General features: G+C 70.9%; 41 protein-coding genes and 1 pseudogene. 20 read left to right on the top strand and 22 right to left on the bottom strand.

Annotated features, from left to right (window positions below; all coding sequences use genetic code 11):
• Positions 1–791, top strand: a 791-nt coding sequence (locus tag CA984_RS46075; RefSeq protein ID WP_165781231.1) for an FUSC family protein, incomplete at its 5' end; no start/stop codon positions are given.
• Here the strand turns inward: CA984_RS46075 and serB are convergent.
• The 6 genes from serB to CA984_RS13650 form a co-directional block, all read right to left on the bottom strand.
• Positions 772–1,995 (bottom strand): phosphoserine phosphatase SerB, encoded by a 1,224-nt coding sequence (gene serB / locus CA984_RS13675; RefSeq protein ID WP_086571904.1) that lies wholly within the window; start codon positions 1,993–1,995, stop codon positions 772–774. The genes CA984_RS46075 and serB overlap by 20 nt on opposite strands.
• A gap of 87 nt (positions 1,996–2,082) precedes the next feature.
• The gene (locus CA984_RS13670; RefSeq protein WP_086571902.1) at positions 2,083–2,763 is read right to left on the bottom strand and encodes a response regulator transcription factor; all 681 of its coding nucleotides are present in this window, start codon (positions 2,761–2,763) and stop codon (positions 2,083–2,085) included.
• A 165-nt stretch (positions 2,764–2,928) separates the two neighbouring features.
• Complete coding sequence (locus tag CA984_RS13665; RefSeq protein WP_165781230.1) at positions 2,929–3,486, bottom strand: DUF11 domain-containing protein; 558 nt, start codon at positions 3,484–3,486, stop codon at positions 2,929–2,931.
• A gap of 233 nt (positions 3,487–3,719) precedes the next feature.
• Positions 3,720–4,247, bottom strand: a complete 528-nt coding sequence (locus CA984_RS13660) for a hypothetical protein (RefSeq protein ID WP_086571898.1) — start codon at positions 4,245–4,247, stop codon at positions 3,720–3,722.
• Positions 4,248–4,336: 89 nt separating this feature from the next.
• Positions 4,337–5,449 carry an S-adenosylmethionine:tRNA ribosyltransferase-isomerase gene (locus CA984_RS13655; RefSeq protein WP_086571896.1) on the bottom strand — a complete coding sequence of 371 codons (1,113 nt, stop codon included), beginning with the start codon at positions 5,447–5,449 and terminating at the stop codon, positions 4,337–4,339.
• 55 nt (positions 5,450–5,504) lie between these two features.
• Positions 5,505–6,170: an SDR family NAD(P)-dependent oxidoreductase gene (locus CA984_RS13650; RefSeq protein WP_086571894.1), complete on the bottom strand. Its 666-nt coding sequence runs from the start codon at positions 6,168–6,170 to the stop codon at positions 5,505–5,507.
• Between the two features lie 123 nt (positions 6,171–6,293).
• On the opposite strand from CA984_RS13650, the gene CA984_RS13645 reads away from it, so the two are divergent.
• Positions 6,294–7,415, top strand: a complete 1,122-nt coding sequence (locus CA984_RS13645) for a GAF domain-containing sensor histidine kinase (protein WP_086571892.1) — start codon at positions 6,294–6,296, stop codon at positions 7,413–7,415.
• Entirely contained in the window at positions 7,412–8,044 is a 633-nt protein-coding gene (locus CA984_RS13640) for a response regulator (RefSeq protein ID WP_086571890.1), read from the top strand. Before CA984_RS13645 ends, CA984_RS13640 begins: the two co-directional genes overlap by 4 nt.
• Before the next feature lie 46 nt (positions 8,045–8,090).
• Here CA984_RS13640 and CA984_RS13635 read toward each other — a convergent pair whose 3' ends face one another.
• Complete coding sequence (locus CA984_RS13635) at positions 8,091–8,810, bottom strand: hypothetical protein (RefSeq protein WP_086571888.1); 720 nt, start codon at positions 8,808–8,810, stop codon at positions 8,091–8,093.
• A gap of 66 nt (positions 8,811–8,876) precedes the next feature.
• Between CA984_RS13635 and CA984_RS13630 the strand changes: the two genes are divergently transcribed.
• The 3 genes from CA984_RS13630 to CA984_RS13620 all read left to right on the top strand — a co-directional run bounded on the left by CA984_RS13630 (position 8,877) and on the right by CA984_RS13620 (position 10,845).
• Complete coding sequence (locus CA984_RS13630) at positions 8,877–9,671, top strand: ABC transporter ATP-binding protein (protein WP_012887280.1); 795 nt, start codon at positions 8,877–8,879, stop codon at positions 9,669–9,671.
• A gap of 161 nt (positions 9,672–9,832) precedes the next feature.
• A complete protein-coding gene (locus tag CA984_RS13625; RefSeq protein ID WP_086571886.1) occupies positions 9,833–10,588 on the top strand; it encodes a sulfite exporter TauE/SafE family protein in 756 nt (251 codons plus the stop codon).
• A 29-nt stretch (positions 10,589–10,617) separates the two neighbouring features.
• Positions 10,618–10,845, top strand: a complete 228-nt coding sequence (locus CA984_RS13620; protein WP_012887282.1) for a hypothetical protein — start codon at positions 10,618–10,620, stop codon at positions 10,843–10,845.
• Here the strand turns inward: CA984_RS13620 and CA984_RS13615 are convergent.
• The 6 genes from CA984_RS13615 to CA984_RS13590 all read right to left on the bottom strand — a co-directional run bounded on the left by CA984_RS13615 (position 10,842) and on the right by CA984_RS13590 (position 17,799).
• The gene (locus CA984_RS13615) at positions 10,842–11,663 is read right to left on the bottom strand and encodes a Rieske (2Fe-2S) protein (RefSeq protein ID WP_242675928.1); all 822 of its coding nucleotides are present in this window, start codon (positions 11,661–11,663) and stop codon (positions 10,842–10,844) included. The genes CA984_RS13620 and CA984_RS13615 overlap by 4 nt on opposite strands.
• A 134-nt stretch (positions 11,664–11,797) precedes the next feature.
• Positions 11,798–12,352: an HD domain-containing protein gene (locus CA984_RS13610; protein WP_242675929.1), complete on the bottom strand. Its 555-nt coding sequence runs from the start codon at positions 12,350–12,352 to the stop codon at positions 11,798–11,800.
• A gap of 101 nt (positions 12,353–12,453) precedes the next feature.
• Complete coding sequence (locus CA984_RS13605; RefSeq protein WP_086571880.1) at positions 12,454–14,619, bottom strand: molybdopterin-dependent oxidoreductase; 2,166 nt, start codon at positions 14,617–14,619, stop codon at positions 12,454–12,456.
• A 202-nt stretch (positions 14,620–14,821) separates the two neighbouring features.
• On the bottom strand, positions 14,822–15,745 hold the full coding sequence (locus CA984_RS13600; protein ID WP_031169539.1) for a 1,4-dihydroxy-2-naphthoyl-CoA synthase: 924 nt from the start codon (positions 15,743–15,745) through the stop codon (positions 14,822–14,824).
• Between the two features lie 159 nt (positions 15,746–15,904).
• The gene (locus CA984_RS13595; protein WP_086571878.1) at positions 15,905–17,356 is read right to left on the bottom strand and encodes a catalase; all 1,452 of its coding nucleotides are present in this window, start codon (positions 17,354–17,356) and stop codon (positions 15,905–15,907) included.
• A gap of 23 nt (positions 17,357–17,379) precedes the next feature.
• Complete coding sequence (locus CA984_RS13590; protein WP_086571876.1) at positions 17,380–17,799, bottom strand: Fur family transcriptional regulator; 420 nt, start codon at positions 17,797–17,799, stop codon at positions 17,380–17,382.
• Positions 17,800–17,924: 125 nt separating this feature from the next.
• Here CA984_RS13590 and CA984_RS13585 point away from each other — a divergent pair, with 125 nt between their 5' ends.
• Genes CA984_RS13585 through CA984_RS13575 form a run of 3 tightly spaced genes read left to right on the top strand, consistent with a single transcriptional unit; the run spans position 17,925 to position 21,569 of the window.
• Complete coding sequence (locus CA984_RS13585; RefSeq protein ID WP_086571874.1) at positions 17,925–19,055, top strand: CapA family protein; 1,131 nt, start codon at positions 17,925–17,927, stop codon at positions 19,053–19,055.
• A 32-nt stretch (positions 19,056–19,087) separates the two neighbouring features.
• Entirely contained in the window at positions 19,088–20,890 is a 1,803-nt protein-coding gene (locus tag CA984_RS13580) for an SDR family oxidoreductase (RefSeq protein ID WP_086571872.1), read from the top strand.
• Between the two features lie 31 nt (positions 20,891–20,921).
• The gene (locus CA984_RS13575; RefSeq protein WP_086571869.1) at positions 20,922–21,569 is read left to right on the top strand and encodes a TetR/AcrR family transcriptional regulator; all 648 of its coding nucleotides are present in this window, start codon (positions 20,922–20,924) and stop codon (positions 21,567–21,569) included.
• Here the strand turns inward: CA984_RS13575 and CA984_RS13570 are convergent.
• A complete protein-coding gene (locus tag CA984_RS13570; RefSeq protein ID WP_133061652.1) occupies positions 21,545–22,231 on the bottom strand; it encodes a hypothetical protein in 687 nt (228 codons plus the stop codon). The two genes, CA984_RS13575 and CA984_RS13570, sit on opposite strands and share 25 nt — an antisense overlap.
• A 169-nt stretch (positions 22,232–22,400) precedes the next feature.
• On the opposite strand from CA984_RS13570, the gene CA984_RS13565 reads away from it, so the two are divergent.
• Entirely contained in the window at positions 22,401–22,940 is a 540-nt protein-coding gene (locus tag CA984_RS13565; protein WP_012887293.1) for a hypothetical protein, read from the top strand.
• Positions 22,941–23,255: 315 nt separating this feature from the next.
• On the opposite strand, the gene CA984_RS13560 is transcribed toward CA984_RS13565, so the two are convergent.
• The 6 genes and pseudogenes from CA984_RS13560 to dnaK form a co-directional block, all read right to left on the bottom strand.
• A complete protein-coding gene (locus tag CA984_RS13560; protein ID WP_133061651.1) occupies positions 23,256–23,999 on the bottom strand; it encodes a hypothetical protein in 744 nt (247 codons plus the stop codon).
• Between the two features lie 111 nt (positions 24,000–24,110).
• Positions 24,111–26,693 carry an ATP-dependent chaperone ClpB gene (gene clpB, locus CA984_RS13555; RefSeq protein ID WP_086571863.1) on the bottom strand — a complete coding sequence of 861 codons (2,583 nt, stop codon included), beginning with the start codon at positions 26,691–26,693 and terminating at the stop codon, positions 24,111–24,113.
• A 262-nt stretch (positions 26,694–26,955) separates the two neighbouring features.
• A pseudogene (locus tag CA984_RS13550) lies at positions 26,956–27,208 on the bottom strand (heat shock protein transcriptional repressor HspR); the annotation flags it as partial.
• Between the two features lie 2 nt (positions 27,209–27,210).
• Positions 27,211–28,410: a molecular chaperone DnaJ gene (gene dnaJ / locus CA984_RS13545; protein ID WP_086571859.1), complete on the bottom strand. Its 1,200-nt coding sequence runs from the start codon at positions 28,408–28,410 to the stop codon at positions 27,211–27,213.
• A 28-nt stretch (positions 28,411–28,438) separates the two neighbouring features.
• The gene (gene grpE / locus CA984_RS13540; RefSeq protein ID WP_108724572.1) at positions 28,439–29,020 is read right to left on the bottom strand and encodes a nucleotide exchange factor GrpE; all 582 of its coding nucleotides are present in this window, start codon (positions 29,018–29,020) and stop codon (positions 28,439–28,441) included.
• Between the two features lie 28 nt (positions 29,021–29,048).
• Positions 29,049–30,920, bottom strand: coding sequence for a molecular chaperone DnaK (gene dnaK, locus CA984_RS13535; RefSeq protein WP_086571857.1), 1,872 nt, complete (start codon positions 30,918–30,920; stop codon positions 29,049–29,051).
• Positions 30,921–31,125: 205 nt separating this feature from the next.
• On the opposite strand from dnaK, the gene CA984_RS13530 reads away from it, so the two are divergent.
• Positions 31,126–31,704, top strand: coding sequence for an RNA polymerase sigma factor (locus tag CA984_RS13530; RefSeq protein ID WP_086571855.1), 579 nt, complete (start codon positions 31,126–31,128; stop codon positions 31,702–31,704).
• Entirely contained in the window at positions 31,697–32,824 is a 1,128-nt protein-coding gene (locus tag CA984_RS13525; RefSeq protein WP_086571853.1) for a hypothetical protein, read from the top strand. The genes CA984_RS13530 and CA984_RS13525 overlap by 8 nt, the downstream gene beginning before the upstream one ends.
• A 51-nt stretch (positions 32,825–32,875) precedes the next feature.
• Here CA984_RS13525 and CA984_RS13520 read toward each other — a convergent pair whose 3' ends face one another.
• Positions 32,876–33,337 (bottom strand): hypothetical protein, encoded by a 462-nt coding sequence (locus tag CA984_RS13520; protein WP_086571851.1) that lies wholly within the window; start codon positions 33,335–33,337, stop codon positions 32,876–32,878.
• A gap of 72 nt (positions 33,338–33,409) precedes the next feature.
• Positions 33,410–33,553 carry a type II toxin-antitoxin system VapB family antitoxin gene (locus CA984_RS13515; protein ID WP_086571848.1) on the bottom strand — a complete coding sequence of 48 codons (144 nt, stop codon included), beginning with the start codon at positions 33,551–33,553 and terminating at the stop codon, positions 33,410–33,412.
• A gap of 113 nt (positions 33,554–33,666) precedes the next feature.
• Between CA984_RS13515 and proC the strand changes: the two genes are divergently transcribed.
• The 8 genes from proC to CA984_RS13475 all read left to right on the top strand — a co-directional run bounded on the left by proC (position 33,667) and on the right by CA984_RS13475 (position 41,117).
• On the top strand, positions 33,667–34,461 hold the full coding sequence (proC, locus tag CA984_RS13510; protein WP_086571845.1) for a pyrroline-5-carboxylate reductase: 795 nt from the start codon (positions 33,667–33,669) through the stop codon (positions 34,459–34,461).
• A gap of 381 nt (positions 34,462–34,842) precedes the next feature.
• On the top strand, positions 34,843–36,006 hold the full coding sequence (locus CA984_RS13505; protein WP_086571841.1) for an acetoin utilization protein AcuC: 1,164 nt from the start codon (positions 34,843–34,845) through the stop codon (positions 36,004–36,006).
• A 68-nt stretch (positions 36,007–36,074) separates the two neighbouring features.
• A complete protein-coding gene (locus tag CA984_RS13500) occupies positions 36,075–36,890 on the top strand; it encodes a phosphatase (protein ID WP_086571838.1) in 816 nt (271 codons plus the stop codon).
• Positions 36,891–37,212: 322 nt separating this feature from the next.
• Positions 37,213–37,416, top strand: a complete 204-nt coding sequence (locus CA984_RS13495; RefSeq protein ID WP_012887307.1) for a helix-turn-helix domain-containing protein — start codon at positions 37,213–37,215, stop codon at positions 37,414–37,416.
• Between the two features lie 285 nt (positions 37,417–37,701).
• Positions 37,702–37,800 (top strand): 30S ribosomal protein bS22, encoded by a 99-nt coding sequence (locus CA984_RS13490; RefSeq protein WP_018654693.1) that lies wholly within the window; start codon positions 37,702–37,704, stop codon positions 37,798–37,800.
• A gap of 23 nt (positions 37,801–37,823) precedes the next feature.
• Entirely contained in the window at positions 37,824–38,849 is a 1,026-nt protein-coding gene (locus CA984_RS13485) for an NAD-dependent epimerase/dehydratase family protein (protein WP_086571836.1), read from the top strand.
• A gap of 5 nt (positions 38,850–38,854) precedes the next feature.
• Complete coding sequence (locus CA984_RS13480) at positions 38,855–39,916, top strand: lysophospholipid acyltransferase family protein (protein WP_086571906.1); 1,062 nt, start codon at positions 38,855–38,857, stop codon at positions 39,914–39,916.
• Positions 39,917–40,082: 166 nt separating this feature from the next.
• Positions 40,083–41,117 carry an alpha/beta fold hydrolase gene (locus CA984_RS13475; protein ID WP_086571834.1) on the top strand — a complete coding sequence of 345 codons (1,035 nt, stop codon included), beginning with the start codon at positions 40,083–40,085 and terminating at the stop codon, positions 41,115–41,117.
• Positions 41,118–41,145 lie beyond the last annotated feature (28 nt).

Genomic DNA, 41,145 nt, shown 5'->3' with positions numbered 1-41,145 from the left:
ACCTCTACCTGATCGTGTTCATCGCGGTCTGCGCGGTGCTGGGATTCGCGCTGCGGGGGGCCAGCTACGGCTACTGGACGATCTTCGCGACGCCGCTGTCGCTGATGCTGGCGGACTTCTCCCTGCCGCTGGACTGGGGGGCGGCGGCGGTCCGGGTGGCCCTCACGATCGCGGGCGGGGCTCTGGTGCTGCTCTTCGCCCGGCTGCTGTGGCCCCGGGGGCAGCGCGCGAAGCTGACCGGCAGGGCCGTGGACATGCTCGAAGAGCACGCGGCGCTGGTGCGGTCGTTGATCGACCAGGACCCCGACGAGGTGCGCGCGCGGCTCTCCTCGGCGGCCGTCGCCGCGGACCGGTTCTCCGACTCCCTGGACCGGCTGGACAAGGAGCCCGGGGGCAGCGCGCCACAGCGGCTCAGGGACGCCGTGACGGCCGCCCGGCGGCTCCGTGACAACGCTCTGGCGCTGTTCGCCGTGCCAGGACCCGGCGAGGAGTCCGGGCCCACGGCGGCGGTCCTGGACATGGTCGCCGACCGGCTGGAGAACGTCGCCGAGGCGGTCGGCACGGAGCGCCCCGAGGCGCCGGCCGACGATCTGGACGGTGTCCTGGACGAGCTCGGCGCGCACGTGGACGTGCTGGCCGCGCGGCGGCTGGACGAGGTGGCCGAGGGAGCGGCCGATCAGATGACCGAGGTGCGCCGCGGGATCATGCACGCCGCCGCCGCGCAGCCGGCCCTGAAGGGGCTCAGCGCCGAGGCTCTCCGGCTGGCCGCGCTCACCGCTCCGCGACGATGACGCCGTCCTCGGCGTCGGCGGCCTCGACCTCAGCGCGCGGGATGCCGAGCAGGTAGAGGATCGAGTCGAGGTAGGGCACGTTGACCGCGGTGTCGGCGGCCTGGCGGACCACCGGCTTGGCGTTGAACGCGATGCCCAGACCGGCCGCCGCGATCATGTCGAGGTCGTTGGCGCCGTCGCCGATGGCCACGGTCTGGCTGATCGGGATGCCCGCCTGGCGGGCGAAGCGTTCCAGGGCTCGTGCCTTGCCGGGGCGGTCGACGATCTCGCCGACGACCCGTCCGGTGAGCACGCCGTCCACGACCTCCAGCGTGTTGGCCGCGGAGTAGTCGATGCCGAGGTCGTCGACGAGGGCGTCGGTGAGCTGGGTGAACCCGCCGCTGACGATCGCGAACCGGTAGTCGAGCCGCTTGAGCGTCCGCACCAGGGTGCGGGCGCCGGGGGTGAGGACCAGCTCCTTGCGGACCTTCTCGAAGATCTCCTGAGGGAGGCCCTCCAGCAGTGCGACCCGGCGGCGCAGCGACTCGGCGAAGTCGAGCTCGCCGCGCATCGCCTCCTCGGTGACCCGGGCGACCTCATCCAGGCAGCCCGCGTGGGCCGCCAGCAGCTCGATCACCTCGGCCTGGATGAGCGTGGAGTCCACGTCCATCACGATCAGCCGTTTGGCCCTGCGGTGCAGGCCGGTCCGCTGCACGGCCACGTCGACCTGCTGCGTGTGCGCCTCGATGGCGAGCTCGGCCCGGAGCGTGTCCGGGTCGGCGCCGGAGACGGCCAGCTCGATGCAGGTCACCGGGTAGTTGGACAGCCGTTCGATCCGGTCGATGTTGGCGCCGGCCGCGGCGATCCGGCCGGCGATGCCGGCCATCGCGGCGGGCTGCAGCGGCGAGCCGAGCACGGTGACGTGCAGCCGCCCGCGCCGTCGCTTCTCCTGCGGGTCGGAGCCGGTGGACAGCTCCACCTGCAGCCCCATGTCCTCGGCGGCCCGCTCGACGGCGGTCCACAGGGCGCCTATGGTGCTGCCCGTCCCGGTCGGGGTGTCGCCCGCGTAGGCGACGAGGACGCCCAGGGTGAGCCGGCCGCGGATGACGACCTGCTCGATGTCGGCGACGACGACGGGGAAGCCGGCCAGCACGGAGAAGAGCCGCGAGGTGACGCCCGGCCGGTCGGGTCCGGTCAACGTGATCAGAAGCGTGCGCTGGTTCATCGGTGTCTACGCTACTTGGCCCCGGAATCGATCGTGAATGCGGTTCATCATCCGGACGCCTGAAGTTCGCGGTCTCCTCCCCGCCTCTCAGCGGGGCCCGAGGTAGGCGATGACGGCGGCCACCCGGCGGTGGGTGTCGGGGCTGCTCTCCAGTGCCAGCTTCAGGAAGATCGAGTTCACGTGTTTCTCGATCGCGGAGACCGACAGGTGCAGGGCGCGGGCGATGCCGCCGTTGGACAGGCCGTGCGCCATCTCCCGCAGCACGTCCAGCTCCCTGGGCGTCAGCTCGGCGGGCGGCGGCCTGTCGCTCACCCCGCGCTTGGCCAGCAGGCCCTCCACCACCTTGGGGTCGATCACCGAGCCGCCCGCGGCCACCGACCGGATCGCGCCGAGCAGCTCGTCGATGTCCCCGACGCGGTCCTTGAGCAGGTATGCCCGGCCCTCGGTGCCGTCCCTGAACAGGTCCAGCGCGAACATCGCGTCGGAGAACTGGGAGAGCACCACGACTCCGATGTCCCGCGAGGTCTCCCGGATCCGGTGCGCGGCGTCGATCCCCTCCATGCCCGCACGCACCAGCCCGGCCGAGCCGGGCATCCTGATGTCGGTCACCACCACGTCGGGCCGGAGACGCCGGGCGGCGTCGAGCAGCTCGTCGGCGGTGCCCACGGCCGCCACCACCCTGATCTCCCCGGACGTCTCCAGGAGCCTGCGGGTGCCCTCCCGCACCAGGTAGTGGTCCTCGGCCAGGACGACCCTGAGCTCGGTCACGGGACGGCGCGATATCCGGAAGTGGTCATGGGGAGATCCTGCCCGGTGACGGGGCCGGACGCATATGAGGTTGTCCGCAGGTCTCCCGTCCCGCGCTTCCCATGGGGTCCGGAGAGTGGAGAGCCCCCGGCCTGCGACAGGACGGGGGCTCTCACGGGGGTACGGCTAGCGCGCGATCCTGGTCTTGACCTTCTTCACGAAGTACCAGCTCTTGAAGCCCATGCGCTCGAACTCGTCGCGGTTGAGGGTCTCCGCGCCGGTCGGCAGGTCATAGGTGTCGACGCCGAGGATGGCCGTGGCGGTGCCCTTGGACTTCTTGCCGAGCTTCACCACGATCTTGATGCTCTCGTACTCGCCGACTTCGAGGGCCAGCGGGGACCAGCACCAGTAGCCGTCCTCGTACCAGTCGCACTCGGTCCCCTTGGGGGCGTGGACCCGGACGATCTTGGAGCCCTTGGGCAGCACGCCGCCGAGGTAGTACGAGTCGGCCTCGTGGGGGCCCGTGTTGGTGGCCTTGATCGTGTAGGAGATCGTCGCTCCGGCCCGGGCCCTGCTCGGCGCCGAGATCTTCAGGTTGAAGGAGGAGTAGGGGTCGTCGGCCGTCTTGACGGCCGCGGTGGAGACCTTGGCGGGAGCGGCCGAGGCCGGCGCGGCGAGCAGCATCGTGCCCGCGAGCGGAGCGACCAGGGCTAGAGCGGCGATCTTGTAGATCGGGTGGCGCATCAAACGTCTCCCAGTTGAGGGGTACGGGGGCGCTACGGTTGCCCCCGTGAAAGTTCGCAGCGTTTTATCACACATATTAGGTAAAGCAAAAATCTACCTAAGTAAAGTGATTTATAGCGGAGCGAACGGGGCAGCGGCCGTACAGAATCGGCTGGTATCCCGCGCCGAGGCGGCCCGCCCTGGTGGGCCCCCTCCGCACGCCCCCTCCGCACGCCGCCTCCGGGCGCGGATCGTCAGAGGATCCTGGTCTTCACCCGCACGTACTTCAGGTCGGTGCCGACGTCGATGCCGTGGATGTCGAGGGTGTCGAGCCCGCCCGCGGGGACGTCGATCGACGCCGAGGCGAACTCGGCCGCCGCAGTGCCCCGCGCGCTGCTCCTCAGCCACACCTTTACCTTGATCGTGACCGATCTGCCCGGCTTCAGGGTGTCGAGCAGACAGCCCACCTCGCGCCCGTCGGCCTCGCAGATCGAGCCGGAGGGACCGGTGATCCGGACCTTGCGCGCCTGCCGGGGAACGTAGCCCCCGACGTAGGCGATGTCGGTGGCCCAGTCGCCGGTGTTCCTGGTCTTGAGCGTGTAGGTGATCGTGTCGCCCGCGTAGACCCGGCGCGGGTAGTAGGCGGTCAGCTTCAGCGGCGACAGCGGTGGGGCCACGTGGGCCGTGGTCGGCGCGGCCGCGGCGGCGTTCGCGCCACCAGGGGTGAGAAGCATGCCTCCCGCCAGGGCGATGGCGGCGAAGGCGGTCAGGTGCCGGCGCATTTCTTACTCCAGTCGAATTCGGTGTTCCCCCGTTGATTGCCGTGCCCAGCATGGGGCGGCCGACTTGGAAACCCCTTGCGGCTGACTGGCTACCGGAGAATCAGATGGACGTCGCCGAATTCGTGCCAGAGATACCCCTCCTTGAGCGCCTCCGCGTAGGACCGGGAGAGCAGCTCGCCGCCGGCGATCGCGGACAGCATCAGCAGGTGGCTGGAGCGCGGTTCGTGCAGGCCGGTGATCAGGCCGTTCACCGCCCTCACACCGGTCGAGGGGGTCACCAGGTGGGAGGTCCAGCCCCGCGTGGCCCGGACACGGCCGCGGGTCAGAGCGGCCGTTTCCAGCGCCCGCACCACGGTCGTGCCCACCGCGATCACCCGGCCCCCGGATTCACGAGTGAGCCGGACCTGTCGCGCGGTCGCCTCGGAGACCTCGAACCACTCGGGATAGGGCGGCTCGTCCGCCGTCGGCGAGGCCACCCCGGTGTGCAGGGTGATCGGCGCGACGCCGATCCCGCGCGAGACCAGCCCGGTCACCAGCCCCGTGGTGAACGGCCGTCCGGCGCTGGGCATCTCCGCGCTGCCGGGCCGGACCCCGAACACGGTCTGGTAGTCCTCCAGCGGCCAGTCCCGCTCCACGTACGAGTAGCGGATCGGCACGCCGTGCCGGCGCAGGTAGGCGGGGACCTCGCGGTCCAGCCGGGCCCGCCACAGGCGCGGGGTCTCCCGCTCCAGCAGGCACAGCGTGGCCCCGCCGGGCAGCGGCAGCCACTCTCCGGCCGCGCCGCCCGGGTAGGGCTCGCTGGCCATCTCCGCGTCCGCTCCGGTCGCCCCCGGCCTCCGCGGGTCCCGCGCGTCCTGTCCGGCGCCCCCGCCGCTGGGCCCGGGCCGCAGTTCCAGCCTGCGGCGCAGTTCCACCAGCCAGGTCCCGTCCTCGCGCTCGGTGGAGAAGTGCACCGCGAGCCGGTCGAGCCGGACCGCGGCCGGGAGGGTGGCGGAGTTGTTGACCACCAGCAGGTCACCGGGGTGGAGCAGGCCGGGCAGCCCGGCGAACCGGTGGTGGGTGATCTCCCCGGTGGCGCCGTTTGAGACCAGGAGCCGCACCCCGTCACGGGTCAGCCCCCGTGCCTCCGGCGGCTCGTGCGCCTCCAGGTCGTGCGGGAGCACGAAACCCGGAGCCATGGCGTCCGTCACGGGCGTGTTCACGAGACCTCCTCCGCCGGCCTCGCCCGCCGCCCGTCCACCCGCGTGCCTCGCGCGCTCACGGGTGGCTCACCCGGCCGCTCGCCGGACGTTCCTCGATCAGCCGCCGCAGGGTGGGCACGACCGTCTCCGGTCCCGGCGCCGCCGCCGCGTCCTCGGCGCCGACCGCGTCGGCCAGCATGGCCGTGTGCATCTCGCCCGGGTCGACCCACCAGACCGCGACCCGCGGCTCCTCGACGGCCAGCACGTTGGAGAGCTGCTCCAGGGCCGCCTTCGTCGAGCCGTACCCGCCCCAGCCCTCGTAGGCCTCCACCGCCGCGTCGGAGGAGATGTTGACGACCGCGCCCCGGCGCTCCCTGAGGCCGGGCAGGAACGCCTGGACCAGCGCCAGCGGGGCCAGCACGTTGGTCCTGAACAGATCCTCGAGCGTGTCGAGCGGGTAGCCGGCCAGCGGCGGCAGCGGGACCGCGCCCAGCCCGGAGGCGTTGTTGACCAGCAGGTCCAGCCCGCCGTGATCCCGTACGGCCCGCACCAGCCGGTCCCGGTGGGCCGGATCGGCGACGTCCCCGGCGAGGGCGACCGCGCCGAGCCGGTCGGCGACGGGTTCCAGCGCGTCCGCGCCCCGGGCGGTGAGGATGAGCCGCCAGCCGTCGGAGGCCAGGGAACGGGCCAGGGCCAGGCCGAGTCCGCGGGAGGCGCCGGTGATGAGTGCGGTCTTCGTCATGTCCCCGACGGTAGGAATCGGACGTCCCACGCGCATCGGCCGCAGGACCGGGCCGCGCCTGGGCTGATGGACCTAGGACCCCGGCCGGAGGCCCCGGTGGGCCGCGGCGCCTAGAGTTTTCCCGTGACCGAAGACCGGGACGCCGTCCTGCAGGCGGTGAGCTCCGCCGTTCTCGCGGTGACCAGGCATCTCTCGGTCCGGGAGGTGCTCCAGGTCATCGTGCGCTCGGCGCAGCAGCTGCTGGACGCCCGCTATGCCGCGCTCGGCGTGCCCGACGACCAGGGGGCGTTCGCCGAGTTCGTCGCCGAGGGCATCTCCGACGAGGAGTGGGACGCGATCGGGCCGATGCCCCGCCAGCACGGCATGCTCGGTGCGATGCTGCGCGAGGGCGCGCCGGTCCGGCTGCCCGACATCCGCAGGGACGCGAGGTTCGAATACTGGCCGCGCGCCCATCCGGTGCTCAAGGACTTCCTCGGGGTGCCGATCCGCGACGGCGACCAGGTGCTCGGCATCGTCTTCCTGTCCAACAAGAGGGCTCCCGGCGGCTTCACCGAGGCCGACCAGCGGCTGCTGACCATGTTCGCCGCGCACGCCGCGATCGCGCTCACCAACGCCCGCCTCTACGAGCGAGGCCGGGAGCTGGCACTGGTGGAGGAGCGCACCCGGATGGCCCGGGAGCTGCACGACGCGGTGACCCAGAAGCTGTTCTCGCTGCGGCTCACCGCCCAGGCGGCGGCCTCGCTGGTGACCCGCGATCCCGCGCGGGCGCTGGAGGAGCTGGAACGGGTGGAACGGCTGGCGGGGGAGGCGCTGGCCGAACTCCGCGCGGTGATCGTCGAGCTCCGCCCGGCCGAGCTCGACCGCCACGGCCTGGCCGAGACGCTCCGCAAGCACGTGCGCCTGCTGGACCGGCTGCACCCGGCGTCGTTCACGTTCGACGAGGCGCCGGTGTGCGCCCTCGAACCGGCGACCGAGGTGGCGGTCCTGCGGGTGGCTCAGGAGGCGCTGCACAACGCCTCCCGGCACTCGGCGGCGCGGGCCGTCGGCGTGCGGTTGGGCTGCGAGGCGGGCCGTGTGATCCTGGAGGTGCGCGACGACGGGGCGGGTTTCGACGTGGCCGCCGCCGCCGGGCGAGGGCTGGGCATCGCGTCGATGGATGACAGGGCGCAGGCCCTGGGCGGGAGCGTGCGCGTGACGTCGGAGCCGGGCCACGGGACCCTGGTGCGGATGGAGGTGCCGGTGTGATCCGTGTGCTGATCGCCGACGACCATCCGGTCGTCCGGCAGGGCCTGCGCACCTTCCTGGGCCTGCAGGACGACCTCGACGTGGTGGGGGAGGCGGCCGACGGCGCCGAGGCGGTCGCCCTGGTGGAGTCCCTCGCCCCCGACGTGCTGCTGCTCGACCTGAAGATGCCGGTCCTCGACGGTCTCGGCACGCTCGTCCGGCTGGAGGAGCACGGGCTCTCCCCGCGCGTGCTGGTGCTGACCTCGGTCAGCGATCGGGAGGACGTCGCCCCGGCGATGCGGGCTGGTGCGTCCGGCTTCCTCTACAAGGACGTCGACCCCGCCGCGCTCGTCCAGGCCATCCGCGCCGTCCACGGCGGCCAGGTGCTGCTGGCCCCCGAGGCCGCCGAGGCGATGCTGTCCGCCCCCGCCCCCGCTCCCTCGGCGGGCAGATATGTGGCGCCGCTGACCGACCGGGAGCTTGAGGTGCTCACGCTGATCGCCTCGGGCCGGTCCAACCGTGAGATCGCCCGGGAGCTGGCGGTGGCGGAGAAGACCGTGAAGACCCATGTCTCCAACGTGCTGATGAAGCTGGGCGTGCAGGACAGGACCCAGGCCGCCCTCTACGCGGTACGGCACGGCCTGGCCTGACCGCGCCGCAGGCGGCCCCGCCGCGCCCGGACACGCTGGGGCGGGGTCAGACGAGTTCGGTGATGGCGTGGTGGGCGGCCACGCGTGCCCGCCGTACCGCGCGGTCGAGGTCGCGCAGGGCGTTGCCCCGGGTGACGATCTGGCCGGAGGTGAGCCCCCGGTCGTCGGCGACCCGGAGTACCGCGGCGAGCCGGGCGGCGAGGGCGGCGACCCGGTGGGCGCGGGCCGGGTAGCCGGGGGCCAGGCCGTCGTCGACGCTCTCCACCCGCCGATGCCCCTGGGCCGGGCCCTCCACGCCCAGCAGGGCGTCGGTGGCGCTGCGCATCGCGAGCGTCAGGGTGTGCTCGGCCTCGGCGAGGGAAGGGATGTCGGGGACGTTGGCGCTGGCCTCCAGCACGCTCCAGCGCACCCCGGCGTACGATGACCCGCGGCGGTCCCGCATGGGGACCAGGCCGAGGCATCTACCGGCAAGCACGGCTATCGCCGCCTGTCCGGCCTCGATGGCCGCGGAGTTGAAGGGGGGCGGTCCGGTGAGTCCGAGCGGGTCGCCCGCGACGGGGAGGGCCAGGCGCAGGGATTTCATGCCTTCGACCCGCAGGTCGGCGAGGAAGGCACGGAGGAGGAGGTCGCCGTTCTCTCCGGCGACGAGTTGGGGGCCGGCCTGCCGCTCCACCCGGTCGGCGGCCTCGTCGAGGCCGACCTGCCCGGTGAGCCAGGCGTTGCCCCAGCAGACCAAGGTGGCCGAGATCTGTGAATCAGGGTGCACCGATCCACGATATGCGCTTGTCCTGCAATAGGTTTTGTTCGAGCGATTCACGAGGAGGCGTAAGGGATGGGCGGTCAGGTGCTTCGGCTACAGGACGTCACCGTCCGCAGAGACGGGGCGGCCCTGCTGCGGGACATCGACTGGACCGTTCACGAGGACGAGCGGTGGGTCGTCATCGGTCCCAACGGCGCGGGGAAGACGACGCTTCTGCAGGTCGTCGGGGCGATGCTGTTCCCCACCGAGGGCATCGTGGAGATCCTGGGCGAGCGGCTCGGTCAGAGTGACGTGTTCGACCTGCGGCCCCGGATCGGGCTCGCGAGCGCCGCGCTCGCCGAGAAGGTGCCGCCGGAGGAGAAGGTCATCGACCTGGTGCTCACCGCCTCCTACGCGATCCTCGGCCGCTGGACGGAGGAGTACGACTCCAACGACGTCACCCGCGCCGTCGAGCTGATCGACCAGCTCGGCTGCGCCCATCTGATCCGGCGCCGGTTCAACACGCTGTCGGAGGGCGAGCGCAAGCGGGTGCAGATCGCCCGTGCGCTCATGCCGGACCCCGAGCTGCTGCTGCTGGACGAGCCCGCCGCCGGGCTGGACCTGGGCGGCAGGGAGGACCTGGTCCGCCGCCTGGCGACGTTCGCGCACGACCCGAAGGCGCCGACCATGGTGCTGGTCACCCATCACGTGGAGGAGGTGCCCAGCGGGTTCACCCACGCGCTGCTGCTCCGGCACGGCTCGGTGGTCGCCCAGGGCCCGATCGACCAGGTGATGACCGCCGAGAACCTGTCCCGGACCTTCAGCGTCCCGCTCAACCTGGAGCGCGGGCTCGACGGCCGCTGGTATGCCCGGGCGCATCATTTCTGAGACCCGCCCCGGCCGTCCGAAGGCCGGCGGCCGGCGGGGAGGCCTGTCCGGCGCCGGGGGCACCCCCGCCGCCGGTCATGGAGCGTCCCCCTCCTAGCATCCGGTGAGTGCCGCGCACCGTTCGTGGGCGCGAGCCGTACGAGCCAGGCAGGGGAAGCTTGATGACGCCATGGGAAGCGATCGCGATCCTCGCGGCCGGGATAGGGGCCGGGGGCATAAACGCCGTCGTCGGATCGGGGTCGCTGATCACGTTCCCGACGATGGTGGCGGTGGGGCTGCCGCCGATCGTCGCCAACGTCTCCAACAACATCGGGCTGGTGCCGGGGTCGCTGACCGGCGCGCTCGGCTACCGTGCCGAGTTGAAGGGGCAGCGCGAGCGGCTGATCCGGCTGGGCGCCGCCTCGATCGTGGGTTCCCTCATCGGTGGCGTGCTGCTGCTCTTCCTGCCCGTCGACACCTTCAACGTGGTCGTGCCGATCCTGATCGGCCTGGCGTGCGTGCTGGTGGTGGTCCAGCCCAGGCTCAACAAGTGGCTGAGCGCCCGGCGGGAGGATCCCCACCCGCACGGCGGGCCGTGGCTGTGGATCGGGGTTTTCGCCGCCGGTATCTACGGGGGTTATTTCGGTGCGGCCCAGGGGGTCCTGCTCATCGGGCTGCTGGGCAGTTTCCTCGACGACGACCTGCAGCGGGTCAACGCCGCCAAGAACGTTCTCTCGCTGCTGGTCAACGGGACCGCCGCGGTCCTGTTCATCCTGGTCGCGGAGGTGGACTGGCGGGCGGTGGCGCTGGTCGCCGTGGGGGCCACGATCGGCGGTTTCCTCGGCGCGAAGGTCGGCCGGAAGCTGCCGGCGCCCATTCTGCGGGGCTTCATTGTCTGTATTGGAATTCTGGCGATAATCAAACTGGTGTACGGATAAATTCAGCTGCTTTTGGGCATAAAGCAGACATGAAAGGCGACAAGGTAGAGATCGTCATCGACGCGGGCGACAGCTCGCGTACCTACGAAGTCGTCGCCACCAAGGCGGGCCGCCGGGTCGAGGTGTCCAACCGCCGAGGTGGCGTGGTCGAGGTGAGCGAGGTCACCCGTAGCGGTACGGCCGTGCGCACCGCCCGGTTCATGTCCAGCCGGATCCTGGCGCTGGTCGAGCACCCGGCCGACGGCAAGCCCGACTAGTCCGGGGCGGGGCGGACCTGGAGCACGCCGTCGCGGCGGACCCGTGTCTCGAAGGACGGCTGCGGGGCCGTGGCGGGGCCGTGCGCGACCGTCCCGTCCGACAGCCGGAAGGTGCTCCCGTGCCAGGGGCACACCACGCAGGCGGAGCCGTCCTCGGAGATCAGGCGCCCCTGGTGCAGCGGTCCGGCGAGGTGGGAGCAGCCGTCGGCGAGCACGGTGACCCCCTCGCCGACCCGAAGGACGAACAGGTCGATGTAGCCCAGCCGCCTGGACACCGGACGCCCGTCCGGCAGGTCCTTGAGCTCGCACAGGTCGTGCCAGCCCAGCGGGACCAGGTGGGCCACCGACTCGGCGTGGTTGGCCCCGGCCGCCTGACGGTAGGCCAGGTGACCGCCGAGCTGGCCGCCCAGCCCGGCGGCGCCGAGCGCCGCGAACGACAGCAGCCGGCCGCGCCGGTCGTCGCCCGCGATCCGCAGTGCCAGCGAGCCGGCGTAGAGCCCCAGCGCGGTCACGTTGGCGATCGCGTGCACGAACCCGACCCGCTGCTGCTCGCGGTGGAGCGCCGACCAGTCGGTGATCCCCGCCGCGGCCGCGGGGAGCGCCGTCGCGATCCCGGTGGTGAGCACCGCCCGCGCCGCACGCGGGTCGGCGTGGGTCAGGTCGAGCACCGCCGTCGCCACCCAGCAGCCGAGGCTGACGGTGACGAGCGGCGGGTGAAGGGGCTTGCCGGTGGGGACCCCGTGCAGCAGGTCACGCAGCCGCCCCGGGCCGAGCCGCCGGCGCACGGCCTTGGCCAGGACATGGATCGGCCGATCCATTCTGGTCGATCGCTCGATCCGGCCGGCGAGGTCGACCGGGGGTACCAGATGCTTGAAGCTTCGGCGTTTTGTTTTGACGGTTTCCTTCACAATCGCCCCCTTATCAACCCATAAGGACCTACCCGGGAACAGGGTTACGCACGCGCCAAATGCCCCCGGCTGACGGAGAGCTCGATGATCTCGGTGGCGTAGGCCCCCAGCGTCGCCGACCCCTCCTCGATGATTCTCACCTTCTCCAGCACCTGCCCGGCCGTCACCTTGTAGAGCGACCAGGTGCCGCCCTCGTTGTGGTGGTTGGCCATGATCGGCGCGATCCTGTCGAGGGCCTTGGCGAACCTGGCCTCGGGGGTCTTGCGTTCCTCGAACTCGTCCCACAGCGCGCGCAGCCGCGTCGACTGGTCCTCGGGCAGCAGCCCGAAGATCCGGTCGGCGGCCTTGCGCTCGATGCCGAGCTGGGCCTCGACGGCGTGGGCGTCGTAGATGAACGTGTCTCCGGCGTCGATCTCGACGATGTCATGGACGAGCAGCATCGCGACGACCTTGTCCAGGTCGGTGCCCGGCGGGGCGTGCTCGGCCAAGACCATCGCCAGCATGCCCACGTACCACGAATGCTCGGCGTCGTTCTCCCGCCGCGACCCGTCCATCAGGGTGTTGCGGCGGACGATGCGTCTGAGCTTGTCGATCTCCATGGCGAAGGCGAGCTGAGCGTGCAGGCGGTCCTGTTCTGGAGGGGTGGTCACCTGCGCAAGCCTAATGCGCGCCGATCCCCCTTTTCCGAACGATCATGTGATCAGACGGGGCTGAGCGTGACCGGGACCCCGTTGAACACGGCGTTTCCCGAAGGGACGTCGACCACGGAGTCGTCGGTCAACGTGTTCGCGTTGACCCCCGCGTGTTCCGCCGCGACCAGTTGCGCGCTCCCGGAGTGGCCCCAGCCGTGGGGCAGGCTCACCACCCCCGGCATGATCGTTTCAGTGGGTTCCAGCGGCACCACCAGCTCTCCGCCCGCCGAGCGGACGAGTGCGTGGCCGTCGAGCCCGAGCCTGGTCACGTCGGCGGGGTTGATCTGCAACGTGCACCGGTTGCTCCCGCCGACCAGCGTCCCCACGTTGTGCAGCCAGCTGTTGTTGGAACGCAGGTGACGCCGCCCGATCAGCACCATCTCCGCAGGCCGTACGGCCAGCCGCCCGCGCAGCCGCGCGAGGTCCTCCACCAGCGGCTGCGGGGCCAGCTCCACCCGTCCGGAGGCCGTGCACAGCACCTCCGCCAGCCGGGGCTCCAGCGGGCCCAGGTCGACGCCGTGCGGGTTGGCGAGGAGCTTGGCCAGCGACAGGCCGTAGGGGCCGAGCCTGAGCATGGCGTCCAGCCGTCGCTCGGCCCCGGTGGTCCCGTCCAGCGAGGCGCGCAGCTCCGCCACTTCCTTGCCCTCGAACGGTGAGCCCGGAATCTCGGTGGCCCCGCGGAGCACCTGGTCGAGGATCATCTCGTCGAGCAGGTCCGGATCGGCGTCCGCCCCCTGCCCCGAGGCGATCATCGCCAGCCGTGCCAGGATCTCGGCCTCCGACGGCCGTCCCGGCTCCGGCGGCAGGACCGGCGGGGAGAACCGGGCGTAGTTGCGCACCGCGACGAACAGCAGCGACAGGTCGTAGTGCGGCGTCCGCATCACGGGCGGCGGCGGCAGGATGACGTTCGCGTGCCGGGTCGTCTCGTTCAGGTAGGGGTCAACGCAGACCATGAAGTCCAGGTCGCGGAAGGCCCGGTCCAGCCGGGGCCCGTTCGGCGCCGACAGCACCGGGTTGCCCGCCACCGTGACCAGCGCCCTGACCTGCCCCTCGCCCGGGGTCTCGATCTCGTCGGCGAGGGTGGCCACCGGCAGCTCGCCGTTCGCCTCCGGCAGCGCGCGGACGCGGCTGTGCCAGCGTCCCGTGGTGTACGGCCTGCGCCTGCGGCCGTTCTCGACGGCGGTCTTGGCGAACATGACCCCGCCGGGGCGGTCGAAGTTGCCGGTCAGGATGTTGACCACGTCGACCAGCCACTGCGCGACGGTGCCGAACTCGGCGGTGCAGGTGCCGATGCGCGCGTAGACGGCGGCCGTGGGGGCGGCGGCCAGCTCGCGCGCCAGCCGGGCGATCTCCCCGCCCGGCACCCCGCACGCCTGGGCCACGGTCTCCGGGGCGAAATCCATCGCCAGCCGCCTGACCTCCTCCAGGCCGTCGGCCTCGACGCCGACCGCGGTGAGGTCCTCCGCGAAGAGGGTGTGCACGATGCCGAGCAGCAGGTAGGCGTCGGTGCCGGGCCGTACGAACAGGTGCTCGTCGGCGAGGGCGGCGGTGCGGGTGCGGCGCGGGTCGACGACCACGAGCTTGCCGCCCCGCGCGCGCAGGGCCTTGAGGCGGCCGGGGAAGTCCGGGGCGGTGCAGAGCGAGCCGTTGGACTCCAGCGGGTTGGCGCCGAGCATCAGCAGGTAGTCGGTGCGGTCCAGGTCGGGCACCGCGATGGCCAGCGGGTCGCCGAACATGAGGCCGCAGGAGACGTGTTTGGGCATCTGGTCGGCGCTGCTGGCGGAGAAGACGTTGCGGGTGCCGAGCGCGCGGATCAGGGGCGGGCCGTACAGGGCGCCGGCCATGGAGTGGGCGTTCGGATTGCCGAGGTAGACGGCCAGGGCCTGGCGGCCGTGGGCGTCGATGACGTTCTTGAGGCCCTGGTCGACGGCCTGGAAGGCCTCCTCCCAGGTGGCCTCGCGCCACTCGCCGCCCTTGCGGATCATCGGGACGCGCAGCCGGTCGGGGTCCTCGTCGAGGCGGCCCAGGCTCGCGCCCTTGGGGCAGACGAACCCCTTGGAGAACGGGTCGTCCGGGTCGCCTTTGACCGACGTGATGTGCCCGGTGTCGTCGAGTGTGAGCCGCAGGCCGCAGACGGCCTCGCAGAGGGGACAGGTCCGGTGCGCGGTTCTCATCGGCACTCCTGAGTTCGTCGACTGAACTCATCATGGCCCGCCCCGGAGATGCGGGGAAGCGCCCCGGAGGATTTCGGTGATCCTCCGGGCCGCTCCCGGACGGGCCCGGGGACGGGGCCGTCCCCGGCGCCGGAGTGCCGGCCCCGGGTCCGGCACGCTCCGCGGCAGGTCCGCCCGGAGCCTCACCCGCACGGCACGCGGCTCAGAAGTAGTAGGGGAACCGGGACCAGTCGGGCGCGCGTTTCTCCAGGAACGAGTCCCGGCCCTCGACGGCCTCGTCCTGCATGTACGCCAGGCGCGTCGTCTCGCCGGCGAACAGCTGCTGGCCGACCAGCCCGTCGTCGATCATGTTGAACGCGTATTTGAGCATCCGCTGGGCGGTCGGCGACTTACCGTTGATCTTCCACGCCCACTCCAGCGCGGTCGCCTCCAGCTCCGCGTGGGGGACGACGGCGTTCACCGCCCCCATCGCGTGCATCTGGTCCGCCGAATACTCCTCACCGAGGAAGAAGATCTCCCGCGCGAACTTCTGCCCAACCTGACGCGCCAGGTACGCCGAGCCGTAGCCGCCGTCGAACGACCCCACATCGGCGTCGGTCTGCTTGAACCGGGCGTGCTCGGCCGAGGCCAGGGTGAGGTCGCACACCACATGCAGCGAATGCCCGCCCCCCGCGGCCCAGCCCGGCACGACCGCGACGACCACCTTCGGCATGAACCGGATCAGCCGCTGCACCTCAAGAATGTGCAGCCTGCCCGCCCGCGCGGGGTCGACGGTGTCGGAGGTGTCGCCATCCGCGTACTGGTACCCCGACCGTCCGCGGATGCGCTGGTCGCCGCCGGAGCAGAAGGCCCAGCCGCCGTCCTTCGGGGAGGGGCCGTTGCCGGTGAGCAGCACGCAGCCCACGTCGGAACTCATCCGCGCGTGGTCGAGCGCGCGGTACAGCTCGTCCACCGTGTGCGGGCGGAACGCGTTGCGGACCTCCGGGCGGTCGAACGCGACGCGCACGACCCGCTTGCCGGAACGGGTCTCGGACGAGCGGTGGTAGGTGATGTCGGTGAAATCAAAGCCCTCGATCTCGGTCCACGCGGCCGGATCGAACAGCTCGGAAACGTCAGCGTCTGGCATATCCGCAGGATAGTGGCCGTCGATCACGCCCCCCGAACACGGAACCCCGGCCGGCCGCCGCCGGACACGCGCGCCCGGCGGCGTGGCGCCCGGCGGCGTGGCGGCAGGACGGCGAGGCGGCGGGAGGGCGAGGCGGCCTCGCTCTCCCGCCCGATCGGACTAGCCGGCGACGCCGAGGCCCTGGGCGACGCCCTGGCCCAGGTCCTTGTGGACGTTGGTCCAGTACTCCACGACGCGCTTCTTCATCTCGGCCGTGACCTCGGGGGCCGAGGCGTGGCCGACGACGTTGCTCACCAGGTGCGAGCGGTCGGTGTCGGACAGGACGTTCTCCCACAGGGCGCGGGGCTGGACGTAGTCGTCGTCCTCGCGGTGCAGGGTGTAGGCGGAGCGGATGATCTCGCCGCTCACCTGGTAGTTCTCGCCTTCGAACAGCGCCGGGTCGGCGGCCGGGCCACCCACCGTGTTCGGGGCGTAGACCGGGTCGGCGGGGTTGACGAAGGCCATCTGGCCGTCCTTGTTGTAGCTGTGGACGGGCGACAGCGGCCTGTTGATCGGCAGCTGCAGGTAGTTGGCGCCGATGCGGTAGCGGTGGGCGTCGGGGTAGGAGAACAGCCGGCCCTGGAGCATCTTGTCCGGGGACGGGCCGATGCCCGGCACCAGGTTGGCGGGCTCGAAGCTCGACTGCTCCACCTCGGCGAAGTAGTTGGCCGGGTTCCGGTTCAGGACGAACCTGCCGATCGTGATCTCGGGGTAGTCGGAGTGCGGCCACACCTTGGTCAGGTCGAACGGGTTGAACCGGTAGTCGGCGGCGTCCTCGAACGGCATGATCTGCACGTTCACGGTCCAGGACGGGTGGTCGCCGTTCTTGATCGCGGTATGCAGGTCACGGATGTGGTAGTCCGCGTCCTGGGCGATGACCGCGCCGGCCTCGGCGTCGGTGAAGTTCTTGATGCCCTGGTCGGTCTTGAAGTGGTACTTGATCCAGAACTTCTCGCCGGCGGCGTTGTACCACAGGAAGGTGTGCGAGCCGAAGCCGTGCACGTGGCGCCAGGACGCCGGGGTGCCCCGGTCGGTCATCAGGAGGGTGACCTGGTGGGCGGTCTCCGGGGAGAGCGTCCAGAAGTCCCACTGCATGTTGTGGTCGCGCAGGTTGGTGTCGGCGCGGCGCTTCTGGCTGTGGATGAAGTCGGAGAACTTCTGCGGGTCGCGGATGAAGAAGATCGGCGTGTTGTTGCCGACGATGTCGTAGTTGCCCTCTTCGGTGTAGAACTTGATCGCAAAGCCGCGCGGGTCACGCTGGGTGTCCGGGCTGCCGAGCTCGCCGGCCACCGAGGAGAAGCGCAGGAAGAGCGGGGTCTCCTTGCCCTTCTGGAACAGCCCGGCCTTGGTGAACTGGCTGACGTCCTCGGTGATCTGAAGGATGCCGTGCGCGCCGCCGCCCTTGGCGTGGACCACCCGCTCGGGCACGCGCTCCCGGTTGAAGTGCGCCATCTTCTGGATCAGGTAGTGGTCCTGCAGCAGCAGGGGCCCGTTCGGGCCGACCGACTGCGAGTGCTCGTCACTCGGAGCGGGGACTCCCGCATCGGTCGTGGTGATGGGCCTGGTGCTCATACGCGGTCCTCCGGGGGTTCTCTTCATCGAGCGTCTTCGGAACGGCAGTCCGGGCACACGCCCCAGTAGATGACGTCTGCCTCGTCGACCAGATATCCGGCGTCCGACGCGGGGGTGAGGCAGGGGGCGTGCCCGACGGCACAGTCCACGTCCGTGACCTTTCCGCACCGACGGCAGACGAGGTGGTGGTGATTGTCACCGACCCGTGTCTCGTATCGGGCGGGGCTGCCCGCGGGTTCGATCCGCCGGAGCAGCCCGCCCCGCTGCAGCGCGTGCAGGGAGTCGTAGACGGCTTGCAGGGAGACCTGACCGACCCGATCCCGCACACCGCGATGGACGGCGTCCACGTCCAGGTGGTCGCCCTCCCGCACGGTCTGCATGATCGCCAAGCGGGCCGCGGTCACCCGCAGGCCTGCCTCTCGAAGTCGGGCTTCGTCTCCCATAGGCACACGTTATGGGCTAAACCGGAATCATTCAAGTAAACGAGTCATCCAAGTTTGGGAGAATCAGATCTCCAACGGCCAAGTTGTGCCGCTTACGGCCGATCAGGTGACATCCTCGGATACCGATGGACACATATATTCCTCGCCGCCTCGGTGTGGCCACCGCAATCGCCCTCTCCTGCGTGCTCGTGTCAGCGTGCTCGACGACCGCCGAATCCTCCGCCCAGGGCTCCACGCCGGACGTCGTGGAGAAGCCGACCGCCTCCGGCGAGCCCGCGCCCACGCCCACGCCCGAGCGCAGGCCGTACACCATCTCCTTCGGAGGCGACGTGCACTTCGAGGGGGTGCTGAGGTCCCGGCTGGACGCCAACCCGCGGACCGCGCTCGGCCCCATCGCCAAGGTGCTCAGCCGCTCCGACCTCGCGATGGTCAACCTGGAGACCGCGATCACCACCGGCGGCACCAAGGCGCCGGGCAAGCAGTACACCTTCCGGGCCCCCGCCTCCGCGCTGACCGCGCTGAAGGCGGCCGGGGTGGACGTCGCGTCCATGGCCAACAACCACGGCATGGACTACATGGAGAGCGGGCTGGCCGACTCGCTGGCCGCGATCAGGCGCTCGAAGTTCCCGATCGTGGGCGTGGGCAGGAACGAGGCCGAGGCGTACAAGCCGTGGCGGACGACCGTGAACGGCAACCGCGTCGCCGTCATCGGCGCCACCCAGGTGCTGGACTCGGAGTTCATCCAGGCGTGGACGGCCGCCGGCGACAAGGGCGGGCTGGCCTCGGCCAAGAACGAGGCGCGGCTGATCCAGGAGGTGCGCCGGGCGCGGAAGAACTCCGACACGGTGATCGTCCACCTGCACTGGGGCACCGAGCTGCAGAAGTGCCCGAACGAGGCCCAGCGCGGCCTGGCGCCCAAGCTGGTCGCGGCCGGGGCCGACGTCGTCGTGGGCGGCCACGCGCACATCCTGCTCGGCGGCGGCTACCTGAAGAACGGCTACGTCAACTACGGCATGGGCAACTTCGTCTTCTACAACTCGGGTCCGGAGACCGGCAGGACCGGCGTGCTCACTCTGACGATCAACGGCCGCAAGGTGCTCAAGGACCAGTGGACCCCGGCCACCATCCAGGGCGGCGTGCCGGTCCCGCTCACCGGCGCGAACCGGCAGCAGGCCGTCACAGGCTGGAAGGCCCTGCGCGGCTGCACCGGCCTGGCGGCCAAGCCCGGCCAGGGAGATCCGGAGCAGAACGGCTAGTGTTCGGACAGTCCGTCCAGTAGGAGGCCGCAGTGCGATGGGTCAGTTCCGGCGACGTACGGCTGGCACTGTTCGAGGAGGGAGATCCGGCCGCTCCCACGGTCCTGCTGCTGCACGGCTACCCCGACACGCACCGGGTCTGGGACGAGGTCGCCGCCCTGTTGCGGGACCGTTTCCACGTGGTCCGCTACGACGTCCGGGGGGCCGGGCGGTCCGGCGCCCCACGCGACGGCGGTGACTACACCTACGACCACCTGGCCGCCGACATGGCGGCCGTCCTCGACGCGGTGGGCAAGCCGGGCGTGCATCTCGTGGGGCACGACTGGGGCTCCATCCAGGGCTGGGAGCTGATCGGCCGGCCGGGGATCAAGGAACGCGTCACCTCCTTCACCTCCTTCGGAGGCCCCGGGCTGGACCAGGCCGCCCACTTCCTGCGGCACGGCCGGCGGGCCGAGGTCGCCGGGCAGCTCCTGCGGTCCTGGTACATCGGGGCGTTCCAGGCGCCGGTGGTGCCCGAACTGGCCTGGCGCACCGTGATGCCGCGCGTCCTGGAGCGGACCATGCGGATCTCCGAGGGGATCGCCCCGCGCCCCGGCCATCCGGCGGACACCCTGCGCGAGGACGGCGTGAACGGCCTCGGCCTCTACCGGACGAACATGTTCACCGTCCGCCGCACGCCCCGCGCCGAGCCCGTCGTCGAGACGCCGGTCCAGCTCATCGAGACCACCCGCGACCCCTTCGTCTCGCCCGCGCTCCTGGCCTCCCTGCACCCCTGGGCGCCGCGCATGTGGCACCGGCGGATCGCCGCGGGGCACTGGGCGCAGCGCAGCCACCCCGAGGTGATCGCCAGGATGATCGCCGAGTTCGCCGAATACGTCGAGCACGCGGAGGGGACCGAGGGCGCGGAGGGCGTCGAGCACGCGGGGGGCGTCCAGGGGGCGCGGCCGTCCAGGGAGTTGCGCCGTGCCCGGACGGGAGAGCGCGGGCCGTACGAGGACCGGCTGGTGGTGGTCACCGGCGCGGGCAGCGGCATCGGACGGGCCACCGCGCGAGCCTTCGCCTCGCACGGAGCCGAGGTGATCTGCTCCGACATCGACCTCGACGCCGCCCGGCGCACCGCCGACGGCATCTCCGCGACCTGGCGTACGGCGCACGCCTACCGGGTGGACGTCGGGGACGTCACGGAGATGGAGCGGTTCGCCCGGATTATCCGGGACGAGCATGGCGTGCCCGACATCGTGGTCAACAACGCCGGCATCGCGGTCGCCGGCCCGTTCCTCGACCACTCGGTCGAGGACTGGCGGCGGACCCTGGACGTGAACCTGTGGGGTGTCATCCACGGCTGCCGCCTGTTCGCCGCCCAGATGGTCGAGCGCGGCGAGGGCGGCCACATCGTGAACGTCGCCTCGCTCGCCGCGTTCGCCCCCAGCAGGGTGCTCCCCGCCTACTCGACGTCGAAGGCGGCGGTGAAGATGCTCAGCGACTGCCTGCGAGCGGAGCTGGCCGGGCAGGGGATCGGGGTCACCGCCGTCTGCCCCGGCTTCGTCTCCACCGGGATCGCGGCCAACGCGACCTACGTGGGCGACGACGCGGCGGCGTGGGCGCGCGAGGGCGCGGCCGCCAGAGCGGACAGGGCGCTGGCCAAGCGGGGATACCCGCCGGAGCGGGTGGCCGCGCACATCCTGCGGGCGGTCCACCGCAACCGGCCGCTCGTCGCCGTGAACGCCGAAGGGAAGATCGGTTACGCGCTCTCGCGGATCTCCCCGGCCGTCATGCGCCGCCTGGCCAGGCTCTCCAGGGCGGGGGAAATCTCGCGATTGCCGAATAGCGACTGACCCGGAGGGGCCGGAGGGGCAAGATGGTGGGATGCCCCCCCTGCCTGTCGAGGAGCCCGAAGAGGCTCCGCTGCGGCGTCAGCCCACCCAGAGACGGAGCGCGCGGCGCGTCGAAAGGATGCTCGACGCGTGTGCCGACCTGCTGGACGAGGTCGGTTACGACGCGCTGTCCACCACCCGCATCGCCGAACGCGCCGGTGTCGCGATCGGCTCGGTCTACCAGTTCTTCCCCGACAAGCGGGCCATCACCCAGGCGGTGACCCGGCGCCATGTGGAACGCTTCGTCTCCCGGGTCGGGAGGCGTTTCCTGTGGGAGGACTACGCCGGCTGGTGGGACGCGGTCGACGCGATCATCGATGAGTACGTGGAGATGCACAGGACCGTGCCGGGGTTCCGGTCCCTGCACTTCGGTGATGTAGTCGACCTCAACCTGCTCGACGGGGTGGCCGACAACAACACGGTGATCGCGGGCCGGCTGCGCGGGCTCCTCCTCCAGGAGTACGGCCTGACCGACAGCGAGGAGCTCGACCTGGCCATCCTCGTGGCGGTCGAGGCCGGGGACGCGGTGCTCAAGCTCGCCTTCCGGCGCGACCCCGCCGGGGCCCCGGAAATCGTGGCCGAGGCCAAGCGCCTGATCCGGGGTTACCTGAACCGTCAGTTCGCCGGCGCCTCGGCCTGATCGAGCCCGGGGTAGACCTCGGCCTGGTCCGACCTGGGATAGGCCTCGGCCTGGTCCGACCTGGGGTAGCCGGTCCCCGAGGGGATCCGCCGGAGAGGCACCGACGGGAGCGGAGCCTCCTCCTCGACCATGCTCCGCTCGGAGATGACGATCTGGTCCCGGGGTTCCGGCCGCCGGACCTCGCGCCCGACCTCGCGCCCGATCTGACGTCCGGTCTCACGTCCGGCCTCGTCCCCGTGCTCGGCGAAGGAGCGCCGGTCGCCGATCCTGCTCTCACCCGGCTCGGCCGGGCCTGCATCGTCCGGCAGAGGCTCGATCCGCAGTCCTTCGGCCGGCTCGGGTGCCCCGGGGAGGGCTTCGGCGGGCAGGGCCTCCACCGGCACGGGAATGAGCGCGGGGGGCGCGGGCGCCCTCTTCCGCTTCGGCTGGGACAGCAGCGGGATCTCGCAGGGCATCGCCGGGACGGCGATCGTCTGGATCTGGGGCTCCTCCTGGACCGGCGCGAGAAGCTGCTCCTCGCGGAACCGGCTCTCCAGGGAGACGAGATCGCGGTAGGCCCGCTGGACGGCGTCCATCTTGGCGGAGAGGTATCCGGCAGACCCCGGGACGAGCACGGAGAGACCCACCAGGAATGTCAGGGTGAAGGTGGTCTGCTTGGACATGCCCATCGCAGCTCCTTCGAACGGTAGCGTCCCCTAGCAGGAGTCGCCTGCCATATGCCCGTTTTCCTGCAGAAACACGCGCACCGTAGCTGACCATTTACATTGAGTTACTTAAGGAATACCTGCCGTTGTGCCGACGGAGTCGAGCGTCGCTCGGTACTCTCGCGATGTGGCGCATGTGACACATGAGCAGCTTGATCGGCTGCTTGAGCAGGCACTCCTGGCCGACGATCACGAAGACCTCGCCCGGCGGCTCGAAGCGCTGGTAGGGGCATACATATCCGGCGACATCTCGCGGGCGGCGATCCTCGTGCTCGCCGCGGAAGAGTGGCGGCAGGCCGGACAGCCCGCCCGCGCTCTCGACTGCTTCCAGCGGGCGGTGGACGACGGCGGCGAGGTGGGCGTCGATCCCCGGGCCGGAATCGCCGACACCCTCTTCGAGCTCGAACAGCCGGATGAGGGGCGGGAGGTGATCGAGGCGATCCGAGTCGACGGCGAGGTCACCCCGGCCACCGCGCTCACGGTCGCCGAGACCCTGGTCGCCTACGGAGACCTGCGGGAGGCCCATCGCTGGGCCACCGAGGGAGCCCAGGGGGCGGTGGAGGGCAGCGGGGAGTACACCGCGTTGCTCCGCACCCGCTACCGGATCAGGGTGGACCTCGGCCTGCCGGAGGACGAGCTCGACGCCCTGCTCGACGCGTCGCACTGACCTTCGGGCCACGGGCCGCATCGGGCCACGGGCCGTGCCGGGTCGCGAGTCATGTCGGGCTGTGGGCCGCATCAGGTCGCGGGCCGTGCCGGGCTGCGGGGATGTATCGGGTCGTGCCGGGCTGTGGGCCGCATCGGGCCGCGGGTCGTGCCGGGGCGCGGACCGTGCCGGGGTGCGGGCCGTATCAGGTCGTGCCGGGCCGCGGGCCGTGCCGGGATCGCCGGCCGCGTCGGGACGTGGATCGTTGCGGACTCCGGAGCGAGTCCGACAGGCGGGGCCGCGTCCCCCCGGGCGCGGCCCCGCCTGCGTGGACGGTCAGTCGAGTCCGAGCTGCGGGAGCACCTGGTCCAGGACCGGGAGGTCGGCGGTCTCCTCCGCCACCTCCGACGTCACCTTCGACGGGGCGGCGTCGGCCGGGGGAGCCACCGGCACCGACGGGACCTCCGGCTCGATCGCTGCGGGGAGGTCCTCCGTCACCGCCTTCACCGAGACCGGCTCCTCCAGCGGCAGCGGCAGCGCCGTGCCGTCGCCGGACAGGGCGCCGGTCGGGTCCGTGAGGCGGGGGACCGACGGGACCTCCGAGACCGGGAACCTGATGAGGTCGGTGCCCGGGGTGCCCGGCAGGCCGGGCAGGTCCGGCGCGGTGGCCAGGGTGCCGGCCGAGGTGTGGCCGGGGAAGCCCGGCATCCCGGAGGGCAGGGCGGGCAGCGCGGGCGTGCCGGTGCCCGCCGCGACGCCGGCCGTGTCGGCGAAACTGACCACGGCCGAGGCCTGGGAGAGGCCGGGCAGGCCGGCGATCCGCGCGAGCCGTTCCATGGACGCGGGCCCCTCGCCCTGGGCGGGGACCGTCGTCCTGCCGGCGGTCGCGGACGCCCTGAGGTCGCCCGCCTCGTCGCAGACGGTCGCCACGGACTCCGGCGTCTCCAGCAGCTCCACCGGGCCCCGCCCCTGGCAGGACACGCCGCCGGCCGACGCCGGAGCGGCCACCAGCCAGCTCACACCGGCCGTGAGCGCCGCCACCGCGAGGAGCCCCCGGATGTGCCGTGATGTGTTAGACATTCACGTCCCCCTGTTGTTTTCGGTAGTCCGACGACTGCCGAAGGTAACAGCGGGGGTCTGCCGAGGGGTGGGCTTAACCCAATGCTGGTCAAGCCCTTACCCAGCCGGTGGTCAGGCCCTCACGGGGCCGATCTCCAGGGTGTCGCTCGTCTTGTCGAGGTCCACCAGGACCTCGTCGCCGTCCTGGACCTCGCCGGACAGCACCTCCTTGGCCAGCTTGTCGCCGATCGACGACTGGACGAGGCGGCGGAGCGGCCGAGCGCCGTACATCGGGTCGTAGCCCGTCAGCGCCAGCCAGTCGCGCGCCGCCGGGGTCACGGTCAGCGTGAGCCGCCGGTCGGCCAGCCGCCGGGCCAGGTGCGTCACCTGCAGGTCCACGATCCTGGACAGCTCCTCCACGCCGAGCGCCTCGAACAGGATCACGTCGTCGAGCCGGTTGAGGAACTCCGGCTTGAAGGAGTTCCTGACCGCGTCCATCACGGCCTTCTGCTGGGTCTCCTTGTCCAGCTTCGGGTCCACGAGGAACTGCGAGCCGATGTTGGAGGTGAGGATCAGGATCACGTTGCGGAAGTCGACGGTCCTGCCCTGCCCGTCGGTGAGCCGCCCGTCGTCGAGCACCTGGAGCAGGATGTCGAAGACCTCGGGGTGGGCCTTCTCGACCTCGTCCAGCAGCACCACGGTGTACGGCCTGCGCCGCACGGCCTCGGTGAGCTGGCCGCCCTCCTCGTAGCCGATGTATCCGGGCGGAGCCCCCACCAGACGCGCCACGCTGTGCTTCTCGCCGTACTCGCTCATGTCGATGCGGACCATCGCCCGCTCGTCGTCGAACAGGAAGTCGGCCAGCGACTTGGCCAGCTCGGTCTTGCCGACGCCGGTGGGGCCGAGGAACAGGAAGCTGCCGGTCGGCCGGTCGGGGTCGGAGATGCCCGCCCGTGCCCGCCGTACGGCGTCGGAGACCGCCTGGACGGCCTCCTTCTGGCCGATCAGCCGCCTGCCGAGCTCGTCCTCCATGCGGAGCAGCTTGGCGGTCTCCCCCTCCAGCAGGCGTCCCGAGGGGATGCCGGTCCACGAGGAGATGACCTGGGCGATGTCGTCCGGGCCGACCTCCTCCTTGACCATCGGGTCATCGGGCTGGGCGGCCGCGCTGGCCTCGGCGAGCTCGGCCTCCAGCTTGGGCACCTCGGCGTACATCAGCCGTGAGGCGGCCTCGAAGTCACCGTCCCGCTGCGCCCGCTCGGCGGCGCCGCGCACCTCGTCGAGCTTCTTCTTCAGGTCGCCGACCCGGTTGAGCCCGGCCTTCTCCCGCTCCCAGCGCCCGACCAGGCCGTTGAGCTCCTCCTGACGGTCGGCGAGCTCCTTGCGGAGCCGCTCCAGCCGCTGGATGCTGCCCTCGTCGGTCTCCTTGGCGAGCGCGAGCTCCTCCATCTTCATCCGGTCGACGTTCCGCTGGAGCTGGTCGATCTCCACGGGGCGGGAGTCGATCTCCATCCGCAGCCGGGAGGCGGCCTCGTCGATGAGGTCGATCGCCTTGTCCGGCAGGAACCGGGAGGTGATGTAGCGGTCGGAGAGGGAGGCGGCGGCCACGAGCGCGCTGTCGGCGATCTGGACCTGGTGGTGCGCCTCGTAGCGGCCCTTGAGGCCGCGCAGGATCGCGATGGTGTCCTCGACCGTGGGCTCGCCCACGTAGACCTGCTGGAAGCGCCGCTCCAGGGCGGGGTCCTTCTCGATGCGCTCGCGGTATTCGTCCAGTGTGGTCGCGCCGATCATCCGCAGCTCGCCCCGGGCGAGCATGGGCTTGAGCATGTTGCCCGCGTCCATCGCGCCCTCGGCGGCGCCCGCGCCGACCATGGTGTGCAGCTCGTCGATGAAGGTGACGACCTGGCCGTCGCTCTCCTTGATCTCGCTGAGCACGGCCTTGAGGCGCTCCTCGAACTCGCCGCGGTATTTCGCCCCGGCGACCATCGCGCCCAGGTCCAGCGCGACCAGGCGCTTGTTGCGCAGGCTGGAGGGCACGTCGCCGGCGACGATCCGCTGGGCCAGGCCCTCCACCACGGCGGTCTTGCCGACGCCGGGCTCCCCGATGAGCACAGGGTTGTTCTTGGTCCGGCGGCTGAGCACCTGGACGACCCTGCGGATCTCCGAGTCGCGGCCGATCACCGGGTCCAGCTTGCCCGCCCTGGCCCGCTCGGTCAGGTCGACGCCGTACTTCTCCAGCGCCTGGTAGGTGTCCTCGGGCGTCTCGCTGGTCACCCGGGCGTGCCCGCGCACATTCTCGAACGCGTCGAGCAGGGCGTTGGGGGTGGCTCCGCGCGACTTGAGCAGCTCGGCGACCGGGCCGCCGTCGGCGGCGAGGCCGACCAGCAGGTGTTCGGTCGAGACGTATTCGTCCTCAAGCTGCCGGGCCCGCTGGGCGGCGGTGTTCAGCACGGTGAGCAGCTGCCGTGAGCTCGACGGGGCGCCGACCGTGGCGCCCTGCGCCTTCGGCAGTGCCGCGAGCTGCCGCTCGGCCTCGGTGCGCAACTGCTTCCAGTCGGCGCCGACGGCCTCCAGCAGAGGTACGGCGGTGCCGCCGGTCTGGCCGAGCAGCGAGGTGAACAGGTGGGCCGGGGCGACCTCCGGGTTGCCCTCGGCGGCGGCGCGCCTGATGGCGGAGGAGACCGCTTCCTGGCTCTTCTGGGTGAGCTTGTAGTCCATGCTTGTCTGCCCTTACTCCGTTCGGCGGCTGGAGCGCCGGTGACGGGTGCCCTCACCGGTCACGAGTCCGCCTGGCTCCCGCGCTCCGTGAGTGACGGCCACCGGTGCGCTCTCGCGTGTCGATTGCGACGTCGCGCGTCGCGGCTCGCCCCCCGGCCTCCGTGGCGTCAGGCGGGTGGCAGTTGGTACTGGATCAGCGCGCGGATCATCGCCATCTCCGCGCGCAGACGGTGGTTCTCGTCGCGCAGGCGCAGGGCCTCTGTCTCCAGCGCCAGGATGCGCTTGATGCCGGCGAGGTTGATGCCCTCCTCCTGGGAGAGCCGCTGGACCTCGCGGAGCATCACGATGTCGCGGGTGGAGTAGAGGCGCCCGCGCCCCGACGTGCGGCCCGGACTGACCAGGCCGAGGCGGTCGTACTGCCGGAGGGTCTGCGGATGCAGACCCGAGAGCTGGGCGGCCACCGAGATCACGTATACGGGGGTGTCGTCCGACAGATCGAAGTAGTTGGCTTCCATGGCTACTCGCTTCTGGCCTGTTGGATGAGGTCGGCCCGGGGGTCACCGCCCGCCATGGCGTCACGGAACTCCTCCAGGGCGTTGCGCGCCTTGTCCTCCAACTGCTGGGGCACCAGGACCTCGACCGTGGCGAGCAGGTCGCCCTTGGTGCCGTCCTTGCGGGACACGCCCCTGCCCCGCACCCGGAAGGTGCGGCCGTTCGGGGTCCCCTCGGGGATGCGCAGCGTGACCGGCAGCCCCTTGAGGATCGGCACCTTGATCTCGGCGCCGAGCGCGGCCTCGGTGAAGGTGACCGGCACGGTGATCGTCAGGTTCTCGCCGGTCCGGCCGAAGACCGGGTGCGGCTTGACGTGGATCTGGACGTACAGGTCACCGGCCGGACCGCCGTTCTCGCCGGGCGCGCCCTTGCCCTTGAGCTTGATGCGCTGGCCGTCGCCCACCCCGGCCGGGATGCGCGCCTGGATCGTACGGGTGCTCTTACCCCGCCCGCTCCCCTCGCACACCGGGCACGGGTCGTCCACCAGCAGGCCGCGGCCCTTGCAGTCGCGGCACGGCTCGGAGAAGGCGAAGTTGCCCAGGTTGCGGCTGGCCGCGCCGGTGCCCTCGCAGGTCGGGCAGACCCGCGGGGTGGTCCCGGCCTTGGCGCCGGTGCCGGAGCACGCCGTACAGGCCGAGGAGCTGGTGAGGCGGAGCGAGACGGTGGCGCCGTCCACGGCCTCGCCGAACGAGAGCGTGACCTCCGACTCGATGWCCTGGCCGCGCCGGGCCCTGGTGGTGGTCGTCCCGCCGGCGCGGCCGGTGCCGCCCCGGTTGAATATGCCGCCGAAGATGTCGCCGATGCGCTCTCCGGCGCCGCTCTGCTGCTGGCTGGTGCCGCCGAACAGGTCCCCCAGGTCGAAGGGGAACCCGCCCCCACGGGAAGCCCCCCCGCCTCCCGCGTAACCGCCGAGCCCCGATCCGAACAGCGTCCGCGCCTCGTCGTACTCCTTGCGGCGCTTGGTGTCGGACAGGACGTCGTAGGCCTCGGAGACCTCCTTGAACTTCGCTGTGTTAGCCGAAGTCGCCGAGTCCCCAGGGTTGGCGTCCGGGTGGTACTGCCTGGCCAGTTTCCGGTACGCCTTCTTGATCTCTTCGGCGGTGGCGGTCTTGGGTACACCAAGGACGGCGTAGTAGTCCTTCTCCAGGTAGTCCTTGGTGCTCATCGTCCGTTCCTTCTTAGATATGGGGGTATCAGTTGTCGTTTGACGAGGGCTCTTCGGGCTCGGCGACCGCGACCCGCGCCGGGCGGAGCACCCGCTCGCCGATCCGGTAGCCGGACTGCAGGATCTCCACGCAGGTCGGCTCGGCGACGTCGGGGGAGTAGCTGTGCATGAGCGCTTCGTGCACCGTCGGGTCGAAAGGCTCGCCCTTGGTGCCGAAGGCGCTCAGTCCCAGCTTCCCGGTGGCCGTCTCCAGCGACTCGCTCACCTTGGCGAAGCCGCCGGTGAGCTCTCCGTGGTCACGGGCCCGGCCGATGTCGTCGAGAACCGGCAGCAGCTCGGCCAGCACGCCGGCCACCGCCTGCTCCTTGACCGCGGTCCGGTCCCGCTCGACTCGCTTGCGGTAGTTGGAATACTCCGCCTGGAGACGCTGCAGGTCCGCGGTGCGCTCGGCGAGCTGGGTGGCCAGCTCGACCGAGGCCAGGTCGGCGGCCGGAGCAGGCTGGTCGGCCTGCTCCTTGGCCGTCTCGCGCACCTCGCCCGTCTCCGGATCGATCTTGCGGTTGTCGCGGATCACCGGCTCCTCCCCGGAACCGTTCTCACGCGTGTTCACGCTTGCGCTCCCCTCGGCTCTCCCGCCGTCACTTCTTGCCGTCTTCGCGCTTCGGCTCGTCGTCCACGATCTCAGCGTCGACCACGTTGTCATCGGACTCCTGGCCGGCCGTGTTCTCCGCGCCGGGGGCGCCGGCCGGGGCCTCGGACCCCTGCGACTGGGCGTAGATCGCCGAACCCATCTTCTGGCTGACGGTGGCGAGCTTCTCCGCCGCGGTGCGGATCTCGGCCGAGTCGGTGCCCTCAAGCGTCTTCTTGAGCTCGGCGAGCGCCTCGTTGACCTCGTTCTTGATGTCGTCCGGGACCTTCTCGGCGTTCTCGCCGAGGAACTTCTCGGTCTGGTAGACGAGCGAGTCGGCGTTGTTGCGCGTCTCGGCGTCCTCGCGGCGCTTCTTGTCCTCTTCGGCGTAGGACTCGGCCTCGCGCATCATGCGCTCGATGTCGTCCTTCGGCAGCGCGGAGCCGCCGGTGATGGTCATCGTCTGCTCCTTGCCGGTGCCGAGGTCCTTGGCGGAGACGTTGACGATGCCGTTGGCGTCGATGTCGAAGGTGACCTCGATCTGCGGGATGCCGCGCGGCGCCGGGGCGATGCCGGTCAGCTCGAAGGTGGCCAGCTTCTTGTTGTAGGCCGCGATCTCGCGCTCGCCCTGGTAGACCTGGATCTGCACCGACGGCTGGTTGTCCTCGGCCGTGGTGAAGACCTCGGAGCGCTTGGTCGGGATCGTGGTGTTGCGCTCAATGATCTTGGTGAAGATGCCGCCCTTGGTCTCGATGCCCAGCGACAGCGGGGTCACGTCGAGCAGCAGGACGTCCTTGACCTCGCCCTTGAGCACGCCGGCCTGGAGGGCGGCGCCGATGGCCACGACCTCGTCCGGGTTGACGCCCTTGTTGGGCTCCTGGCCGCCGGTCAGCTCCTTGACGAGCTCGGCGACCGCGGGCATGCGGGTCGAGCCGCCGACGAGCACCACGTGGGCGATGTCGGAGACCTTGATCCCGGCGTCCTTGACGACCTGGTTGAACGGGCCCTTGCACCGCTCGAGGAGGTCGGCGGTGATCCGCTGGAACTCGGCGCGGGTGAGCTTCTCCTCCAGGTGGAGGGGGCCCTCGGCCGAGGCGGTGATGTAGGGCAGGTTGACGGAGGTCTCCGACTGGCTGGAGAGCTCGATCTTGGCCTTCTCCGCCGCCTCGCGCAGGCGCTGGAGGGCCATCTTGTCCTTGGTCAGGTCCACGCCGTGGGCGTTCTTGAACCGGGTCGCGAGCTCGTCGACGACGCGCTGGTCCCAGTCGTCACCACCGAGGTGGTTGTCGCCGCTGGTGGCCTTGACCTCGACGAAGCCGTGACCGTCCTCCTGGCCGACGTCGAGCAGGGACACGTCGAACGTGCCGCCGCCGAGGTCGAAGACGAGGATGGTCTCGTCCTTCTCCTTGTCGAGGCCGTAGGCGAGCGCCGCCGCGGTGGGCTCGTTGATGATGCGCAGGACGTTGAGGCCGGCGATGGTGCCGGCTTCCTGCGTCGCCTGCCGCTGGGCGTCGTTGAAGTAGGCCGGGACGGTGATCACCGCGTCGGTGATCTTCTCGCCCAGGTAGGCCTCGGCGTCCTGCTTGAGCTTCTGCAGGACGAAGGCGCTGATCTGCTGCGGGGAGAACTTCTTGCCGTCGATCTCGACGGACCAGTTGGTGCCCATCTCGCGCTTGACCGAGCGGATCGTGCGGTCCACGTTGGTGACGGCCTGCCGCTTGGCGACCTCACCGACGAGGACCTCGCCGTTCTTGGCGAAGGCGACCACGGACGGCGTGGTCCGCGAGCCCTGCGCGTTGGCGATGACGGTGGGCTCACCGCCCTCGAGGATCGAGACGACGGAGTTGGTCGTCCCCAGGTCGATACCTACCGCACGTGCCATGAGTACGTCCTTGTAGTCAAAGTTGAGTCGGTCAGACTCATAGTGGAACCTCGTGTGACGTTTGTCAAACGACTTGAGCCTATGTCGCTCAACCCTGGAAGGCGTGAAAGCATTCCCGGTTTCCGGGAAACAGGAGGCGTTCCCTGTCTCCCAACGAAGGAGCACGCATGATCGCTCCCCCTGACCCAGGTCCGGGGGCCGAGACATGATCGGCTCCCCCGATCTCGGGCTCGGGCCCGGGACCGGCGAGTGGTCGCCGCGCGACGACTTCGACCGGGTCTTCGACGCCCACTTCGCCGAGATCCACCGCTACGTCGCCCGGCGCCTGGACACCGACGCCGCCGACGACATCGCGGCCGACACCTTCCTCGTCGCCTTCCGCGAACGCGAACGCTTCGACGCCGCGCGGGGCGGCGTCCGTCCCTGGCTGTACGGCATAGCCACCAACCTGCTCGCCAAACACCGGCGGAGCGAGGTGCGCCGCTGGAAGGCGCTCAGCCGTACCGAGGCGGCGGGTCATGTGGACGGCCACGAGGACGCCGTGGCCGCCAGGGTCGCCGCCGGGCAGGTGACCGGCCGGCTCGCGGGGGCGCTGGCCGGCCTGGCCAAGCGCGACCGCGACGTGGTCCTGCTGATCGCGCTCGGCGGGCTCGGCCACGCCGAGGTGGCGGCCGCGCTCGGCATCCCCTACGGGACCGTGGCGTCCCGGCTCAACCGGGCCCGCAAGCAACTGCGCAAAGCACTGGGTGACGTCAACCCGCTGAAGGAGGCCGGCGATGGATGAGATCACCCTGCTGGGGGCCGCCCTACCGGACGCGCCGCCACCCACACCCGAGGCCGTCGCCCGCGCCCGCGCCCGCCTGACCACCCACGAGGTACGGCGCCGCCGTCACCCCACCTGGACACTGATCATTGGAGCCTCCATGGCCACCACCGCCGTCATCGCCGCAGTCGCGCTGGCCGCGACCCTCCTGGCCCCGGCGCCGCCCTCGGTGCTGGGGACGCCGAAGACCGGTGAGCACCTGCTTCTGGAACTCGCGGACAGGGTGGAGAAGCTGTCACCCGGGACCGGCGCCTACTGGCGCGTCCAGGGAACCGACGTCAGCCGGTATCTGGTCGGCAAGGAATCCAAGCGCTACTGGATCGCGTCCAAAGGGAACAGCGTCCAGTGGACCCCGCGGAAGCCGGGAGGCTTGTACGTCGAGGGGTATGAGTCGTCCGGCGTCCGGCCGGACACACCGGAGGACGAGAAGACCTGGCGGAAGCAGGGCTCGCCCAAGCGCTGGGGCCTGTCCACGTGCGAGAGCTCCTCTCCCGGCTGCGTTCCGACGGTCCTCGCCGACAAGCCGTCGCGACGCCAGTATCGGATCATGGGACATGTCACCGATCCCGGCATGGCCGGCCTCACGATCGCCGAGTTGGACGCCCTCCCGACCGATCCGGCGCGGCTGCGGGAGCGCCTTGAGGTCTACCGCAAGGGCGACCAGAAGCGGGGTATCACGCGGTCTTGGAAGGAATTCCTCAGGCAGGCCATGCTCGATCTGGCGATCATGCCGGCCCCCCCGGGAGTCCGGGCGACGTTGCTGCGCCTGTACACGGGACAGCCCGAGGCCAAGACGGCACGGGAGGACAACGATCCGCTGGGCCGTCCCACCGTCGCCGTCGATCTCGGTGACGAGGGCCGTGTCCAACTGGGCACCCGCGCGGTGCCGGTCAAGAGAGAGATCTTTCTCGACCCCCGGACCGGTGAGGGCATGGCCCTGAGAGTTGTCACGACGGCCGCGGAAGGCGGGTTCCCGAAGGGCACCGTGGTCTCCTACAGGGGCGTCGAGATGGGCTGGACCGATGAGCGGCCCAGGCTTCCCTCGGGCTGCCGGATGAAGGCCGGCACCACCTGCCGCTAGACCCCTCCGGTACGGCTCCCGCCGCGCGGCGGGAGCCGTACCGGGCCCGGGTCAGGGCTTGGCGCCGTCGACGATCTTGCGCTTGCCGAGGGGGGCCTTGAGCTTGACGGTCGTCACCTTCTGGATGGCGATGGCGATGCAGGCCATGTTCTTGGCCTTGGCGCTCGGGCCCTCCCAGAGGGTGACGGTCACCCGCCTGGAGGTCTCCTTGACGCTCACGCGGTCGAGCACGGTGCACGGCTCCACCCCGGACCACCAGGTGATCCGCAGGCTCCGGCCGTCCTTGGACGGCTTCGCCGTCAGCCACCGCACCTTGCGGGGATTGTCGGTGTGGCCCTGGGGCTTCGTCGGCTTGGGGCCCTGGGTGGGCTCCTCCCGGGGGGCCACCGTGTGGCTCACCGGCCGGGAGGGACTGTCGACGGTCGCGGTGCCAGTGGTCGCGGTGCTGTGCCCGGCGGCGCCGCAGCCCACGGCCAGCAGCAGGCTTCCAGTGAGGATGGAACTCGCGATCATACGCATACCCCTACAACGGACCGGCGATCAGACCGGTTCAGGCCATTCTGACATCGCGCCGCATGACCCCGGTCATGACCCGGGTGCGATCCGCTCGACCCGGGCCACGTATTCGCGCAGGGCCGTGTTCACGGCGTCCTCCGCCGAGGAGGTGCCCAGCATCCTCATGGCTTCGGCGAGGGCCTCGTCATCGATGTCGATTCGGGTGATGGTCATGTCGTCTCTCCAGCGCCGGTGTTGTACGTAGCCACCATGGACGGCTCCCGGGGCGCGCGCGGGCGGATCCCATAGGCTGGTCAACCACTTCTCCTCAGGCAAGGTGCGCAGACATGATCGCGATTCTGGGAACCGGCAAGATGGGCGAGGCCCTGCTCTCGGGGCTGCTGCGGGCCGGGTTCAAGCCGGGCGACGTGCTGGCGACCGCTCGGCGCGCCGAGCGGGCCGATGCCCTCAGGGAGCGGTACGGCGTGCAGGTGGTGTCCAACGCCGAGGCGGCCAAGAGCGCCGACACGATCATCCTCGCGGTCAAGCCGCAGGACATGGCGTCCCTGCTGACCGAGATCGCAACCCACGTCCCGGCCGACCGTCTGGTGATCTCCGCCGCGGCGGGCATCACGACCTCGTTCGTGGAGTCGCGGCTCGGGGCGGACATCCCGGTGGTCCGTGTCATGTCCAACACGCCGGTCCTGGTGGACGAGGCGATGAGCGTGATCTCGGCGGGCGCCCACGCCTCGGAGGAGCACCTCAGGCGCACCGAGGACCTGCTCAGGCCGGTCGGCAAGGTGCTGCGCATCCCCGAGACGCAGCAGGACGCCGCCACCGCCCTGTCCGGCAGCGGGCCCGCCTACTTCTTCTACCTGGTCGAGGCCATGGTCGACGCGGGCATCCTGCTCGGCATGCCCCGCGCCGCCGCCCTCGACATGGTCACCCAGTCGATCGTCGGCGCGGCCATCATGCTGCGTGACTCCGGAGAGCACCCGGTGATCCTCCGCGAGGCGGTCACCTCCCCGGGCGGTACCACCATCGCCGCCATCGCCGAGCTGGAGCGGCACAGCGTCCGCGCCGCCTTCCTGGCCGCCATCGAGGCCGCCAGGGACCGCAGCCGCCAGCTCGCCGGTGGCTGACCGTCCCCCTCTACCGGGAAACTTCCCTGCGTAAGACCTCATTTCCACGGGACTTCGGTGGGAACGCGGCGATCGTGCGCAGGCCGTACAAGCTGATGATCAGCGGGAACAGGCGGGCTCCGGCTGGGAGACGCCGGACGGCGCGGGGGGCGTCCAAGCGGATGATCAGACGGTACGGCATGCCGTACCGTCATAAGGGGGGCGCGTTTAATCGGAATAAGTCTGGATATTTCGCTCAGATGAAAACCGCCCTCTCCTCCGCGACGGCGGTGTAAACCCCCGTGCGTATCCGTGCGGTAACGTCGGCCGGGGTGGGAGATCGTCCAGCGAGCGCGCCGTGACGCGCCGCGTCGCGATCAGACGATCAGACAGGGAGGGCGCATGAGCCGGTCCGTTCGGGTGGTCTGGGACGACGCGCTCATCGCGTACGACTTCGGCCCCGGGCACCCGCTCGCGCCCGTGCGGGTCGAGCTGACCATGGCGCTGGCCAGGGAGCTCGGCGTGCTGGACGCGGTCGAGGTGACCGGCTGCGCGCCCGCCACCGACGACGAGCTGGCGCTGGTCCACAAGCGCGACTACATCGAGGCCGTCAAGAGGGTCTCCGCGACCGGGCGGCCCGACCTGGCCCACGGGCTCGGCACCGAGGACAACCCCGCCTTCGCCGGGGTGCACGAGGCCTCCGCGCTGATCACCGGTGCGAGCCTGGCCGCGGCCCGCGCGGTCTGGACGGGCGAGGCCGAGCACGCGGTGAACGTCGCGGGGGGCCTGCACCACGCCATGGCCGCCGCCGCGAGCGGGTTCTGCGTCTACAACGACCCCGCGGTGGCGATCGGCTGGCTGCTGGCGCAGGGCGCCTCCCGGATCGCCTACGTGGATGTGGACGTCCACCACGGGGACGGCGTCCAGGCGCTGTTCTACGACGACCCCAGGGTCCTCACCGTCAGCCTGCACGAGAGCCCCCGCACGCTCTTCCCGGGCACGGGCTTCCCCGAGGAGCGCGGCGCGGAGGGCACCGCGGTCAACGTGGCGCTGCCCGCCGGATGCGGCGACAGCGGCTGGCTGCGGGCCTTCCACGCGGTGGTGCCGCCGCTGCTGCGGGAGTTCGCCCCCGAGATCCTGGTCACCCAGCACGGCTGCGACAGCCACGCGCTTGACCCGCTGGCCCACATGATGCTCAGCCTGGACGGCCAGCGCACCGCCTACGCCGCGCTCCACGAGCTGGCCCACGAGACCGCGGGCGGCCGCTGGGTGGTGACCGGCGGAGGGGGGTACGAGCTGGTGCAGGTGGTGCCCCGGGCGTGGACCCATCTGATCGCCGAGGTCTCCGGGCACCCGCTCGCCCCGGCGACCGCCACCCCGGAGGCGTGGCGCCGGCTGGTCAGGGAGCGGACCAGGCAGACGCCGCCGCTGACGCTGACCGATGGCAGAGATCCGGAATTTAGTGATTTCTCCGCTGGTTATGATCCAGCAGACCCGATTGACCGGGCCATCATGGCGACCCGGAAGGCCGTGTTCCCCTTCCACGGGCTGGATCCCCTCCCGTGACGGCGGGCACCGGCGAACCGGCGCGGGAGACGGGGAACGGACGGATGAGTGACGGAGGAGGTCACAGGTTGACAGCGCCCGAGCTGCGACGCCCGGCGTCGCCGCTGACCCGAGACGACCTTCGCGAGCATCTGGTCCGCACCCGGATCGCCGGTGACGTGGCGACCAGCCGGGAGAACAACCTGGACCACTACAGGTCGCTGTCCAACCGGGACCCGCACCACATGTTCGGGCTGACCCTGGAGGGCCACTGGTCCTACCGCGACGTGCTGGCCCTGATGGCCAAGTCCGCCGGGGTCGTGGCCGACCCGGACCACCGCGAGGGCCAGGACGTCATCGACCCGGACCGCACGATCGACGCGGTCGAGGCGATGGGCGACACGATCGCCGGCGTGCTCCGGACCGGCAGCCCCCGGATCCTCTTCGCCACCGGCCACCCCACCGGCCTGCTCACCGTCCACATGGCCGTGGCCCGGCTGGCGCGGGAGCACGGCGCGGTCCTGATGGGCCCGGCCGAGGGCTGGTCCTACTGGAGCGCCGGGTTCGGCCGCAGGCGCGAGATCCGCTACATGGACGACGTCGCGATGCTGGCCGACCGGGGCACCTTCGTGCACAGCCACGACCCGGCCCCGATGCGGGCCATGCTCGACGAGCTCGGGGACGACCGCCCCGATCTGGTGATCGCCGACCACGGCTGGGCCGGCGCTGCCGGTGAGGCGGGGATTCTCACGGTGGGGTTCGCCGACAGCAACGACCCCGCGCTCTTCGTCGGAGAGGACGAGGGCAAGATCGCGGTGACCGTGCCGCTTGATGACAACGTGCTACCCAGATATTACGATCCGCTGACGCGTCATCTGGTCGAAAGGGTCGTGCGGGCCCTCTGAGGCGGGGGTTGCGCAAATCGGGACATCCCTATACGGGCTTTTCGCGCCTGCATTCCGTGGTGCTCGCCGACCGTTTGCCAACTTTTTGAGGATTGTGGGCGACTCTAATAAGAGACGGTTGGTCCGTTCCAAGATCAATACAGAGGGTGCGGTCCGGCTGCTGGCCAGCGAGTTTCTCCATTTCGCTGACATGGGGCTGCGGAGACTGAGAAAGTAGGGGGTTTGCGCGCTCGGAGTCCCGACTTACGCTGACGGCAGTACACGTGCGTGAGCAATGGCACCAGTGGGGATAACCCGGAAACACGTGCGGAAGAGGCGTCCGATGGGTGCAGGCGAAAGACCTCTCAGCGAGGTGAAGTTCCTGACGGTGGCTGAAGTGGCCACGGTCATGAGGGTGTCCAAGATGACTGTGTACCGACTCGTGCATTCGGGCGAGCTGCCGGCCATCCGGGTCGGTCGATCCTTCCGAGTGCCGGAGCAGGCGGTGCACGACTATCTCAGGGATGCCTACATCGAGGCGGGTTGAAGCGAGCGAGCCCCAGGTGGTGAGCGGAGCGACCGGTGAGGGACGGACCGGCTGCGCGGCCGGCGCGGAGCGGTGAGCGGCCGGCGGGTCCGAGTTCTCCGGTCAAACCGGCACGTAGTGGACTCATGCTTCAGTGAGGTAGCGGTGTGGTCGACACGCCGTGAGTTCCAGTACCCGGGATCCCCCCAGGGGGCGATCTACCGTGGATCGCCGGTAGTCTGTTGAGCCGGTGTGTTGTTCGCGCACCGGTTTGACAATCTCGGCTACCAGCTACCTGGGGGTCCCGTGGGCTCTGTGATCAAGAAGCGCCGTAAGCGCATGGCGAAGAAGAAGCACCGCAAGCTTCTCAAGAAGACCCGTATTCAGCGGCGTAACAAGAAGTAGTAACGCGGATCTGCGAGGCGCCGATGACCCACACCGTGCTTGTCACCGGGGTCTCGCGCCACATCGGCGCCCGAGTGGCGAGCGTTCTCGCGGATGACCCGGACATCGACCGGGTCATCGGAGTAGACACGGTGCCGCCGCCCTCGCTCTCACGTGATGGCGGCGTCCCTCTCGGCCGGACGGAGTTCGTCCGCGTCGATCTGCGGAGCCCCGACATCGCCCAGGTGATCGCGGCCGCCGACATCGACACAGTGGTCCACATGAGCCTGGTGAGCGCTCCCCCGCGGAGCGGTGGCCGGATGCTCATGAAGGAGCACAACGTCATCGGCACCATGCAGTTGCTCGGTGCCTGTCAGCGGTCCGCGACGGTCCGCCGTGTCGTCGTGCGCTCCACCACCGCGGTGTACGGCTCGTCCCCGCACGACCCCGCCGTCTTCACCGAGGACGCGGAGCCGGGCGAGTCGCCCACCCACGGATACGCCAAGGACGCCTCTGAGGTCGAGGGCTACGTCCGCGGCTTCGCCAGGCGGCGCGGTGACGTGACCGTGTCGATGCTCAGGTTCGCCAACTTCATGGGGCCCGGCGTCGACTCGCCGCTGACCCGTTACTTCACCCAGCCCGTCCTGCCGACCGTGTTCGGCTTCGACCCTCGCCTGCAGTTCGTCCACGAGGACGACGCGGTCGAGGTGCTCAGGCGGATGGCGATGGAGGACCACCCCGGCACGTTCAACGTGGCCGGGGACGGCGTGCTTCTGCTCTCGCAGTGCGCCCGCAGGGCGGGGCTGCTCTCGCTGCCCGTGCCCTCTCCCGCGTTCCGTCTCCTGGGCGACCTCGCCCGCGGCGCGGGACTGGTCGACTTCTCTCCCGAACAGCTCCGGCTGATGTGCCACGGCCGCGTGGTGGACACGGCCCGGCTGGCCGCCCGCCTCGGCTGGAAGCCCAAGTTCTCGACCTCCGCCGCCTTCGAGGACTTCGTCCGTGCCCGTGACCTGGCCGGCGGACTCCCCGCCGCCATGATGGAACTGATCTCCCAGGCGGTGACGAGGTGACCGGGATGGCAGGTGAGCCCGCCGAGACGGACGACGCCCAGGTGATCCCCATCACCCGGGCCCGTTCCCCGCACGGGTCTCCGCCGTCCCAGCACGAGCCGCCGCCGTCCGAGCGCGAGCCGTCCGGGAATGAGCCGTCGTCCGAGCGCGAGCCGTCTGAGCACGAGCCGTCGGCCGGGCACGAGCCGTCCGAGCGGGGGCCTGCGCCCGACGAGGACGGCGACCGCGACCGCGGCCTCGCCGAGCTGTTCGCCTTCCTGCGCCGCCGCATCACGGGGGAGTACGAGGTCGACGAGTTCGGCTTCGACCCCGAGCTCACCGACAAGGTGCTGCTGGAGCTGATCCGCCCGCTCTACCGGCACTGGTTCCGGGTGGAGACCGTCGGCATGCACAACGTGCCCGGCGACTCCGGTGCTCTCGTGGTGGCCAACCACTCGGGCACCCTCCCGCTGGACGGGCTCATGCTCCAGGTGGCGCTGCACGACGACCATCCCGAGCGCCGCGCCGTCCGTCTCCTCGGCGCCGACCTGGTCTACCAGCTCCCGCTGCTCGGTCACCTGTCCCGTAAGACCGGTCACACCCTGGCCTGCCGCGACGACGCCGACCGTCTGCTCCGCAAGGGTGAGCTCGTGGGCGTCTTCCCCGAGGGCTTCAAGGGGGTCGGCAAGCCGTTCTCCGAGCGTTACAAGCTGCAGCGCTTCGGCCGCGGGGGCTTCGTCGCCTCCGCCATCCGGGCCGGGGTCCCGATCGTCCCCTGCTCCATCGTGGGTGCGGAGGAGATCTATCCCAAGGTCGGTGACCTGCGTTTCCTGGCCAGGGCGCTGGGCCTGCCCTACCTGCCGATCACTCCGCTGTTCCCCTGGCTCGGCCCCCTCGGCCTGGTGCCGCTGCCGTCCAAGTGGATGATCGGTTTCGGTGAGCCCATCCGCACCGACCAGTTCGACCCCGCGGACGCGGACGACCCCATGCTGGTCTTCAATCTCACCGACCAGGTCCGCGAGGTCATCCAGCAGCAGCTGAACGAGCTCCGCCTCCAGCGCGGCCATGCCTTCCCTCCCTTCTTCTGACTCTTCCCGGCTCCTTCCGGCCGCCGCCCGCTCTTTCCGGAGGCGAGCGGACGCTCCCGCACGGGTGAGCGGGCACGCTGATTTTTATTAGGCGCCGCGTCTAACAGTGGGTGCCTCCGGTAGGTATGGTGTGCTCAGCATCGAGCCTCCGACACGAGGAGTGGTCATGGGCGCGCGCCGTACCGCGAGAGGAGCCCTCGTCACAGGGCTCGCCCTGGGAACGGCGCTGGGGATCGCCACGCGACGGCGCGAGGCGCGCGCGGAGACGGCGCTCGGCGGGCATCGGGGGAGGCCGGCCACCGTCGTCACCGACGACGGGGTACGGCTCGCGGTGGACGTGGAGGAGGCCGAGTCACCCGAGTTCGCCGTGGTCCTCGCCCACGGCTGGGTGATGAACCGGCACTGCTGGCACTTCCAGCGGGAGGCGCTGGCCGGCAGGGCCACCCTGGTCTTCTACGACCAGCGCGGGCACGGAGACTCCTCGGCCGGGGCCCTCGGCGCGTGCACGGTCGACCGGCTCGGTGACGACCTGGCCGCGGTGATCGAACAGGCCGTCCCCGAAGGGCTGCCGGTGGTGCTCGTCGGCCATTCGATGGGCGGTATGACGATCATGGCGTTCGCGGGACGGCACCCCGCCGCCTTCGCCTCACGCGTGGCCGGGGTGGCGCTGCTGAGCACGTCGTCCGGCCGGCTGGCCGGCAGCACGTTCGGGCTTCCCGGGCCGATCGGGCGGCTCGCCCCGCGTGTCACCCCTGTCGTGTTCGACCGCATGCTGACCCGTGCCGCGGCCATCGACCGCAGCCCGGCCCTCAAGTCACGCACGAACCTGCCGGTGACCCGCTACGTCGCCTTCGGCCCCGGCGCGGCGCGTGCGCACGTCCACTTCGTCAACGGCATGGCCGCGGCCACCCCGACCGAGGTGATGGTCGGCTTCTTCCGCGACTTCCTCGTCCACGACAAGCTCGCCGCGCTGGCCGCGCTCGGCTCGGTGGAGACGCTGGTCATGGTCGGCAGCCGTGACCGGCTCACCCCGCCCGTCCACAGCCGGCGCATCGCCCGGAGCGTCCCCGGCGCCGCACTGACCGTGCTCCCCGGCGCCGGTCACATGATCGGGCTCGAACGGCCGGAGGCCGTCAACCAGGCCCTGAGCGATCTGCTGGACCGGGTCGCCCGCCGTGTGGACGGTCACCCGGAGCGGTAGGGGGCGGTCACCCGGGGCGGTGGAGGGG

Origin of the sequence: Streptosporangium minutum, from assembly GCF_002149035.1 — a bacterium.
Taxonomy (GTDB): Bacteria; Actinomycetota; Actinomycetes; order Streptosporangiales; family Streptosporangiaceae; genus Streptosporangium; species Streptosporangium minutum.
Note: the sequence above shows the minus strand (reverse complement) of the source record. Positions and strands in the feature narration are given on the sequence as shown.

Bases quoted from the DNA above. Each gene is read 5' to 3' on its own strand.
- CA984_RS13515 (WP_086571848.1), bottom strand. From the start codon at position 33,553: ATGACCATCACCCGAATCGACATCGATGACGAGGCCCTCGCCGAAGCC.
- CA984_RS13590 (WP_086571876.1), bottom strand. From the start codon at position 17,799: ATGGGAGACGAAGCCCGACTTCGAGAGGCAGGCCTGCGGGTGACCGCG.
- CA984_RS13530 (WP_086571855.1), top strand. From the start codon at position 31,126: ATGATCGGCTCCCCCGATCTCGGGCTCGGGCCCGGGACCGGCGAGTGG.
- clpB (WP_086571863.1), bottom strand. From the start codon at position 26,693: ATGGACTACAAGCTCACCCAGAAGAGCCAGGAAGCGGTCTCCTCCGCC.
- serB (WP_086571904.1), bottom strand. From the start codon at position 1,995: ATGAACCAGCGCACGCTTCTGATCACGTTGACCGGACCCGACCGGCCG.
- CA984_RS13520 (WP_086571851.1), bottom strand. From the start codon at position 33,337: ATGATCGCGAGTTCCATCCTCACTGGAAGCCTGCTGCTGGCCGTGGGC.
- dnaK (WP_086571857.1), bottom strand. From the start codon at position 30,920: ATGGCACGTGCGGTAGGTATCGACCTGGGGACGACCAACTCCGTCGTC.
- CA984_RS13660 (WP_086571898.1), bottom strand. From the start codon at position 4,247: ATGCGCCGGCACCTGACCGCCTTCGCCGCCATCGCCCTGGCGGGAGGC.
- CA984_RS13480 (WP_086571906.1), top strand. From the start codon at position 38,855: ATGGCAGGTGAGCCCGCCGAGACGGACGACGCCCAGGTGATCCCCATC.
- CA984_RS13485 (WP_086571836.1), top strand. From the start codon at position 37,824: ATGACCCACACCGTGCTTGTCACCGGGGTCTCGCGCCACATCGGCGCC.
- CA984_RS13505 (WP_086571841.1), top strand. From the start codon at position 34,843: ATGAGCCGGTCCGTTCGGGTGGTCTGGGACGACGCGCTCATCGCGTAC.
- CA984_RS13475 (WP_086571834.1), top strand. From the start codon at position 40,083: ATGGGCGCGCGCCGTACCGCGAGAGGAGCCCTCGTCACAGGGCTCGCC.
- CA984_RS13605 (WP_086571880.1), bottom strand. From the start codon at position 14,619: ATGAGAACCGCGCACCGGACCTGTCCCCTCTGCGAGGCCGTCTGCGGC.
- CA984_RS13610 (WP_242675929.1), bottom strand. From the start codon at position 12,352: ATGGAGATCGACAAGCTCAGACGCATCGTCCGCCGCAACACCCTGATG.
- CA984_RS13615 (WP_242675928.1), bottom strand. From the start codon at position 11,663: ATGGATCGGCCGATCCATGTCCTGGCCAAGGCCGTGCGCCGGCGGCTC.
- CA984_RS13595 (WP_086571878.1), bottom strand. From the start codon at position 17,356: ATGAGCACCAGGCCCATCACCACGACCGATGCGGGAGTCCCCGCTCCG.
- CA984_RS13495 (WP_012887307.1), top strand. From the start codon at position 37,213: ATGGGTGCAGGCGAAAGACCTCTCAGCGAGGTGAAGTTCCTGACGGTG.
- CA984_RS13525 (WP_086571853.1), top strand. From the start codon at position 31,697: ATGGATGAGATCACCCTGCTGGGGGCCGCCCTACCGGACGCGCCGCCA.
- CA984_RS13585 (WP_086571874.1), top strand. From the start codon at position 17,925: ATGGACACATATATTCCTCGCCGCCTCGGTGTGGCCACCGCAATCGCC.
- CA984_RS13600 (WP_031169539.1), bottom strand. From the start codon at position 15,745: ATGCCAGACGCTGACGTTTCCGAGCTGTTCGATCCGGCCGCGTGGACC.
- CA984_RS13620 (WP_012887282.1), top strand. From the start codon at position 10,618: ATGAAAGGCGACAAGGTAGAGATCGTCATCGACGCGGGCGACAGCTCG.
- CA984_RS13665 (WP_165781230.1), bottom strand. From the start codon at position 3,486: ATGCGCCACCCGATCTACAAGATCGCCGCTCTAGCCCTGGTCGCTCCG.
- CA984_RS13625 (WP_086571886.1), top strand. From the start codon at position 9,833: ATGACGCCATGGGAAGCGATCGCGATCCTCGCGGCCGGGATAGGGGCC.
- proC (WP_086571845.1), top strand. From the start codon at position 33,667: ATGATCGCGATTCTGGGAACCGGCAAGATGGGCGAGGCCCTGCTCTCG.
- CA984_RS13560 (WP_133061651.1), bottom strand. From the start codon at position 23,999: ATGTCTAACACATCACGGCACATCCGGGGGCTCCTCGCGGTGGCGGCG.
- CA984_RS13570 (WP_133061652.1), bottom strand. From the start codon at position 22,231: ATGTCCAAGCAGACCACCTTCACCCTGACATTCCTGGTGGGTCTCTCC.
- CA984_RS13650 (WP_086571894.1), bottom strand. From the start codon at position 6,170: ATGACGAAGACCGCACTCATCACCGGCGCCTCCCGCGGACTCGGCCTG.
- CA984_RS13630 (WP_012887280.1), top strand. From the start codon at position 8,877: ATGGGCGGTCAGGTGCTTCGGCTACAGGACGTCACCGTCCGCAGAGAC.
- CA984_RS13575 (WP_086571869.1), top strand. From the start codon at position 20,922: ATGCCCCCCCTGCCTGTCGAGGAGCCCGAAGAGGCTCCGCTGCGGCGT.